The 56,372-nt window shown below is 36.5% G+C and carries 63 protein-coding genes and 6 tRNA genes (2 of these 69 running past the window's edge); 51 read left to right on the plus strand and 18 right to left on the minus strand.

All coding sequences use genetic code 11. The features are described 5' to 3' along the window. Window positions 1-311, plus strand: the 3' portion of a protein-coding gene (locus tag WC460_00900; GenBank protein MFA5187903.1) for a VanZ family protein. Its footprint begins 127 nt before the window's first position; the window shows 311 of its 438 coding nt (coding positions 128-438); the start codon falls outside the window, past its left edge; the stop codon is at window positions 309-311. A 56-nt stretch (window positions 312-367) separates the two neighbouring features. Here the strand turns inward: WC460_00900 and WC460_00905 are convergent, their stop codons facing one another. Next, window positions 368-952: a hypothetical protein gene (locus WC460_00905; protein ID MFA5187904.1), complete on the minus strand. Its 585-nt coding sequence runs from the start codon at window positions 950-952 to the stop codon at window positions 368-370. A 120-nt stretch (window positions 953-1,072) separates the two neighbouring features. On the opposite strand from WC460_00905, the gene WC460_00910 reads away from it, so the two are divergent. The 3 genes from WC460_00910 (at window position 1,073) to WC460_00920 (ending at window position 3,206) form a co-directional block, all read left to right on the plus strand. Beyond that, complete coding sequence (locus tag WC460_00910) at window positions 1,073-1,420, plus strand: hypothetical protein (GenBank protein MFA5187905.1); 348 nt, start codon at window positions 1,073-1,075, stop codon at window positions 1,418-1,420. Window positions 1,421-1,491: 71 nt separating this feature from the next. Continuing rightward, the gene (gene rfbD, locus WC460_00915; protein MFA5187906.1) at window positions 1,492-2,340 is read left to right on the plus strand and encodes a dTDP-4-dehydrorhamnose reductase; all 849 of its coding nucleotides are present in this window, start codon (window positions 1,492-1,494) and stop codon (window positions 2,338-2,340) included. A gap of 92 nt (window positions 2,341-2,432) precedes the next feature. Beyond that, entirely contained in the window at window positions 2,433-3,206 is a 774-nt protein-coding gene (locus WC460_00920) for a sugar phosphate nucleotidyltransferase (GenBank protein ID MFA5187907.1), read from the plus strand. A 69-nt stretch (window positions 3,207-3,275) separates the two neighbouring features. Here WC460_00920 and WC460_00925 read toward each other — a convergent pair whose 3' ends face one another. Together WC460_00925 and WC460_00930 are read right to left on the minus strand one after the other, a co-directional pair. Then, window positions 3,276-3,497 (minus strand): hypothetical protein, encoded by a 222-nt coding sequence (locus WC460_00925; GenBank protein MFA5187908.1) that lies wholly within the window; start codon window positions 3,495-3,497, stop codon window positions 3,276-3,278. 24 nt (window positions 3,498-3,521) lie between these two features. Further along, window positions 3,522-4,901 carry a hypothetical protein gene (locus tag WC460_00930; protein MFA5187909.1) on the minus strand — a complete coding sequence of 460 codons (1,380 nt, stop codon included), beginning with the start codon at window positions 4,899-4,901 and terminating at the stop codon, window positions 3,522-3,524. 138 nt (window positions 4,902-5,039) lie between these two features. Here WC460_00930 and WC460_00935 point away from each other — a divergent pair, with 138 nt between their 5' ends. Further along, window positions 5,040-6,305: a S41 family peptidase gene (locus WC460_00935; GenBank protein ID MFA5187910.1), complete on the plus strand. Its 1,266-nt coding sequence runs from the start codon at window positions 5,040-5,042 to the stop codon at window positions 6,303-6,305. A gap of 68 nt (window positions 6,306-6,373) precedes the next feature. Here WC460_00935 and WC460_00940 read toward each other — a convergent pair whose 3' ends face one another. Continuing rightward, window positions 6,374-7,510, minus strand: a complete 1,137-nt coding sequence (locus WC460_00940) for a hypothetical protein (GenBank protein MFA5187911.1) — start codon at window positions 7,508-7,510, stop codon at window positions 6,374-6,376. A gap of 340 nt (window positions 7,511-7,850) precedes the next feature. On the opposite strand from WC460_00940, the gene WC460_00945 reads away from it, so the two are divergent. The 5 genes from WC460_00945 (at window position 7,851) to WC460_00965 (ending at window position 11,647) form a co-directional block, all read left to right on the plus strand. Then, entirely contained in the window at window positions 7,851-8,225 is a 375-nt protein-coding gene (locus tag WC460_00945; protein ID MFA5187912.1) for a hypothetical protein, read from the plus strand. Between the two features lie 130 nt (window positions 8,226-8,355). Beyond that, on the plus strand, window positions 8,356-8,802 hold the full coding sequence (gene rplI, locus WC460_00950) for a 50S ribosomal protein L9 (protein ID MFA5187913.1): 447 nt from the start codon (window positions 8,356-8,358) through the stop codon (window positions 8,800-8,802). A 96-nt stretch (window positions 8,803-8,898) separates the two neighbouring features. Continuing rightward, window positions 8,899-10,518, plus strand: a complete 1,620-nt coding sequence (locus WC460_00955) for a CTP synthase (GenBank protein ID MFA5187914.1) — start codon at window positions 8,899-8,901, stop codon at window positions 10,516-10,518. 54 nt (window positions 10,519-10,572) lie between these two features. Beyond that, window positions 10,573-10,962: a hypothetical protein gene (locus WC460_00960; protein MFA5187915.1), complete on the plus strand. Its 390-nt coding sequence runs from the start codon at window positions 10,573-10,575 to the stop codon at window positions 10,960-10,962. 4 nt (window positions 10,963-10,966) lie between these two features. Continuing rightward, window positions 10,967-11,647: an FkbM family methyltransferase gene (locus WC460_00965; GenBank protein ID MFA5187916.1), complete on the plus strand. Its 681-nt coding sequence runs from the start codon at window positions 10,967-10,969 to the stop codon at window positions 11,645-11,647. A gap of 109 nt (window positions 11,648-11,756) precedes the next feature. Here WC460_00965 and rpmA read toward each other — a convergent pair whose 3' ends face one another. Beyond that, complete coding sequence (rpmA, locus tag WC460_00970; protein MFA5187917.1) at window positions 11,757-12,041, minus strand: 50S ribosomal protein L27; 285 nt, start codon at window positions 12,039-12,041, stop codon at window positions 11,757-11,759. A 221-nt stretch (window positions 12,042-12,262) separates the two neighbouring features. Here rpmA and WC460_00975 point away from each other — a divergent pair, with 221 nt between their 5' ends. From WC460_00975 to WC460_01040, 14 genes are all read left to right on the plus strand, one after another. Next, entirely contained in the window at window positions 12,263-12,661 is a 399-nt protein-coding gene (locus tag WC460_00975) for an Rrf2 family transcriptional regulator (GenBank protein MFA5187918.1), read from the plus strand. 73 nt (window positions 12,662-12,734) lie between these two features. Next, window positions 12,735-13,166: an iron-sulfur cluster assembly scaffold protein gene (locus WC460_00980; GenBank protein ID MFA5187919.1), complete on the plus strand. Its 432-nt coding sequence runs from the start codon at window positions 12,735-12,737 to the stop codon at window positions 13,164-13,166. A 64-nt stretch (window positions 13,167-13,230) separates the two neighbouring features. Then, window positions 13,231-13,455: a NifU family protein gene (locus WC460_00985; protein MFA5187920.1), complete on the plus strand. Its 225-nt coding sequence runs from the start codon at window positions 13,231-13,233 to the stop codon at window positions 13,453-13,455. Between the two features lie 11 nt (window positions 13,456-13,466). Next, window positions 13,467-14,045, plus strand: a complete 579-nt coding sequence (locus WC460_00990) for a Maf family protein (protein ID MFA5187921.1) — start codon at window positions 13,467-13,469, stop codon at window positions 14,043-14,045. 2 nt (window positions 14,046-14,047) lie between these two features. Beyond that, on the plus strand, window positions 14,048-15,295 hold the full coding sequence (locus WC460_00995) for a cysteine desulfurase family protein (protein MFA5187922.1): 1,248 nt from the start codon (window positions 14,048-14,050) through the stop codon (window positions 15,293-15,295). Between the two features lie 160 nt (window positions 15,296-15,455). Further along, a complete protein-coding gene (locus WC460_01000) occupies window positions 15,456-15,842 on the plus strand; it encodes a hypothetical protein (protein ID MFA5187923.1) in 387 nt (128 codons plus the stop codon). A 76-nt stretch (window positions 15,843-15,918) separates the two neighbouring features. Beyond that, window positions 15,919-16,965 carry a phospho-N-acetylmuramoyl-pentapeptide-transferase gene (gene mraY, locus WC460_01005; protein ID MFA5187924.1) on the plus strand — a complete coding sequence of 349 codons (1,047 nt, stop codon included), beginning with the start codon at window positions 15,919-15,921 and terminating at the stop codon, window positions 16,963-16,965. Window positions 16,966-17,178: 213 nt separating this feature from the next. Then, on the plus strand, window positions 17,179-17,628 hold the full coding sequence (locus WC460_01010; protein ID MFA5187925.1) for a hypothetical protein: 450 nt from the start codon (window positions 17,179-17,181) through the stop codon (window positions 17,626-17,628). A gap of 133 nt (window positions 17,629-17,761) precedes the next feature. Next, a complete protein-coding gene (locus WC460_01015; GenBank protein MFA5187926.1) occupies window positions 17,762-18,610 on the plus strand; it encodes a Gmad2 immunoglobulin-like domain-containing protein in 849 nt (282 codons plus the stop codon). Window positions 18,611-18,709: 99 nt separating this feature from the next. Continuing rightward, complete coding sequence (locus WC460_01020) at window positions 18,710-18,931, plus strand: DUF350 domain-containing protein (GenBank protein MFA5187927.1); 222 nt, start codon at window positions 18,710-18,712, stop codon at window positions 18,929-18,931. A 79-nt stretch (window positions 18,932-19,010) separates the two neighbouring features. Beyond that, window positions 19,011-20,396, plus strand: coding sequence for a UDP-N-acetylmuramoyl-L-alanine--D-glutamate ligase (gene murD, locus WC460_01025; protein ID MFA5187928.1), 1,386 nt, complete (start codon window positions 19,011-19,013; stop codon window positions 20,394-20,396). Then, on the plus strand, window positions 20,393-21,508 hold the full coding sequence (ftsW, locus tag WC460_01030) for a putative lipid II flippase FtsW (protein MFA5187929.1): 1,116 nt from the start codon (window positions 20,393-20,395) through the stop codon (window positions 21,506-21,508). The genes murD and ftsW overlap by 4 nt, the downstream gene beginning before the upstream one ends. A gap of 222 nt (window positions 21,509-21,730) precedes the next feature. Further along, window positions 21,731-22,831: an undecaprenyldiphospho-muramoylpentapeptide beta-N-acetylglucosaminyltransferase gene (gene murG / locus WC460_01035; GenBank protein MFA5187930.1), complete on the plus strand. Its 1,101-nt coding sequence runs from the start codon at window positions 21,731-21,733 to the stop codon at window positions 22,829-22,831. Window positions 22,832-22,841: 10 nt separating this feature from the next. Next, window positions 22,842-23,492 (plus strand): sugar phosphate nucleotidyltransferase, encoded by a 651-nt coding sequence (locus tag WC460_01040; protein ID MFA5187931.1) that lies wholly within the window; start codon window positions 22,842-22,844, stop codon window positions 23,490-23,492. Between the two features lie 54 nt (window positions 23,493-23,546). Here WC460_01040 and WC460_01045 read toward each other — a convergent pair whose 3' ends face one another. From WC460_01045 to WC460_01055, 3 genes are all read right to left on the minus strand, one after another. Next, on the minus strand, window positions 23,547-24,389 hold the full coding sequence (locus WC460_01045; GenBank protein ID MFA5187932.1) for a hypothetical protein: 843 nt from the start codon (window positions 24,387-24,389) through the stop codon (window positions 23,547-23,549). Between the two features lie 480 nt (window positions 24,390-24,869). Then, a tRNA-Lys gene (locus WC460_01050) sits at window positions 24,870-24,942 on the minus strand. Window positions 24,943-25,178: 236 nt separating this feature from the next. Next, a tRNA-Met gene (locus tag WC460_01055) sits at window positions 25,179-25,251 on the minus strand. Between the two features lie 122 nt (window positions 25,252-25,373). On the opposite strand from WC460_01055, the gene WC460_01060 reads away from it, so the two are divergent. The 3 genes from WC460_01060 (at window position 25,374) to WC460_01070 (ending at window position 29,975) form a co-directional block, all read left to right on the plus strand. Beyond that, a complete protein-coding gene (locus tag WC460_01060; protein ID MFA5187933.1) occupies window positions 25,374-27,797 on the plus strand; it encodes an HAD-IC family P-type ATPase in 2,424 nt (807 codons plus the stop codon). A 418-nt stretch (window positions 27,798-28,215) separates the two neighbouring features. Then, on the plus strand, window positions 28,216-29,535 hold the full coding sequence (locus tag WC460_01065) for a UDP-N-acetylmuramoyl-L-alanyl-D-glutamate--2,6-diaminopimelate ligase (GenBank protein ID MFA5187934.1): 1,320 nt from the start codon (window positions 28,216-28,218) through the stop codon (window positions 29,533-29,535). A 95-nt stretch (window positions 29,536-29,630) separates the two neighbouring features. Beyond that, on the plus strand, window positions 29,631-29,975 hold the full coding sequence (locus WC460_01070) for a hypothetical protein (GenBank protein ID MFA5187935.1): 345 nt from the start codon (window positions 29,631-29,633) through the stop codon (window positions 29,973-29,975). Between the two features lie 322 nt (window positions 29,976-30,297). On the opposite strand, the gene WC460_01075 is transcribed toward WC460_01070, so the two are convergent. From WC460_01075 to WC460_01090, 4 genes are all read right to left on the minus strand, one after another. Then, complete coding sequence (locus WC460_01075; protein ID MFA5187936.1) at window positions 30,298-30,579, minus strand: pyrimidine/purine nucleoside phosphorylase; 282 nt, start codon at window positions 30,577-30,579, stop codon at window positions 30,298-30,300. A gap of 11 nt (window positions 30,580-30,590) precedes the next feature. Beyond that, entirely contained in the window at window positions 30,591-30,947 is a 357-nt protein-coding gene (locus WC460_01080; protein ID MFA5187937.1) for a hypothetical protein, read from the minus strand. 24 nt (window positions 30,948-30,971) lie between these two features. Beyond that, window positions 30,972-31,208, minus strand: coding sequence for a nicotinamide mononucleotide transporter (locus WC460_01085; GenBank protein MFA5187938.1), 237 nt, complete (start codon window positions 31,206-31,208; stop codon window positions 30,972-30,974). Window positions 31,209-31,646: 438 nt separating this feature from the next. Continuing rightward, window positions 31,647-31,793, minus strand: coding sequence for a hypothetical protein (locus tag WC460_01090; protein ID MFA5187939.1), 147 nt, complete (start codon window positions 31,791-31,793; stop codon window positions 31,647-31,649). Window positions 31,794-32,018: 225 nt separating this feature from the next. Between WC460_01090 and thiI the strand changes: the two genes are divergently transcribed. The 4 genes from thiI (at window position 32,019) to WC460_01110 (ending at window position 35,386) form a co-directional block, all read left to right on the plus strand. Beyond that, a complete protein-coding gene (thiI, locus tag WC460_01095; protein ID MFA5187940.1) occupies window positions 32,019-33,173 on the plus strand; it encodes a tRNA uracil 4-sulfurtransferase ThiI in 1,155 nt (384 codons plus the stop codon). 71 nt (window positions 33,174-33,244) lie between these two features. After that, on the plus strand, window positions 33,245-34,039 hold the full coding sequence (locus WC460_01100) for a PH domain-containing protein (GenBank protein MFA5187941.1): 795 nt from the start codon (window positions 33,245-33,247) through the stop codon (window positions 34,037-34,039). A gap of 9 nt (window positions 34,040-34,048) precedes the next feature. Continuing rightward, on the plus strand, window positions 34,049-34,438 hold the full coding sequence (locus WC460_01105) for a septum formation initiator family protein (protein MFA5187942.1): 390 nt from the start codon (window positions 34,049-34,051) through the stop codon (window positions 34,436-34,438). A gap of 9 nt (window positions 34,439-34,447) precedes the next feature. Then, on the plus strand, window positions 34,448-35,386 hold the full coding sequence (locus WC460_01110) for a peptidylprolyl isomerase (protein MFA5187943.1): 939 nt from the start codon (window positions 34,448-34,450) through the stop codon (window positions 35,384-35,386). Between the two features lie 119 nt (window positions 35,387-35,505). On the opposite strand, the gene WC460_01115 is transcribed toward WC460_01110, so the two are convergent. Next, a tRNA-Thr gene (locus WC460_01115) sits at window positions 35,506-35,578 on the minus strand. A 79-nt stretch (window positions 35,579-35,657) separates the two neighbouring features. Further along, window positions 35,658-35,728, minus strand: a tRNA-Gly gene (locus WC460_01120). Window positions 35,729-35,812: 84 nt separating this feature from the next. Between WC460_01120 and WC460_01125 the strand changes: the two genes are divergently transcribed. The 4 genes from WC460_01125 (at window position 35,813) to WC460_01140 (ending at window position 38,941) form a co-directional block, all read left to right on the plus strand. Then, complete coding sequence (locus tag WC460_01125; protein ID MFA5187944.1) at window positions 35,813-36,769, plus strand: septal ring lytic transglycosylase RlpA family protein; 957 nt, start codon at window positions 35,813-35,815, stop codon at window positions 36,767-36,769. A 123-nt stretch (window positions 36,770-36,892) separates the two neighbouring features. Further along, a complete protein-coding gene (ftsE, locus tag WC460_01130) occupies window positions 36,893-37,573 on the plus strand; it encodes a cell division ATP-binding protein FtsE (GenBank protein MFA5187945.1) in 681 nt (226 codons plus the stop codon). A gap of 76 nt (window positions 37,574-37,649) precedes the next feature. Then, entirely contained in the window at window positions 37,650-38,561 is a 912-nt protein-coding gene (locus WC460_01135; protein ID MFA5187946.1) for a permease-like cell division protein FtsX, read from the plus strand. Window positions 38,562-38,794: 233 nt separating this feature from the next. Next, window positions 38,795-38,941 carry a DUF4428 domain-containing protein gene (locus tag WC460_01140; protein ID MFA5187947.1) on the plus strand — a complete coding sequence of 49 codons (147 nt, stop codon included), beginning with the start codon at window positions 38,795-38,797 and terminating at the stop codon, window positions 38,939-38,941. A gap of 47 nt (window positions 38,942-38,988) precedes the next feature. Here WC460_01140 and WC460_01145 read toward each other — a convergent pair. The 4 genes from WC460_01145 to WC460_01160 form a co-directional block, all read right to left on the minus strand. Continuing rightward, a tRNA-OTHER gene (locus WC460_01145) sits at window positions 38,989-39,132 on the minus strand. Window positions 39,133-39,159: 27 nt separating this feature from the next. Then, the gene (locus WC460_01150) at window positions 39,160-39,399 is read right to left on the minus strand and encodes a hypothetical protein (protein ID MFA5187948.1); all 240 of its coding nucleotides are present in this window, start codon (window positions 39,397-39,399) and stop codon (window positions 39,160-39,162) included. Between the two features lie 15 nt (window positions 39,400-39,414). Next, on the minus strand, window positions 39,415-40,287 hold the full coding sequence (locus tag WC460_01155; GenBank protein ID MFA5187949.1) for an EamA family transporter: 873 nt from the start codon (window positions 40,285-40,287) through the stop codon (window positions 39,415-39,417). Window positions 40,288-40,305: 18 nt separating this feature from the next. Further along, window positions 40,306-40,377, minus strand: a tRNA-Gln gene (locus WC460_01160). A 501-nt stretch (window positions 40,378-40,878) separates the two neighbouring features. Here WC460_01160 and WC460_01165 point away from each other — a divergent pair. The 16 genes from WC460_01165 to WC460_01240 form a co-directional block, all read left to right on the plus strand. Continuing rightward, window positions 40,879-41,760, plus strand: coding sequence for a DNA cytosine methyltransferase (locus WC460_01165; GenBank protein ID MFA5187950.1), 882 nt, complete (start codon window positions 40,879-40,881; stop codon window positions 41,758-41,760). After that, the gene (locus WC460_01170) at window positions 41,750-42,838 is read left to right on the plus strand and encodes an HpaII family restriction endonuclease (protein MFA5187951.1); all 1,089 of its coding nucleotides are present in this window, start codon (window positions 41,750-41,752) and stop codon (window positions 42,836-42,838) included. Before WC460_01165 ends, WC460_01170 begins: the two co-directional genes overlap by 11 nt. Before the next feature lie 3 nt (window positions 42,839-42,841). Next, a complete protein-coding gene (locus WC460_01175) occupies window positions 42,842-43,255 on the plus strand; it encodes a very short patch repair endonuclease (GenBank protein MFA5187952.1) in 414 nt (137 codons plus the stop codon). A gap of 153 nt (window positions 43,256-43,408) precedes the next feature. Beyond that, a complete protein-coding gene (locus WC460_01180) occupies window positions 43,409-43,537 on the plus strand; it encodes a hypothetical protein (protein MFA5187953.1) in 129 nt (42 codons plus the stop codon). Between the two features lie 11 nt (window positions 43,538-43,548). Continuing rightward, entirely contained in the window at window positions 43,549-45,813 is a 2,265-nt protein-coding gene (locus WC460_01185) for a DUF87 domain-containing protein (GenBank protein ID MFA5187954.1), read from the plus strand. 44 nt (window positions 45,814-45,857) lie between these two features. Further along, window positions 45,858-47,246, plus strand: coding sequence for a PIF1 family DEAD/DEAH box helicase (locus WC460_01190; GenBank protein MFA5187955.1), 1,389 nt, complete (start codon window positions 45,858-45,860; stop codon window positions 47,244-47,246). 368 nt (window positions 47,247-47,614) lie between these two features. Next, window positions 47,615-48,094, plus strand: coding sequence for a hypothetical protein (locus WC460_01195; protein ID MFA5187956.1), 480 nt, complete (start codon window positions 47,615-47,617; stop codon window positions 48,092-48,094). 95 nt (window positions 48,095-48,189) lie between these two features. Beyond that, window positions 48,190-48,666 carry a peptide-methionine (S)-S-oxide reductase MsrA gene (gene msrA / locus WC460_01200; GenBank protein MFA5187957.1) on the plus strand — a complete coding sequence of 159 codons (477 nt, stop codon included), beginning with the start codon at window positions 48,190-48,192 and terminating at the stop codon, window positions 48,664-48,666. A 4-nt stretch (window positions 48,667-48,670) separates the two neighbouring features. After that, window positions 48,671-49,189, plus strand: coding sequence for a GNAT family protein (locus WC460_01205; GenBank protein ID MFA5187958.1), 519 nt, complete (start codon window positions 48,671-48,673; stop codon window positions 49,187-49,189). A 1-nt stretch (window position 49,190) separates the two neighbouring features. Continuing rightward, entirely contained in the window at window positions 49,191-49,484 is a 294-nt protein-coding gene (locus WC460_01210; GenBank protein MFA5187959.1) for a hypothetical protein, read from the plus strand. A 32-nt stretch (window positions 49,485-49,516) separates the two neighbouring features. Then, window positions 49,517-49,999: a TspO/MBR family protein gene (locus tag WC460_01215; protein ID MFA5187960.1), complete on the plus strand. Its 483-nt coding sequence runs from the start codon at window positions 49,517-49,519 to the stop codon at window positions 49,997-49,999. Window positions 50,000-50,056: 57 nt separating this feature from the next. Further along, window positions 50,057-50,269, plus strand: a complete 213-nt coding sequence (locus tag WC460_01220; GenBank protein ID MFA5187961.1) for a hypothetical protein — start codon at window positions 50,057-50,059, stop codon at window positions 50,267-50,269. Window positions 50,270-50,378: 109 nt separating this feature from the next. Further along, window positions 50,379-50,969, plus strand: coding sequence for a hypothetical protein (locus WC460_01225; GenBank protein MFA5187962.1), 591 nt, complete (start codon window positions 50,379-50,381; stop codon window positions 50,967-50,969). Next, entirely contained in the window at window positions 50,966-54,901 is a 3,936-nt protein-coding gene (locus WC460_01230; GenBank protein MFA5187963.1) for a DEAD/DEAH box helicase, read from the plus strand. The genes WC460_01225 and WC460_01230 overlap by 4 nt, the downstream gene beginning before the upstream one ends. A gap of 1 nt (window position 54,902) precedes the next feature. After that, on the plus strand, window positions 54,903-55,769 hold the full coding sequence (locus tag WC460_01235; protein MFA5187964.1) for a polysaccharide deacetylase family protein: 867 nt from the start codon (window positions 54,903-54,905) through the stop codon (window positions 55,767-55,769). Window positions 55,770-55,818: 49 nt separating this feature from the next. Then, window positions 55,819-56,372, plus strand: the 5' portion of a protein-coding gene (locus WC460_01240; protein ID MFA5187965.1) for a DUF3800 domain-containing protein. The gene runs 76 nt beyond the window's last position; 554 of the gene's 630 nt are visible here — the first part of the coding sequence; it begins with the start codon at window positions 55,819-55,821; the stop codon falls past the right edge of the window.

The following is a 56,372-nucleotide window of genomic DNA, read 5'->3' on the forward strand; positions in this document are numbered from 1 at the left end:
TGCAAGAATTTGTGATTGTGGCTGACTGGTGGGAATTTATCATCCGCAAGCTGGCGCATATGTTTGAGTATGGCGTTTTAACCTATTTAATTTTCAGAATTTTAAGCCAGACTGAAAAAAGGCATGTGAACTGGAATTTATTCTGGTCTTTTATTTTTACAGTTTTGTATGCGATTTCTGATGAATATCACCAGACCTTTACTCTTGGCAGAACTGGCGTTTATACTGATGTGCTGATTGATGCTGCTGGCAGTTTAATTGCGATCTGGCTGATTTATTTAAATTACCGAGATAGAAAGAAATTAAAATAATTTTTCAAAACAAAAAAGGAACCCCGCGTGCGGGATCCTTTTTTGTTTTTATTAATTTAATGTCTTAAAGTTCTTATTGCCTTTTCTAAATTATCAGCTTGTTCAATTAAATCTGTAAATTTTTTGATTTCGGCTTGCTTCCTTTGCATTTCCAAACTGTTGCCTTCTTTTTCAGATTCATCTCTGGCCGCAATTAATTCGTCTAACCTTGCTCCAAAAAGATTCCTTAATGTTTCAACATCAATTAGTCCTTTGTCGCCCGCTAAATTATGTGAAATATTTTCTATTTTAAGTTTAGCAAGCATTAGTTCTCCGGCTTCTCTTTGCATGTCTCTATATTCAGCTATATAATTCTTGTCTTTTATCATGCCTTCTTCGCAAAAGCTCATGAAACTTTTTAATTTCTCAAGTGAAGAATCTTTCATTTTGTCCCGATACTCTTGAAATTTCATTTTTTTAGAGACATCTTCAGTCGTTTCTGTTTCGCCCATAAATCCCTTTGGCTTTTGGCCAGTATATATCTCTTTTTCCGGCTTTGGTTCTTTGCCTTCCATTTCAAAAATAGCCCTCCGGCCTTCCTCTTCAGTTATTAAGCCTGGTACTTTTTCATGGCCATTTTGTGACATTTCTGGTGAATTCATAAAATTAAATTTTAACTTGTTATGTTTGAATTATAGCATATTTGATCAATTAAGTCAACTCTTGACATTTTTTATTTTTATTGCTATGATTTAATGTAAATTCAAAAAAGGAGGTGTAACTTGCTTATCTTATCTAATGAGCTAAAAGCAAAATTGGGATTTGAAATTTCCGAATTAAACGTTAATTTTGAGCCACAAAAATTTTTAGAACTCTTTCAGACAGTCAAAGAATTATGTGAGAAAGGTCACGTTGAAGAAGTTGAACAAATGTTACTCCAGGCTTTGGCTGAAGGAGTGGACATAGCCAACGGTTATCTTTATCTCTTGTACTTTAATTTCGGACCGCGTGAAAAATCAAGGCAATATTTTGACCAAGTAAAGAAAATGTTTCCAGCTGAAGAGTTTTGGTCGGGTTTGGCCAAAGCATCTATCTGGGATGAATTTTCCCAAGCGGAAAAATGCAATTAGCCAGCCCTTTGTTTGTAAAAATAAAGGGCTTTTTAGTTGATTAAAATTGTAATTTAAGCTAAATTTAAGATATGAATAAAGACACTAAAATTTTAATCTTAGGCGCTCAGGGAATGTTGGGACAAGACTTGTCCAAGGTTTTTTTTGATTTTGATTTAACTTTGTGGGATAGGTCTGAAATTGACATAAGCGATGAATATCAAGTCATAAAGAAAATTTCAGACTTAAAGCCTCGGATAATAATTAACTGTGCGGCTTATACTGCTGTTGATGATTGTGAAACTCATAAAGATCAGGCTTTGCGCATTAATAATCAAGCTGTGAGTTATTTGGCTTTGGCCGCCAAAAACATTGGCGCGATTTTAGTCCAGATTTCCACTGATTATGTTTTTGACGGGAAGAATAAAAAAGGGTATTCAGAAGATTCTCAAGAATTTGGGCCGGTAAATTTTTATGGCGAATCAAAATTATTAGGGGAAAAATCCTTGCAAAATATTGCTGATAAATATTATTTAATCCGGACTTCCTGGCTTTACGGTAAAAACGGCAAGAACTTTGTGGAGACAATGTTACGATTTGGCAAAGAGAAAAAAGAAATTAAAGTAGTCAATGACCAGTTTGGCAAGCCGACTTATACAGTTGACTTGGCCAGGCAAATTTTATATATTTTAAATAATGCTTTGCCGTTTGGAATTTATCATGCGACTAATGAGACAAAAGAAGGCGGCATTAGCTGGAATGAATTTGCTCAAAAAATTTTTGAACTCGCAAAATTAGATGTTAAGATTATCCCTTGTACTAGCCAAGAATTTATCCGGCCAGCCAAACGGCCTCAATATTCAGCCTTGATTAATACTAAACTGCCATTAATGCGCAATTGGGATGAGGCGCTTAAGGAATATCTTGATAATAAGTCTTAAGTTATTAGTCATAAGTGCTGAGTTGAATTACCAATGACCATAGACCAAAGACAAAACTGGCAGCTCTGATCTAAAACATAAAATTTTATATTATGAAAGGCATTATTTTAGCAGGCGGGACAGGCTCACGCCTTTATCCCTGCACTGCGGTTACTAATAAACAGCTGCTACCGGTTTTTAATAAACCAGTCATTTATTATCCGTTAAATACTTTAATTAAGGCCGGCATAAAGGATATTATGATAGTTTCCGGTCAAGAACACGCAGATCAGATTAAAAGATTATTTGAAAATAATGAGCATTTCCCAGGGATAAGTTTTAATTACGCGGTCCAAAAAGAAGCGGGGGGCATTGCCCAGGCATTGGGATTATGTCGAGATTTTGCCGGTCAGGAAAAAATAGTGGTTATCCTGGGTGATAATATATTTGAGGATGATATTTCAGGCTCAGTGATTGATTTTCAGAAACAGGCCAAAGGCGCTAAAATTTTTCTAAAAAAAGTTAAAGACCCGGAAAGATTTGGCGTGGCTGCCATTGAAGGGGAGCGCATTATAGAGATTGATGAAAAACCGGTTTCTCCCAAATCCGATCTGGCAGTGACTGGCTTGTATATGTACGATCCTCAGGTTTGGGAGATGATCTCCAGTTTACAGCCATCTGGCAGGGGCGAACTGGAAATAACCGATGTAAATAATTATTATGTCAGGCAAGGAACAATGACTTATGAAATTATTAATAATATTTGGACTGATGCCGGAACCTTCCCTTCTCTTTTAAGAGCAAATTTACGCGCGGCCATGATAGAAGGTTTTGATTTGAAAAGTTTAATTAAAGAAATCTTCGGCGATGAAATTGAATTTAAATAGTTTGCAAATTAACGCATAAAAAAAATCCCCCGTTGTTATTGAGGGATTTTTTTGTTTTGACATTTTGTGTCATTGGCAATTTTTACGCTTTTTGAGAGATCTATCAATTACATCTGCCAGGCATGGGATAAGCAAGACGCATATCCAAAAAAGCAGGCCTGGCAAATATTGTATAATAATGCCGTAAATTACAATGCCAAGAGCTAGAATTATACCGAGTAATGACAAAAAAATAGTTATTTTGACTTGATTTAAGCCAAAAACGATCAAGGACAATTTTTTAATGTTCATTTTTCCCTCCTTAGAATGTTTTTTTTACCTTATTATTAATTGATAAAGACCTTGCTGTTTGCCGATTTGGCCGTTGAAGAAAATGTTTTCACCTTTAGAATCTAAATAAAAATTCCCCAGGTTATCAAATTTTGCAATTTCAATAGAATTATGGCTGCTGTTGTTTTCGGTCAGGTCAATTATTTGCAGGCTGTTTTTAAATAAAATTACCACATGATGCAGATCAGTATACCAGTCAGCTTTTAATATAGGCTGGCCAAAACGGTTGATAAATGTTTTTTCTCTGGAGTCAGAATTATAGGAATTTAAGGCAAAATCATCATAAACCAAAAGTTGTTTTTCCTTGCTGTCCCAGACCGCTGCTTTGGCATCAAATTCAATTATTGGCTCTTCAGGCATTATGCTGATTTCGGCTTCAGCATTTATTTTTTTTATAAGCTTTAATTTGCTTTGGTCTAAATCTATCAGCCCGATATAATTATTGGTGCTTTTAATAAAATGATAATTATTAGATTTAGATAATTCCAGAACTTTTTTGGCAGTTTTGAAATTCAAATTATATTTGGCTAAAACGTTCTGAGTCTCTGCCTGTTGAATGTAGAAAATATCATTGCCTTCAATAAAAAATTCTTTATTGATTTTTTCGCTTGTTTTAAAAATATTCTGGCTGGCTTTAACCAATAAGTCTATTTCATAAAAAGAATTTTGCTTTAAGGCGTAAAGCAGATTGTCGCTTTGCAAGTCCCAGATGACATTGTCAGGCACAAATTCCAATAGTTCCGAAATATCTTGCACATCTTTGAGGTTTTGCAGATTACTTACTATATAGCTATTATCATCTTTGATTAGCGCTTTTTTACTGCTGGCTGCCCATGTAAGCGTGAGTTTTTTTTGCGCGGAGACCCGGTATATAAGGCTTTTCTCCCGGGTAATAAAATCATAAAGATATAATTCCAAAAAAGGCCCATTGACCTGCTGGTATATTAGTTTTTGGCCGTCAGGAGATAAAGAGAAATCATTAATCTGGCCTTCTATGATTTGCAAGGGAACTTCTTTTTTAAATAGAATAATATCAGCCGCGAATGTTGTGATGCTGCTTGCTACGGTTAATTTTTTTTCCCAAGAATAATAGCCTTCTTTGCTAATTTTGATCGCATACTCTTGCGGCAATAAATTATAGATAAAAATCTTTTCATCAAAAGGCTTGTCATAGAGCTTATCATTGAGATAGACGCTGGCTTTCTTTAAATTTTTTGCTTCCAGCATTAAGGTTCCGGTTTTTAAGATTTTATTGCGTTTAAGGTCATAGCGATAGCCTGAAGCGTAGAAAATTAAAAGCGGACCTAAAATAAAAAAGGCTGAAATAAAGCTAAACATGATGATTCTTCTGATTCTGAGGCTCATAAATAATTATTAAAAATAAAAGTTGAACTGATCTTATCATACTCCAATCTTTAGGCCGAATCAAGCTTTGACTTTTGAATTTTTTTGGATTATCTGTTATGATGATAACAAAGTTTTTAGCTATTAATGACTTGTCATATGAATCAACCGAGATTATTTGCCATAAAAGAACTGCAAAATAAATTTTTTAGAAAATTTCTAAAATATTATGTGGTTTTGTTTTTGATTTTTGTCGCCTTTATTTTGGGCATGCTTTTTGGCCGGCAAGAAAATAAAGTAATTGTCGCTGAGAGTGAAAAGAGCGGCGCGGTTTTTAATAAAAAAGCTAAGCCTGAATTTTTATCCAAAGATATAAATTTTAACCTTTTTTGGGATGTCTGGGATACAATTGAAAAAAATTACGTTCATCAGCCTGTGGCTGAAAATGAACTATTTTACGGGGCGATGGCTGGCAGCGTGGCAGCTTTGGGCGACCCTCATTCTGTATTTTTTGATCCAAAAACAACAAGTGATTTTACAGCTGAATTAAAAGGAAGTTTTGAAGGGATTGGCGCGGAAATTGCCATAAAAAATAATGCTATCACCATTGTGGCGCCGTTGCCAGATTCACCGGCTGAAAAAGCAGGTTTGAAAACAAATGATAAGATTTTAGCTATCAATGGCGAAGATACGGCTGGTATGAGCCTGGATTACGCGGTCAGCAAGATCAGAGGGCCAAAAGGCACTGATGTTGATTTGACTATCGGACGCGAGGGGACTGAAAAACCTTTAGAAATTAAAATTGTCAGGCAGACGATTAAAATTCAGAGTGTTAAATGGCAAATGCTGGATAATAATATCGCCCTGATAAATTTAAGATATTTCAATGAAGATACAAGCGATGCTTTTAAAAAAGCTGTTTTAGATATTGTGGCCAAAAATCCAAAAGGCGTAATTTTGGATATGCGCAATAATCCTGGCGGTTTTCTGGACACTGCTATTGATGTAGCCAGTGAATGGGTAGATAACAATGTAGTGGTTTATGAAAAATCAAGTACTGGGCAATTAAAGGAAAATAAATCCACTGGCTTGCCTAGATTAAAAGATTTCCCGACAGTTGTTTTAATTAATGGGGGCAGCGCGTCAGGTTCTGAAATAGTGGCCGGGGCATTAAAAGATTATAAATTAGCAACCTTAGTTGGTGAAAAATCTTTTGGCAAAGGTTCTGTCCAGAGTTTATTCCCTTTATCAGACGGTTCATCAATTAAGCTGACTGTTGCTTTATGGCTGACTCCCAATGAAAATACAATTGACGGCGAGGGGATTGAGCCAGACGTGAAAGTTGATCTGACCGATGCTGATTTTAGCGCCAATAAAGATCCGCAGTTGGATAAGGCGATTGAGATTTTAAGTGCTAAAAAATAATAAAATTTTTTTTAAAAAAGAAGGCGAACCATAAGGTTCGCCTTTTTAGCAAAAGAATTTTTAGGGAGTTAGAGGGTAATGGGTGTACCGCGAGTGTCTCCTCCCTGGTTGACACAGTTCGAGGTAGTGTTGATACCCTGGATTTCCATTCCTATCCAGTAATCAGCACCAATCGTGAAGTCAATGTAGTGTACGAGCTGGGTCGTGCAGAGAGTTGATCCTCCGGTTGAGGCTATCACATCTGCATAGACGCCGTAGCCATGTTCATAAGTTCCTGGAGGAGCAGTTACATCGCGGGCCGGATGGTGGATAGTCAGCCATGCGCTTTGTCCGCTCAGCACAGAAAAGAAGGTTTCGGAATAGGAGAGAGTCGGTACATCCCATAAGAGCCTTTGCCATATGCCGCCGGGCGTGGGTGTCCTCCAGTACGAAGTCTGAATTCGGATGTCTTCACCAGCTTGCAACCCTGTATACGGTATGATGGGATCATCGAAAGTGAGAGGGTCATAGACATTATTGCCATTGGTATCGCCAGTCACTCGGACTCGCAAACGATAAAGCGTTTCAGTGCAGGTCGGATTGCTGCCCACGGTAACCGCATTGTTTTCGTCTACGTTTATGATAAAACACGCTACGGGATATTGGTCTAGCGCAGTCCCTAAGGTTTTATACCCTGTAAGCAAAACCGAGTTAAGCCTGATATTGTCAACCCGATTCTGGTTGGCGAGACTGTATCCGATTGACAGGTAGGTGTTTTTCGGCACGGTAATGGAGACACTGAGTACTCCACCTACGACTTGTGCGGAATAATTGATGCCGTGCATCGGGTCCGTATTCTGTCTGTTTACAATGCTTGAGTAAATGTAGATCTCTGCGGGAGGCGAGCCTGGCGTTACCAAATTGGCACTGTATTTCTGGATTGTTTCCTTGTAAGTCTTTCCGTTGATAACCACATTTTTTACCGCAACAGTGCCATCGTCGACCAACTTGGAGGTTAAGGTAGATCCCTCAGGAATCGGGATTTCGAATTTGACAGCGCATCCGCCGTTTGCGTCACAGGTAATCGGGGTCGGAGGGACTACGGGTGTGTCAAACGCACCGACGCTGGGACTCGCCTGGTGGGTGCCGCAACCGAGCAAGCTTAGAAAGCCGAGGCTGAGCACTATCAAAATGATAGCCATCCAGTTAAAGGTTTTCCCTTTCATTTCTTCTCTCCTTTTGGGTATTTTTAGCCTGACCAAGCTTGCTACTGCGAAGCTTTAGCCATGACTTTTATCTCGTTGGTTTTTCGGTTGACCTTTTCCCTTGATTTTTTGCTATTTTAAATCAATTTATAAAAAGAACATCAAAGCAACTGCCAATTATTTGGTCAGGTGCTCTTAAAGATTATCTCACATTAACATAACTGTAAAATTTTGTCAAGGTCTCTTGTCAAGACTTGAAATTTAGGCGAATTTTAGAGGAAAAATTACAGGTTGACAAAATAATAAAATAATAGCCTTATTTTTTTTGTTTTTATTGTATTATCATGGTAAAATATAACGTATGAAGATAAATTTTTCTCAAAAATTTAACCAAAATCCTGACCATTTAATTCGCCGTTGCGGTTATGGTTTGGTGCGCGATCCGCGTGCAGAGGAAGTTAGTTATTCTCGCAGGTTAGGAGGCGGTTTATATCCACGCTTTCATTTGTATATTAACTCAGTTGACCCATTGGTTTTAAACTTGCATTTGGACCAAAAGCAGGCGTCTTATGAAGGCTATACTAAACATAGCGGTGATTATGATTCGGAATTGGTAAAACAAGAAGCGGATAAGCTATATGATTTAATAATGCAACAGGTTAATGAAGTTGACGAAGTTAGCAAAGTTGATGAGGACGGGCATAAAGGATTTTTTAGGCGGCTATTTGGAAAATAAAATTTTTTGTAGTAAAATAGTCAATAAGGGGATTAAGATTTGAAGCTTAATTTTTTTATTAAGAAAATAGAATAAAGAATGCAGAATATAGGATTAAGTCAGTATTCTTTCTTCTTAATTCGTACAAAATATGAAAGTGATTTTAATAAAATTTGTGCCCAATTTAGGGCAAACAGGCGATATTAAAGATGTCTCAGAAGGCTATGCCCGCAATTATTTAATGCCGCGAGGCCTGGTTAAAATCGCTAATGATAAAACGATAATGGAACTGCAAAATTTTAAAGCTAGAAAGATAAAAGCAGCAGCCAATAAGGGCAAAAAGTTTAAAGAATTGGCTAAGAAGTTAAATAATATTAAAATTATCATTAAGGTTAAGGCAGACGAGAAAAAAACTTTATTTGGTTCGGTTAATATACAAAAAATAGTTGAAGAATTGAAAAATAGAAATTATATTGTTGAATCAAAATATATTAAATTAGATCAGCCGATCAAAGCTTTGGGTTATTATGATGTAAATCTGGATTTTGGCGCTGGGGTAACTGCAAAAATTGGACTAACAATTGTCAGAGAGGAGTAGTGTCCTCTTTTTTTGAAATAGGAAATAGGTAATAGGTAATAAGGATTTGAATATTTTTCCATATTACTTGTTACTTATTACTTATTTCATACAAATATGTCTCCAAAATTCATCTTCGTTGCCGGTGGCGTGATGTCAGGCGTGGGCAAAGGCGTATCCTGCGCGTCCATTGGCAAGATTTTACAAAGCAAGGGCTATAAAGTCACGGCCATTAAAATTGACCCTTACATTAATGTTGATGCCGGCACTATGAATCCGACTGAGCATGGCGAGGTTTTTGTGACTGATGATGGCGATGAGACAGATCAGGATATTGGCAATTATGAAAGATTTTTAGACCAGGATATTTTGTCTACTAATTACATGACCACTGGCCGCGTTTATTTAAGCGTGATTCAGCGCGAAAGGAATCTGGAATATGGCGGCAAGTGCGTGGAAGTTGTGCCGCATGTGCCAGAGGAAGTGATTAATCGCATTAAAAAAGCAGCTGAATTAGCCAAGGCAGATTTTACTATTGTGGAAATTGGCGGCACAGTTGGTGAATATCAAAATATATTATTTTTGGAAGCAGTCCGTTTAATGCGCACAAAGACTCCAGAGGATGTGATTGTAATTTTGGTCAGCTATTTTCCCATTCCTTCAAAAATTGGTGAAATGAAAACAAAGCCCACTCAGTATGCGGTCAGAACTTTAAACTCAGCTGGCATATTCCCTGATTTTATTTTATGCCGCGCTGATGTGCCCTTGGATGAGGTAAGAAAAGAAAAATTGGCCACGTTTTGTAATATTCCGAAAGAGAATGCAATTTCTGCGCCAGATATTGATACGATTTATGAGGTTCCGCTTAATTTTGAAAAAGAAAAATTAGGCGATAAGATTTTGGAAAAATTTTGTTTGAAAGCTAAAGGCAAGGATTTGAAAGAATGGAGCGAGTTGGTGGATAAAATTAAAAAGACTAAAGAAAAAGTGAATATTGGCATTGTGGGCAAATATTTTGCCACTGGTGATTTTACTTTGGCTGATTCATATATTTCAGTGATTGAGGCAATCAAGCATGCAGCCTGGGCTAATGACCGTCAACCGATTTTATGCTGGATAAATTCTGAGGAATTTGAAAAAGATCCCGGCAAATTGTCTGAATTAAAAAAATATGACGGCATTATTGTGCCTGGTGGTTTTGGCAGCAGGGGAGTTGAAGGCAAAATTTCAGCCATTAAATATTGCCGAGAAAATAATATTCCTTATTTTGGCTTATGCTATGGCATGCAATTAGCCACTATTGAATTTGCTCGCAATGTAGCAGGTTTAATAGGCGCAAATACGCCAGAGGTTGATGAAAAAACACCTTATCCGGTTGTTCACACTATGGCAGATCAGGTCAGCAAGATTAAGGAAAAGAAAATGGGCGGCACAATGCGCTTGGGCGCTTATCCTTGCGTTTTGGCCAAGGATTCCGTCAGTTATAAAGCTTATGGCCAAAAAGAAATTTCCGAACGCCATCGCCATCGTTATGAGTTTAATAATGAATATAGAGAACTTTTGGAACAAAAAGGACTAAGAATTGCCGGCACTTCGCCAGATAATAATTTGGTGGAAATAATTGAAGTGCCTAACCATAAATTTTTCGTGGGCACGCAGTTTCATCCTGAATTTAAATCCAGGCCATTAAAGCCACATCCTTTATTTAAAGAATTTATTAAAGCGGCGATAAGTTAAAATTTTATACCTGACTTTAGTCAGCCCACTAAAGTGGGGTATAAATTAAATTTTATGCCTGAAAAATTTGGAGAAAAAATTGAAACTAAAAAATTTAATGACTTGACAGAATATTTAAAAAATAATTCTCAGCTTTTAGCTGAGGAAAAAGATATTGATAAGAGTTACAAGAGAATTTTAGGTGAGATGAAAGCCTGTACAACTTATTATGATACTGAAAATATTAAAGTTAATCTCGATGGCTATAATTTGGTTTTTACAAATAAAAAAGGAGATTTGCTGCACTCTTTCCTTGTGCCGAAATTGATTCCTTCCTTGATCAAGGCCGGTAATTTGGGTGAAAGAAAAGAATTAGAAGGAAAATTAGAAGCAATTGGTTATAAAATTGATGACTCGGACGAATTCAGAAATGTAATAGAAAAAGTATTGAGAAAAAGCAAATAGGAATATGAAATTAAATAATTTTCAATTTAACAATAAAGATTTTGCAATTTATACTCGCAGCCAGGCGGATAAAAGCATAATGAAAGAAATTTTTGAATTGCGGGAATATAAAGAAGTTGAAGCAATTATTAAGTCAGCCAAACATCCAATCATAGACGCAGGAGCGCAGGCTGGCTTTTTTGTTTTGTACTGCAGGGCTTTAAATCAAGAAGTTAAAATTCTGGCCATTGAACCTGATGAGAATAATTTGGAATTACTTAATCAGCATTTGGAAATTAATCAAATTAAAAATGTTGAGGTGATACCAGCTGCGCTGGCTGGCAAAAATGGTTTGCGGGATTTTTTTATTTCAAATGATACTCATAACCATGGGCTATTTAAAATTTTGGTACCAAAGATAAATAGGGTCAGTAAAGTTAAAACTTTTAGTTTGGATGATTTATTGGAGGAGCAGGGAATTGAGAAGGTTGGTTTATTAAAATTAGATATTGAAGGCGCGGAATTTGAAGTATTAGAAAATTTTATTCATTGGGAGAAAATAAAAAACATTGCTTTGGAATACCACGATTTTAATGGTTTTAAGCATCAAGAAATAGAAAAGATTTTGGCAGAAAATGGTTTTAAAGTGAAAATAAGAAGTTCAAAGTTTGAGCAGAATTTAGGGTTTATTTTCGGTTTGAAATAAAAAATTCCCTCTTTGTCATTCCGAGAGTAACGAGGAGTCTATTACATCGGTGTAACAGATCCTTCACTTCGTTCAGGATGACAAAGAGGGAATTTTTTATTTGAGAAGATTATTTGATTGCTGGAAGGACGTGGACAAATTTGGTCTTAATCAGATCACCATTGAATTTCTTTACTTTTTTTTCTGTAAATTTAATAATGCCATTGGCCACGGCAAATAAAGTATAATCTCTGCCAACCATGACATTTTGGCCTGGTCTGATCTTGGTTCCTCTTTGGCGCACAATAATATTGCCAGCTTTAACTTTCTGGCCAGCATATAATTTAACGCCTAATCTTTTGCCTTGTGAATCGCGGCCTAAGGCTGTGGAGCCGCCTGCTTTTTTATGTGACATATTGTTCTAGTTATGAATTATGAAATATGAATTATGAAATTAGTTTAGCAAAGGAGTTAGGGTTTGTCAACAGATTACTTGACTTGGGGAAAAAACATGGTATAATGTAAATACCGACTAAATTGGTTGGTCTTTACTACAGATTACAGATAGTTACAGATATACGGATTTGATCGGAGAAGCTATTTGTAAATCTGTATTGATCCGTAATCTGTAAAATTATGAAGTTTAGCACTAAATCTGAATATGGGTTAAGGGCATTGATTTCCTTAGCCCAGCATCATAAAGAACAGCCTTATTCATTGGCTAAAATTGCCCAAGGACAAAAGATTTCTCTGGCATATTTGGAGCGCTTGTTTGCTAAGTTAAAAAAGGCTAACATTATTAAAAGCGCAAAGGGAATAAAAGGCGGTTATAGTTTAGCTAAGCCGGCGAACAAGATTTCAGTTAAAGAAATCCTGACTGCGCTTGAAGGCAGTCTGGCGCCTTACCTTTGTGCGGGGTTTGGCAATTTGTGCAAATTAAATTGTGATTGTTCGGTCAAAATTGTCTGGCAGAAATTGGAAAGTGCGATGAATAAGACGCTCGAAGAAATTAAATTATCGCAATTAATTAAATAAGATGATAGATTTTAGATTATAGGTTATAGTATATTCAATCTAAAATTTAACATCTATAATCTAATCAAAAATTATGCAATACACAGAAATTTTAATGGATCATTTTAAAAATCCACGTAATCAGGGCGAAATTGAAAAACCCGATGGCGTGGGTGATGTTGGTAATCCAGTTTGCGGAGACATGATGAAGATTTATATTAGGGTTGGAAAAAATACCCAAGGCGAAGAAGTATTGGAAGATATAAAATTTCAGACACTGGGCTGTGGCGCTGCCATTGCCTCATCTTCAATGTTAACTGAATTAGCCAAGGGCCAGAAATTAGAAGATGCTTTAAATATTACTCGCGAGCAGATTGCGGAAAAGTTAGGTGGTTTACCTAAGGAAAAAATACATTGCTCTGTTTTGGCTGCTGAAGGCTTGAAAAAGGCTGTGGCTAATTATAGAGGAGAAAAATTTGAGGAAACTCATGAGGAGGAGCATGTTGATTCTGAAGAAAAGTGTTAAACTGAATTATGAATTATGAGATATGAACTCTGAGATTTTTAAATTAATTAGAATTTAAATACATATGAAAGAGGAAGTAAGAAAAATACTTGAAAAAATACGGCCTTCATTGCAAATGGATGGGGGTGATGTTGAATTAGTGGAGGTTGATGAGAAAAAGGGGATTGTTAAAGTGCGATTGCAAGGTTCTTGTTCACATTGCCCAATGTCGCAAATGACTTTGAAAATGGGGATTGAGGCAGAACTTAAAAAGGAAGTTAAGGGAGTAAAAGAAGTTATGGCAGTTTAATTTAATAAAATATGAAAAAAATAATTTTAGCTTCTGGTTCGCCGCGTCGGCGTGAGCTATTAAAACAAATCGGTGTAAAGTTTAAAGTTGTGCCCAGTAATTATGAGGAAGATATGAGTTTGAAAATGTCACCAAAGAAATTGGCTGAATTTCTATCTTTAAATAAGGCTTTGGATGTAGTTAAAAGAATAAAAGGTAATGGAATAGTTATTGCGGCTGATACCTTTATAGTTTATAAAAATCATCGTTTGGGAAAGCCGCACACTAAAGCTCAAGCTTTTAAAATGTTAAATAAGTTAAATGGCAAAACTCATTCTGTTATCACAGGTTTTACCATTGTAGATTTGAAAAATAAAAAGAAAGTTACTAAATCAGTTGTCACAAAAATTTATTTTAGAAAATTAAGTTCTCAACAAATTTATAATTATATTAATACAGGCGAACCTCTAGATAAAGCCGGAGCTTATGCGATTCAGGGCAAGGGCGCCAGTTTAATTAAAAAAATTGAAGGAGATTATTTTAATGTTGTGGGGCTTCCTTTGGGAGCAGTTTTAGATGAATTTAAAAAATTTAATATTAATGTTTTATAATTATGCAAAAAATATATTTAGATCATTCTGCGACTACGCCGCTTGATCCCGCGGTCTTGAAAAAAATGCAGCCGTATTTGACTGATGTTTTTGGCAATGCGTCTTCAGTGCATTCTTTTGGTCAGGAAGCCATGAAAGGCGTTGATTGGGCGAGAGAACAGCTAAGTAAATTATTTGGCTGTAAAATTAAAGAAGTGATTTTTACATCTGGCGCGACTGAAAGCAATAATTTAGCTTTGCGTGGGTTAGTTATGGCCTTCCGAAAAAAAGATGATAAAAAATATCACATTATAACTTCAAAAATTGAGCATCCTGCTATTTTAGAAACATGCCAGGCTTTGGCCAAAGAAGGTTTGGTTGAGCTGACTTATATTGGAGTAAATAAATTAGGTTTGGTTGAAGTTGAGGAAATTAAAAAGGTGATTAAAGATAATACAATATTAGTTTCTATCATGTACGTTAATAATGAAACAGGCGTGATTCAGCCGATTCGGGAAGTTGGGAAAATGTTGGAAAAGGTTAATAAAAGCCAAAAAGCCAAGAAGCCAGAAAGCCAGAAGCCTGGCCTCGGCCAAGGCGGGCTAAATGACGTTTATAATAAAATTTATTTTCACACTGATGCGGTTCAGGCAGTTAATTATTGCAAAATGCAGGCCGACTATTTAGGCGCTGATCTAATTACTATTTCCGGCCATAAAATTTACGGGCCAAAAGGCATTGGCGCTTTATATATAAAAGAGGGTACGCCAATTAAATCAATTACTTTTGGCGGTCATCAGGAATATAATATCAGGCCAGGGACTTATAATGTGCCTGGAATTGTTGGCTTGGGAGCGGCTGTTGAGCTCGTCAATAATCAATCGCCAATAATAAATGACAAAATTAGGGAGTTAAGGGATAAATTGATCGCAGGTATTAAAAAGGAAATTCCTGATATTCAGATTAATGGTGATTTGGAAAATCGTTTGCCGAGCAACGCTAATGTAAGTTTTTTAAATGCTGAAGGCGAAAGCATGCTCTTAATGTTAGACATGGAGGGCATTGCTATTTCAACTGGTTCAGCCTGTGCTTCTGGATCTTTGGAGCCCTCGCATGTTTTACGAGCAATGAACATTCCAGCAGAAACCTGCCATGCCTCCTTGCGTTTTACTTTGGGTAAGGGGACAACTGAAAAGGAAATTGATAAGGTGCTTGAAGTATTGCCAAAGATTGTGGAGCGGCTGCGTAAAATGTCTCCTATAAAAAAATAATGCGAATCTTCGAATAATGCCTGCCTGCCGGCAGGCAGGCGAATGTTTCGAATAAAATTCCTTAGAAATAGGGGCTTTTATTTTTATATAAAATGTGATAAAATATAATCAAAATATACCTAAGTTATAAATTTTAAATTAAAAATTAAAAATTAATTCCGTGATATTCTATAATATTTCTAAATTTTTAGAGCATCCTTTTCGCGAGGATTTAATGGTAAAAATTAATTTTTTTGCCAGTATTTTTTTAAACATTATAACTTGGTTTATACTTTGGTATAAATTGCATGGCTTTGCTTATTCCACGGAATTAGGGCAGATTTATCTGCATTACAATATTTATTTTGGCATTGATAATGTCGGCGACTGGACCCAGGCTTTTGTTCTTCCAATTCTTGGATTATTTGTCATAATTTTTAATAATTTTTTGGCTTACATTTTTTATATCAGAGAAAAATTAATAAGTTATTTTTTAATTTTTACCCAGACGCTTCTGCAGGTCATTTTATTTGCGGCAGCGATTTTTTTAATTTTACTTAATATATAATTAGTAGAAAGTTTATAAAGTTAGTAAAGTTAAAAGATAGTACTTTATAACTTTATACTTTTAACTTTAAACTTATATGGACACATTTATTATTATCAAAATTTTCTTTTTAACTGCTTTGGCTTTTATAATTACAATTTTGTGGACACCGGCTCTGACTTATTTTTTATACAAATTTAAATTAGGCAAAAAAATTCGCACGGCTGATAATGCCCCGATTATGGCCGGATTGCATGAACACAAAGCAGGTACGCCGACAATGGGCGGAGTTCTAATCTGGGGCACTACTTTAGTTTTGGCATTATTTTTTTATTTTCTGTCTCAATGGAGCGGCTTGGAAATTTTTTCCCAGCTGAATTTTTTAACTCGTTCCCAAACTCTTCTGCCTTTGGGCGCTTTGGTAGCTTCGGCTCTCGTTGGTTTGCTTGATGATGTATTAAATATTCGGGGCATAGGCCCAAATGGCGGGGGATTAAAAATTCGTTATAAGCTGCTGATATATTCTGCGATTGCACTAATCGGCGCTTTGTGGTTTTATTTTAAATTAGACTGGGATTTAATGCGCATACCATTTGTCGGCGATTTTCAGATCGGCTGGTGGTATATCCCAATTTTTGTATTTATAATTGTTGGCGCGGCTAATGCGGTAAATATTACCGACGGCTTAGACGGCTTGGCCGGCGGACTTTTGGCTTCAGCTTTCGGCGCATTTGCAATTATTGCATTTACTCAAGGCAGATATGATCTGGCAACTTTTTGCGGAGTGATTGTTGGCGCACTTTTGGCCTTTCTGTGGTTTAATATCAATCCGGCGCGATTTTTTATGGGGGATACTGGCTCAATGAGTTTGGGCGTGACTTTGGGTATTGTCGCCATGCTGACTAATTCTGCCTTAATTTTGCCAATCATTGGCTTTTTATTTGTCCTGGAAGCTTTGTCTGTGTTAATTCAGATAACTTCCAAAAAGTTATTTAAAAGAAAAGTTTTTTTATCAGCGCCTTTGCATCATCATCTTGAAGCGCAAGGCTGGCCAGAGTGTAAAATTGTAATGAGGTTTTGGCTGATTGCGACAGTGATGGCGGTAATTGGGGTGATAATGGTTTTGATGGATAAGATATATTAATTCTGAATTCTGAAAGCTGAATTATGAAATCTGGTAGTTAAGTAAGACCATAGTAATATAGTTGTAAGACAATTGTATTACTATGTCTTACTATTGTTTTACCTTCGTTTCCTTGACAGGCGCTTTTATTTTTGTTAAGTTGAAGTATCTAGCTGTATAGTTAGATTCCTTGGTGTATGCCAAGGAAAAGTTTTTTCACAGGAGGTTTACTGTATGGTAAACGAAGGCAAGGTAAAGTCTGATGAGGTGAGAATCGTTGGCGGGCCAAATAAGTGGGATTTGGTGATAAAGGCGCTGGCTGATTCACAAACAGTGTTTTTTGATGCTGAAAGAAAAAATTGTGCTTTGGGTACAGATTTCGGGAAAAATCGTCTTAAAATTGAAATCAGGGTGCGGGTTGAAGGACTTATTAGGATTGTGATTGATGGTGACTCTTGGCGAGTATTAGGTCGCGTACTTGGTGATTTTCGAGATTTGTACGAAATTTTTCCTCATGAACAGAGGTATTTTTTAAGAGGAAAATCAGCACCAGCTGAAAAATCTGTTGATCCCGTTTACTTTTGGGCAACTTATGATTGCCAATCAAGAACTGGTGAAATGCGGATTGCCATAATTGACCAAAATGAGGATTATCCTTTTGACCCGAAATATTTTCCTTTCTAAAAATGGGAAATAACTCCTAGGAAACTGCGAGCAATGCCCTGAACACAATGTTGTTCGGGGCTTTTTAATTTTATTGAGCTCTTGTGTATTTTTTGGCATATTATGCTATAATATATATACTTAATTTAAACATATGCGCAGATCAAATTTGTATAAATTTTCCATATTATTAAACATTATTCTGATCCTATTTTTGATCGGGTATTTTTTGGTGCCATTTGCCAATGTCGGGATTTTGGCTAAAACTTTTTCTCCACTTTGCTATTTAATTGATACTATTCAAGGCGATAATTATCTGCCTCCCTGGTGTGAGGATGTTTTAATTCCTCCAGTACCAGCGCAAAATACAAATAATAATGCGAATGCAAACGTAAATGCAAATACCAATGTTGCGAATACTAATACTGCCATAGCTAATCCAGCAGCAGTAAAGTGCGTTACAGATGGCGGTACGACTGAAGCCTATGCAACTGCAGGTGGGGAAGCAGCAATCTGTATTTTTAAAGACAATAGCATCTGTGAGGAATGGGCTTATTTTCGCGGAGAGTGCAAGGTCGGCCAATGCCAAAAGGTCTGCCAGAAGGCAGGCACAGCTGATGAAGGCTGGTATAATTCCTGTTCTAATGAACTTCTGAAATTAGAAAAATGTTCTTCAGTTCAGCCCGCGCCGGCAGTCACTGCTCAAAATATTGAAGTCACAAATCCCCTTGTTAATCAACAGCTTGTTTCGCCATTTAAGGTTGAAGGCCGTGCCAGAGTTTTTGAAAACCAGGTTAATGTCAGAGTCAAAGGCAAGGACGGCAAGGTCTTAATCCAAGAGGCAACAATTGTAAAATCACCAGAAGTCGGCCAGTGGGGAGATTTTAGCCTGGATATAAGTTATGACTTTACTTTAACCAAAGAAGGTTTTGTAGAAGTATATTCAACCAGCGCAAAAGATGGCAGTGAAGAAAATTTAGTCAGCATTCCTGTTAAATTTTAAAAGTTAGTATATTATATTATATTAATATAAGTGACCTCTCCCAAGGGGAGGCCATTGGCCTTAGGGGGCAAAAATCAAAACTAATAATTAAAAAAAATTATGCATCTAGTTTTATTTGACTATGTCTTAATTTTAGGCTGGGTTTTAGCTTTGGCAGTCGTGCTAGCCGGCGGAACTGCGATTTTAGCCTGGCTATTAAATTTTTTCAGCGGAGAAATAAATGTGTGGAAGGAAATTAGAAGAAAAAATCTGGCCATGGCCATTGTTTTTGGCTCAATTGTTTTAACTCTTGGCCTGATTGTCGCCTTGATAAATAAATAAAATTTTTTTTGAAAATCCCTTCTTGTTTCACAGGAGGGGATTTTTGATTTAAACAAGCCCAAATGTTATAATTATTTATATGTTTGATTTTAAAAATAAGAAGATCACGGTAATGGGTTTGGGTCTGCATGGCGGCGGTTTGGCCATTACAAAATTTTTAGCCAAACAGGGCGCTGTCCTGACTGTGACTGATTTAAAAAATCAAAAGCAGCTTAAACCTTCAATTGAAAAATTGAAGGCTTTTAGAATTAAATATGTCTTGGGCAAACATCATCTGGAAGATTTTAGAAATGCGGATATGATTATCCAGAATCCAGGCGTGCGCCGTGATTCAAGATTTTTAGCAGTCGCTAGAAAACAGGGAATACCAATAGAGACAGACTTGAGTCTTTTTTTGAAACTTTGCCCCTCGGCTGAAATCATTGGAATTACAGGCACAAAAGGCAAAAGTACCACAAGCAGTTTGGCCTATCAGATTATTAAAGCCTGGAAAAAAGACACAATTTTGGGAGGGAATATCAGGATTTCACCCTTGGACTATTTGCCAAAAATAAAAAAAGATACGCCTGTTGTTTTGGAATTATCTTCCTGGCAACTGGAAGGTTTAGAAGCCAGTAAATTTAGCCCGCGTTTTTCATTAATTACAAACGTTTTAATAGATCATTTGAATACTTATAAAAATATAAATGATTATGCCCAGGCCAAATCTTTGATTTTTAAATTTCAAAAACCAGATGATGTTTTAGTATTAAATAAAGATAATAATCGGACGCGCCAAATGGCAAAAACTGCTGAAGAAAAAGTTTATTTTTATAGCCTGCAAAAATTGAATAAAAATGAAAACGGTTCTTTTTTGGAAAAAAATTGGCTAATTTTTCAGGATAAAGGTAATAGGCAAAGGATTATCCGTCAGAATGAAATTCAGGTGCCAGGCAGCCATAATTTATCTAATATATTAGGAGCCATAACTTTGGTTAAAAATTTTGGCGTGCCAAACCCCATAATTAAAAAAGTTATCCGGCAATTTAAAGGAATTGAAGGCCGGTTGCAATTAGCCAGAGAATTTAAAGGAATAAAATATTATAATGATACAACCGCCACTACTCCAGATGCGGTTATCGCTGCCTTGAATTCATTTGAACAAAAGGTTGTCCTCTTGGCTGGCGGAACTGATAAGAAATTAATTTTTAAGGATCTGGCCAGAGTCGTAAAAGAAAAAGTAAGAGCCTTGATTTTGTTTGAAGGCACAGCTACTGACAAATTAGTTGCAGAATTGAAAAAGATAAATTTTAATCAGGAATTAGTTTTTGTGGATTCAATGCCTGAAGCATTTAAGCAAGCCAAATATATTTTAAGAGAAGGCGATATCTTTCTATTATCGCCGGGGGCAGCCAGTTTTGGCTTATTTATCAATGAATTTGACCGCGGCGACCAATTTAATAAAGCAGTGGAAAAAATCAAATGAGATTTATAGCAAAAACCTGGCATCGGGCAGATTATCGTTTTATTATCACTCTGGCAGTGATTATAATTTTTGGTTTAATCATGCTGTCATCGGCCAGCGTTTCTTTGGCCTATGAAAAATTTAATAATAGCTATCATTATCTGCAGCATCAGATTATTTTTGGCTTAATTCCCGGCGTAATTTTGTTTTTTATATTTTCACTGATTGATTATCGGACGTGGAAAAAAATGGCTTTTTGGTTTTTAGTCAGCTCTGTAGTTCTCTTAGTTGCGGTGTTTGTCCCGGGTATTGGCGCTGACTATGGCAATGCGAAAAGTTGGCTGGACATCTTGGGTTTTTCTTTTCAGCCTTCAGAATTAGTAAAATTAACTTTTTTAATTTATCTCTCAGCCTGGCTGGAAAACAGGGGTCAAAAAAAAGCTAGTGATTTTACCGAGGGGTTAAAGCCCTTTTTATCGGTATTAAGTTTAATTACGCTATTATTGCTTCTCCAGCCGGATTTGGGGACAATGACAATAATCCTTTTAGTGTCCCTGGTTGTTTATTATATTGGCGGCGCGAAAATTTCGCATCTTTTAGGAATTGGCCTGGCCTCTTTGCTCGGCCTTTTTGTTTTAATAAAAATCGCGCCTTATCGCACTGCGCGTTTAATGACCTTTTTACACCCGGAACTTGATCCGCAAGGCATTGGCTATCATATTAATCAAGCTTTTTTAGCCATTGGTTCTGGCGGTTTTTGGGGCAGGGGCTTTGGCATGTCGCGCCAGAAATTCCAATATCTGCCTGAGGTAGCAGGTGATTCTATCTTTGCGATCATTGCCGAAGAATTAGGCTTTATTGTGTCCGCTTTATTAATTTTAGGCCTTCTCTATCTGGTTTATCGCGGCTTTAAAATCGCCCAAAATGCGCCTGATAATTTCGCTAAGCTTCTGGTCGTTGGCGTCATGGCCTGGATTATTGTGCAAACTTTTGTTAATATTGGAGCCATGGTCGGCTTATTGCCGTTAACTGGCGTGCCCTTGCCATTTGTAAGTTATGGCGGCACTTCTATGACAGTATTATTGGCAGCTTGCGGTATAGTGGTAAATATTTCCAGGCAGACAAGGGAATAAATATGAAATTGTAAATTACAAATTACAAGCATCAAGTTCCAACCTACGTTGGGCGAAGCCAACTTCGGTTGGCGAAGGCCAAATAAATTACAATGTTCAAGTCCTAATTTCCAAACGTTTGTTATTTAGAATTTGGTATTTGAATTTTGTTTGATATTTGTTATTTGGTATTTGTGATTTGAAAAAATAAGAGAAAATTATAATTATTTTAACTTAGAATATATGAGAATTATTTTTTCAGGTGGGGGAACAATGGGTTCTGTGGCTCCTTTAGTCGGTATTTACGAAGAATTAAAACAAAAAGATCCAAGTCTTGAGGTCTTATGGCTGGGAACCAAAACAGGACCTGAAAAAAATTTTTTAGTCAATTATCAAATTCCTTTTAAACCGATAATCAGCGGCAAACTAAGGCAATATTTTAGTTTAGCCAATATCTTTACTCCACTTTTGGTTTTTTTAGGTACTGTCCAGGCCATATTTATTTTGCGGAAATTTAAACCTGAAGTAGTGGTGACAGCTGGCAGTTTTATTTCTGTGCCAGTTTTCTACGCTGCCAGGATTTTGAGAATTCCGCGTTTTGTCCATCAGCAAGATTTAGAGATTGGTTTGGCGAATAAAATAATGGCCAAGAAAGCCACGGCGATTACAGTTGCTTTTGGCGATTCCTTGCAATATTTTGATGTTAAAAAAACTTTTCATATCGGCAATCCTGTGCGCTCTGAAATTTTTGGCGGCAGCAGGCAAAAAGCCATGGAATTTTTTAAGCTCAATCCTAATTTAAAAACTATTTTGATTTTAGGCGGGGGTACTGGATCTCAAACTATTAATCAAATGGTTTTAGAAACAATCGGAAATTTATCTGAGAATTTTCAGGTTCTCCATATTACCGGCCAAGGCAAAGGGATAAGTCAGTTTTTTGGAGATTATTATAACCACCAGACAAACAATCGGCTTGAAGAACGTTATAGGGCTTATGAATTTTTAAATCAAGAAATTTTTGATGCATATGCTGCAGCTGATTTGGTGGTCAGCCGCGCTGGATTTTCAACTCTGACTGAATTATCTGTTTTGGGCAAACCGGCGTTAGTAATACCTTTGCCAGGCCACCAGGAATTAAACGCCCAATATTTTGCCAAATATAACGCGGTCAAAGTTTTAAATCAAAATAATTTAACTCCCCAAACTTTTTCCGAAGCTATTTTATATTTAATAAACAACCCTGGAGAATTAATTACCTTATCGCGCAATATCTCAACTTTAATTGATAAAGACGCGGGAAAAAGGTATGTGGATTTAATCTATAAGGTGCTAGGTAAATCTTAAATTAAAAAATATGGATGCCATAATTTTAGCCGGAGGCAAAGGCAATCGCATGGAGGATGTTTTGCCAAAGGCACTTGTTAAGGTAAAAGATAAAGCAATCTTAGCTTATCAGCTGGATTATCTTTTGAATTCAAAAAAGATTGAAAAAATTGTCTTATCATTAGGGTATAAGGCTGAGGAAATTATTGATTATGTAAAAAAAAATTATCCCACACAGCCAATTGATTTTGCAGTTGAAAATGAGCCGTTGGGCACAGCTGGAGCATTTAAACTCGCATTACAAAAAACTAACGCTGATTATGTCCTTGGTTTAAATGGCGATGATATTACTGATATTGATTTGGGAAAATTGGGAGAAAATTATTATAATACAATTTGCGTGGCACATCTGCGCTTGCTTTTTGGCTTGATAAAAGAAAGAGATGGTTATGCGATTTTTGAGGAAAAGCCAATGCTAAGTGATTGGGTTAGTTGCGGCTGGTATCTATTTAAAAGAGAAGATTTAATGCCAGTTTTGCCAGATAAGGGCAGTTTGGAATATGAAGTATTCCCCAAATTAAAATTAAAACTTTTTAAACACGAAGGCTTTTGGCGGGCATTGAACACTAAGAAGGATTTAATTGAATTTGAAACCGAAGAATTGCCAGAAGTTTTGCAATAATATTCTCAATTATAAAGCCCCAGAGCGATTTTTTCACTCTGGGGTTTTTGTTTTTTACTCGGGTTTTTTGGCAAGATGTCTGCTGCCGCAGTGTTCGCAGACAACCATTATTTCTTCCTGGCGGTTAAATTCCCGATTCAGTTCTTTGGAAATTTTCATGCTTTTTTGGCAGTTGCCGCACCGGAAATAACCTTTGCCCAAAAACTGAAATTCAGGTCCGTCTTTGATGCCGACTGAAAATAAATACTCCAGCCAGGCGGCAATTGCAAGAACGTAAGATTGCCAGTTGCCCTCGAAATTTCTCCACAGCCTGTCAATCAGCTTTTCCTGTTTTTCGTTTCTGGCTTTTTTGGATGCATCCCAGTAGGTTTTTACACTGGGGACAGCGACAGACTCCATCAAGGTAATAGTTTCCTTGAGGCCAAGCTCATCACTGAGTATTTGTTGCGCTAATTTTTCAATTTCATGCGCAGTCTCAAGATTGTCAATGTGGCGCAGGATGGGCGCATAAAAGTCGCGTTCTTTTTCTTCGGCTGTTTTTTGCTTGGCTGTCAGGTTTTCTATAAGCCTGACTTTAAGCACTCCCCGGTGAGGATTTTCAGGCAGAGTATCTTGAATCACACGACAGCGCCATTCTTCCTCATCTCGCGGTAAATAACCTTCCCAGTTTACGGCTTTTTCCGGCCCGTAGCCATAGATAAAAACTATTTTTGTTCTGGCCGGATCATGTTTGGCAGAATCCTGCTTTACAATACCTTTAATTTGGGTTTCCTCTGCGCGATAAAAAACAACTGTAACGATTTCATCTTCCTGAGGTTGGGGTCTCATTTTTTCTTTTCCTCGGTATTCAGAAAAGGGTTCTACGACTCCATTTTCCCCAATTCCATACACTTCCATCACTTCCTCCTTAAATTAATTTTAAATTTACGATTTTTTAGTATAGCAAGATTTTTTTAAACTGTCAATGATTATTAATAATTTGATCATTAATAATTATTGCTTAAATAAAAAGAACATGCCACTCTTGGCATGTTCTTTCTCTTGTGACCCGGCCCCAAAGGGGAGCCTTCGGCTTTGGGGTAGGATGTTTCGTTTTTGATTTATTTATGACCCGGCCCCAAAGGGGAGCCTTCGGCTCTGGGGTAGGATATTTCGTTTTTGATTTATTTGTGACCCGGCCCCAAAGGGGAGCCTTCGGCTCTGGGGTAGGATATTTCGTTTTTGATTTATTTGTGACCCGGCCCCAAAGGGGAGCCTTCGGCTCTGGGGTTCGAACTCCCACCTTCGCTTTGCTACTGCGGGCAGGCAGGACTAATACATTTTCATTAAAACAGAGGGTCTAAAAAAGCTTGCCACTCTTGGCAAGCTTTTTAAATATGACCCGGCTGGGGTTCGAACCCAGGACCCTCTGCTTAAAAGGCAGATGCTCTACCAGCTGAGCTACCGAGTCGTATATGTAATTTTATAACTTCTCATTATTAAAAGTAAAGGTAGCGAAGCTGGCTGTCAATCATAAATAATTTAAAGCTGCCTGCCCGCCATAGCACAAGGTGCGAAGGCGGGAGCTACCAAGTCGTAAAAATTTAAAATGCAAAATGCAAAGTTTAAAGTTACAGTTTTAAATTAAAAATTTTTAATTTTTGTTTGTAATTTTTAATTTCGCATTTTGAATTTTTAATTTTTTTGTTGCGGGGGCCGGACTTGAACCGGCGACCTCCAGGTTATGGGCCTGGCGAGCTGCCAACTGCTCTACCCCGCGACGCTGAAATAAAAAATAACCATTTTGTGGTTAATAGAAGCATATCAAAAACAACAAAACTTGTTAAGTATAGATTAATACTTTTTTTGAAAATTGTCAAGATTTTTGCTATAATTTAAAATATGCATCAAGGATTAAGCAGCAAAAAAGTTAAAATATTACAAAGGAAATACGGCTTAAATTTAATTTTAGCCAAGGAGAAACCGTCTTGGCTGATTATTTTATGGTCGCAAGTAAAAAGTCCTTTAACTTATATTTTAGTCCTGGTTGGCTTAATTTCCATAATTTTGGGTGAATATATCAATGCTATCCTTGTTTTGGTTGTTACTGCGTTAAATGTATTGATTGGTTTTTTTCAGGAATATAATGCCCAAAAAACTTTGGTGGCTTTGAAAACATATTTAAAACCTTTAGCCATAGTAATGCGCGACAATAAGCGCCAAGAAATAGAGGCTAAATATTTAGTGCCTGGCGATATTGTGATTTTAAATACTGGTGATAAAGTGCCAGCTGATGGCAAATTGCTGGAATGCCAAAATCTTTTGGTTAGCGAAGCGATTTTGACCGGCGAGGCAGAAGCAGTTGAAAAAAAATTAAGTCCTGACAGCAGCCGGCTTTTTATGGGCACCAGCGTTTTGCTTGGCCATGGCATAATGCGAGTGGAGAAAATAGGGACTGAAACTGAAATTGGAAAAATTGGGCAGTCGCTTGCTGAGATCAAAGAAGCTAAAACTCCGATTCAAATTAAATTGGAGAATTTTTCTAAATCATTGGCAAAATTAATTTTAGTTATTTGTTTTTTTATTTTAGTTTTAGGTTTGTCTTACGGAGAGAATTTTTTAAAAATGTTAGAGGTGGCAATTGTTTTGTCAGTATCTGCCATCCCTGAAGCCTTGCCAATTGCTATTACAGTAATCATGGCTTTGGGTATGAGAAGAGTTTTGCAACGTCATGGTTTAGTTAAAAAATTAATTTCCATTGAAACTTTGGGCTCAACTTCTATTATTTGTACTGATAAAACAGGCACTTTGACAGAGGGGAACATGAGAATAATTAAAGCCGATTTAGCAGATAAAAAATTGGCGACTTTAGGTTTGATTTTAACAAATAACCAAAAAAGCAATGTGGAAGTAGGATTGTGGGAATATGCAAAACAAAATAGCAAGCAAGATCCGGTTCAAATTTTGGAAAAATATCCGCGCCTGGAAGAAGAAATTTTTGATCCGGCTAAGAAATATTCCCTGACTATAAATAATATTGAGGATAAGCGCTATGCATTTATTTTGGGCGCGCCAGACATTATTATTAATTTTTGCGCTTTAGGCGAACAAGAACGGAAAGAGCATTTGAAGCAAATTGAAACCTGGGCAGATGAAGGCTTGAAAATTATTGCCTTGATTTACAAAGAAGAAAATGATTTGCAAGACAAAAAAGATTTTATCTGGCTTGGTTTGTTTGGGATCGCAGATCCAATCCGCAAAGAAGCCAGGGAAATGATAAGCATTGCCCATAAGGCCGGAATTGAAGTTAAAATTGTGACCGGGGATTACCGCCTGACAGCTGAAAGAGTGGCTAAAAATTTAGGCTTTAAAATAACCGGTAATAGTGTGCTTGAAGGCCGAGAATTGGAAGTTTTAACTGGCCATAATTTAATTAAGGCAGTTAAAAATGCAGTTGTTTTTACCAGGGTTACGCCTTTGCAAAAATTAAAAATTGTTTCAATCTTACAGCAGGAAGGGGAGATTGTAGCCATGACTGGAGATGGCGTTAATGATGCGCCAGCTTTAAAAAAAGCCAATATTGGCGTGGTAGTTGGCAGCGCCACAGAAGTCGCCAAAGAAACAGCGGATCTAATTTTGCTGGATAATAATTTTAAAACTATTGTCGCTGCAATTGAAGAAGGCCGTTTGATTATCGCTAATATAAAAAAGGTCGTCGGTTATGTCCTATCCAATTCTTTTGCCGCTATAACTCTTATTTTTTCAGCCATGCTTTTAAATTTACCGGCGCCTTTAACTGTTGTCCAGATTTTATGGATAAATTTAATCTGTGATGGCCCGCCTGATTTAGTTCTGGGATTTGAACCAAAAGAAAGGGGCTTAATGCTGGAAAAACCTAAAGATTTGAACAAGGAAAATATTTTGAGTAAATATATGAAGTTTTTAATTTTTGCAGTCAGCTTGACAATTGGTTTAATGGCGTTAGGTGTTTTTATCTATTATTATAAAACAGCCAATAATTTACTTTTGGCGCGAACAATAACTTTTGCCGCTTTTTCTTTGGTTAGCTTGGTTTACTTGTTTTCCTTTAAAAATTTAAAGAAATTTGTTTTGGCCAGTGAAAATTTATTTACCAACCCTTATCTTTACCTCTCGGTATTATATGGCTTAATTTTAATTTTTGCCTCAGTTTATCTGCCCAGTTTAAACAAAGCTTTGGGCACGGTTCCTTTAGCAGTCCAACATTGGTTTTGGGTAATTTTAATCGCTTTGGCTGCCACAGCCTGGGTGGAAATAGTTAAATATTTTAGCAAAAAGAAAATATAAATTTAAAAAAGGCCGATTCCGTGTTGCGGAACCGGCTTTTTTATTGGGACAAATTATCTGCAGCCATGGCAGCCGGAACATTGACGACAAACAACTTCCCATTTGTCACGTAATGGCCGCCAGATAAAGTCCAGTCCTTTTACATGTTTGTAATAGGGCTTTTGATATTTTCTCATTTTCTGTCCTCCTTAATTTAATAATAAATACATAATTGCTTTTAGTCAACCTCGCTTTTTGCGAAGTGAAGTGCAGGATCAAGGTTGATTTGGCTAAATAATTATGTTAGAATGCTTATATCTTTAATTGAAACGAATATACTAATCTCATACTAATGATACTAATATTTATTACTTTTTTGATTAGTATTATTAGCCTGCCTGCCGGCAGGCAGGCAAAATATTAGTAAATTAGTATCCTTATGAAAGCATTACTCAAAAAATTAATACCAAGAAATTTAATTCTGAAATTCCATAAAGCGGAAGCTGTTATGGCTAATTATCGTTATGGCTTTCCATCCAACGAATTGATTGTGATTGGCGTAACCGGCACCAATGGCAAATCAACAACTTGCAATTTAATTGCCAAGATCTTGGAAGAAAGCGGGGCCAAAGTCGGCTTAATGACCACGGTTAATTTTAAAATTGCCGGCCAGGAATGGTTAAATGATACGCACATGACCATGCAGGGCAGAGTTACTTTGCAAAAAATGCTGTGGCAAATGGTTAAAGCCGGCTGTCAGTATGCAATCATAGAAACTTCGTCTGAGGGAATTATGCAGCACAGAAATTGGGGGATTAATTATGATGTGGCCGTCTTTACCAATTTAACTCCGGAGCATATAGAAGCCCATGGCTCGTTTGAAAATTATAAAAAAGCTAAAGGAACATTATTCGCCAATTTATTTAAATTTCGCCGTAAGAAAATTAATGGCCAGCTAATCCCCAAAACTTCAGTGGTTAATTTAGATGACGAACATTGGCAGTATTATTTTGATTTCTCAGCTGATAAAAAATACCTTTATGCCATTAACCACCAGGGTAAATTACCAGAGGCAGAAGTGCTGAGGGCAGGGGATATTTCCTTAAAAATGGATGGCACATTTTTCAGAATCGGGCTTGATGATATACAGACCAATTTAATCGGTAATTTTAATGTTTATAATTGTTTAGCTGCGATTTGCGTAGCGCGTAATTTTGGCATCTCAATGGAGCAATGTAAACAAGCCTTGGTTAAAGTGACCGGCGTGCCTGGCAGAATGGAAGCCATTAATGAAGGCCAGAATTTCAATGTTTTAATTGATTACGCGCATGATCCGGCATCTTTTGCCATTATTTTTGAAACAATAAAATTTTTTCCTAAAAAAAGAATTATTCATGTCTTTGGTTCAGCCGGCGGCGTGCGCGATCATGTTAAACGTCCGGTTTTGGGCAAACTTTCTGGACAGCATGCTGACGTGACAATTATTACTGATGAGGATTCTTATGATGAACCGACAGAGAAGATTTTAAATGAAATTGCAGCTGGTGCGATTGAGGCAGGGAAAATTGCCAATGAAAATTTATTTAAAATTCCTGATCGCCGCGAGGCCATAAAATTTGCCTGCCAGATGGCACAAGCAGGGGATTTGGTTTTGATTACTGGCAAGGGCACTGAACAAAGCATTAAATCAAATGGGCAGGAAATGCCATGGGATGATCGGTATGTAACGAGGGAGGTTTTGAAAGAAATTCTTGGTTAATTCCGGATGACGAAAGCCGAAATCTGAATTATTAATAATTTGCTTGATATTTAATTTTAAGTTATAATAAAGATGATTTAAATTAAATTTATTTTATGGAAGAAAAAGATTTAAAACAAATTAAAGAAGTTGTAGACCAATCTTTTGAAGATAAATTTGGTCAAATTTGGGATAAGAATCTCTCTCCTGCTTTAGACGTTGTTTGTGAGAGATTAGATAAGGTTGATCAAAGGTTAAATAGCGTAGAATCGCAAATGGTAACAAAGTCTTATCTGGATGACAAATTAGCAGATTTGGAAGGCGGGGTAATTTCTAAACTTAGGAAAGAAGATGAAAAGGTGAATAGAATAATTTCTTTATTGAAAAAGCATAAAGTTGTGCCATCAGCAGATTTGGAAGATTTGGATAATTTGCAGATTTTTCCCAGAATTCAGGTTTAGAGTCTTTTGATTTAGGTTAAATTATAGTCGCCAGGCAATGGGCGATTTTTTGATTGGTAATGTGATTCTCCGACGAAGAAGCGATTGGCCAATCGCTCCTTCAATGCGGGGGAATTAATCAAAAAATCGCCTGTTAAAATTTATACCCCACTTTCTTGTCCGCTCGCCTCGGCGAAGCGGGCCAAAGCATAACGACAGCGGAAGTGGGTTTTTTATTTGGCCTGCTAAAGCAGTGTATAATTTTGTAAATAAAAAATCCTGAACCATATTGGGTCCAGGATATAAGAGCCGCGACAGGTACTTTGGCTCTATCTTAATTTTTTTACTTGTCGTAATAGCAGATATATGTGGCTGGTTCTGTTGCTTCGAAGATGATGGGATCGCCGACTTTGATATCACAGTCCTGGGATGAAATGGCGCGATATTCAGTGCCATTGATTGTGATTTTGTTGTGAATAACGGTAATACTTTCAGGGGCTTTGGCGATACCAAAATCGTATTTACCGGGAAGAACAACACCAATTGTTGCTTTTTTACCCAAGAAAGTGGTAAAGCCCAGCGATTGGACTTGTCCATCAAAGTAAGTATTGTGTTTGATTTCCATTCAATCCTCCTTTACTTATTATCAAGATATTTCTTGGCCAGCATTGCCCAGGTCGGATCGCCATAACGAATGATTTTCTCAACTTGCGGCGCCCAGTATTCTAGGCGCATGCGGTAAGGTTCATGGGTTAAATTATATCCGATTTGGAGCTGTAGCTCGCATTTTTTGGGATTATTGGTCTCACACCAGATATTATAGACGACCATTAATCGGCCGTCTTTTAGCTGGATAAAATCGCTTTTTTGGACTGAAGCGAGCTCCTTAATAAGGCTCGGATCATATGTGGCTTGACCCTGGCTGTTGCAGCCAACAAGCATACACAGAAACAGGGAAAAGATTATTACTGACAAGAGACATCTTTTTTCCATCTTTTTCTCCTTTCAAAGTTCTTGTTATGGTTTTTTGTAAAACCATTGGTAAATACCGTAAATCCAGCTGCCAGTGTAAACCACATTCATTAACATTATGCCCCATTGATGATTATGATACGTGGTTATGTACCAGAAGGGTTGCGAGGCTAAACCGCAAACAAAACCCCACTTGTTTTTTCGGGAAATGAGAATTATTGCCAAGATGCCAAAGATACAGATGGCTATTTGGCTTATATTTTCCCAATTAAGATATTGCATTTTTAAAGAACCTCCTTGTAGTTTGCCTTAATTTAAGCGCAGATTAGAGATTTTGTCAACCCAGTCTTAATAGTTCAATAGCTTGGAAACGTTTATGATAAGATAAAATGGCTACAATTAAAAGTTTTATGAAAGATTAAGTGAAATTTCGCCTAGACAGGCGATTTTTTGATTGGCATTTTTTTGACCCGACGAAGAAGCGATTGCCAATCGCTTCTTCAATGTGGGGGAATTAATCAAAAAATCGCCTGCCAAATTTATGTCCCACTTTCTTGTCCGCTCGCCTCGGCGAAGCGGGCCAAAGCATAGCGACGGCGGAAGTGAGCTTTTTTATTTGGCCTGCTAAAGCAGGGTATAAATTTTTAAATAAAAAATCCCGAACCACATTGGGTCCAGGATATAGAGTTGCGGAAAGTCAGCGGTTTTTAGACGGCTGATTCAGTCATGGATTTTATATCTCATGGCATTTCTCTGATCAACAATTTCTCTGATGATAAGGTAGATCCAAATCATGACTGTGTTGAGGCAAAAGCAAATCAAGATTTGGACATTCGTCCAATTGCCACTTTTTGATAAGTGGTCCATAAGTACTTGAATGGTAGTGAATATTAGACCACCCGAAATGGCAACCACGAAGGTTAGAAGAACGATTTTAATGTAGTTAATTTTGTCTTTCATGTCTTTCCTCCTTTGTTTGGGGCTATATGATATATTTATCATATTTTATTCAATCTGTCAATGGTTGGCGAAAATGGAAATTTTTGTTAAAATAATAGTAAGATTAAGAATAAAGAAAATACAATTAAGAATATGGACGGGTATATTATTATTCACTATGGGGAAATTGCGTTAAAGGGCGGGAACCGCAGTTTTTTTGAAAATAAACTAATTGCCAATATCAAACTGGCTTTAGCTGATTTGGGCGAACTTTGGCTAAAACAAGTTGCTGGCAGGATTATTGTTAAAATTGAGGAAGATTATGATTTAAACTTGATCAAAGCCCAGTTGCAAAAGGTTTTTGGTATTGAGTATTTTGCCTTTGCCTGGAATTCATCCCAGGATTTGAAAGAGCTGGAAAAAGATTTGCTTTCTTTGATAAAAACAAAAAAATTTAAAACTTTTAGAATTACTTCGCGAAGAACTAATAAAGAGTTTCCTTTGGATTCTCAAAAGTTAAGCGGGGAATTGGGCGCTATGGTAGTTAAGAAATTAAAGAAAAAAGTTGATTTGGAAAATTTTGATTTGAATTGTTATGTTGATATAGTGGAAAATTTTGCATTTTTATATTTTGAAAGATTTGAATGCCGGGGCGGGTTGCCTGTTGGCGTGTCTGATAAATTGCTGTGTTTAATTTCTGGCGGCATTGATTCGCCAGTGGCTGCTAATTTAATGCAAAAAAGGGGAGCGCCCATTGTTTATATCCATTTTGATTCCTATCCTTCCACGCCCAAAGAAAATCAGGAAAAGGTTAAGGACTTGGTTAAGGTCTTAAACGATTATCAGTTTGAATCTAAATTATATATAGTACCATTTTTGGAAATTCAAAAAGAAATTTTACAAAAAGCGCCAGAAGATTATCGCGTAATTTTTTATCGCCGGATGATGTTAAGAATTGCTAAAAAAATTGCGTTCAAAGAAAATGTTTTGGCTTTAGTTACGGGTGAAAGCTTGGGTCAGGTGGCTTCGCAAACTGTTGAGAATATTCGCGCGATTTCTGAAGCAATTGATTTGCCGATTTTAAGGCCCTTGATCGGTTTTAATAAGGAAGAAATAATTGAAATCGCGGCCAAGATAGGGACTTATGAACTTTCAATCCAACCTTTTGGAGATTGCTGTTCACTTTATGTCCCTAAACATCCGGTTACCCGCGCGGATTTAAATTTAATTTTGGATACTGAAAAGGACTGGGGATTTGGGAAATTACTAGAGGAGGTAGTTAGTAAAGCGGAGATTATTAAATTTTAACTCTGAGATATGAATTATGAGATATGAGATGATTTCATAATTCATAGTTCATAATTCGTAATTCAAATATTATGTCTGACAAATATTTTGCCAAAAAAATAAGTTTGCGGCCAGATGAAGAACTGGTGGTTGTTTTACATCATCATCTGGTGACCTATGCCAAACAAGTTTTGATCACCGCAATTTTAATTTTAGGCGCATTTTTTTTAATGTTTGAGCTTTTTAGCTGGGGTTCAGCGGGAGTAGCCTTATTTTTGGCCATATTGGGTACGGGCATATTTTACGGAGGTAGAGAATTTTTTATCTGGTATAATAATGTTTTTATTGTAACTACCGGCCGGCTGATTGATATTGACCAAAAGGGTTTTTGGCATAAGACAGTTTCAGAAATTGGCTATGACAAAATTTTGGATATTTCTTATTCGGTCAAAGGATTTATCCAGACTATTTTCCAATTAGGCATTATTAAAATTCAGGCGACAGGCGCGGCTTTGGTTTTACAAAACCTCAAAGAACCGGCCAAAATCAACCAGCTTTTGGCTGATCTGATAAAAGAGCAGACTGGCAAAAAAATTGAGATTAAAGAAGTAACGGGTATTAATAATAAGCATAAAGAGCAATTAACAGACAACTGGCTTAATCAGGAAGAATTGGAAGAATATGAGGATTACAATTTGCCAGAATTGCTTGAAGAATATAAAGAAACATTGGGTGAATTAAGCCTGAAAAAATTATTGGTTGATGAGCTCTCAAAGTATGATGAAGATGAGGAGTTTGAAGAGGAAATTGAGCCCGCAGATGCTAAAAAACAAGTAAATAAAGATGAAGACGAAATTATTGGAAATTTTACGAAAAAAAGGCTATAATATATGCATATGAGAGAAAGAAGAAAAAACAAATTCCTTCCGGATTTATTTTTCTCCAAATTTTTTCTAATTGCCTGCGTGGCTTTATTTCTGGCAATTTTATTTGGTTTGGCGCAGGGCACAATTAAAAATTATCGCGTGGATTCGGAAATCACCGATTTACAAAAAGAAATTGCCAATTTAGGCAGGCAGAATCAGGAATTTAGCCAGCTCATTGATTATTTTAAATCAGATAGTTTTATAGAACAGGAGGCAAAATTAAAAATGGGTCTTAAAAAACCAGGTGAAAATTTGGTGGTCATCCCGCAAGCCGGGGATGTTTCCAAATCAAGAGAAAATGCAGAGACTGAAAATTTGTCAAACCCAATGAAATGGTGGCTTTATTTTTTTAAATCATAATCATTATCTATGAAGTTTAAATTTTTAGACAAAGCTCGAAAAATAAAATGGAATTCAAAATTTAGAAATATTTTTATTGCCGGAATATTGATTCTGGCAGTGCTTTTAATCGCAGCCGCTGGAGTTTTAAGCTGGGGGATTTATAAGCTGGCTTGGCAGGGCCCATTTATTGAACAGATTTTATCTATTATTCCTTTGCCGGCAGCCAAGGTGAATGGCGCTTATATAACTTATCCGGAATTTTTGCAGAATTTAAAACCTGCGATTAAATTTTACACCAAGCAAAAAGAAGCAGGCTTTGGCAATATTCCTACGCCTGAGCAACTTAAAAAAATCGTATTGGAAGATCGTTTGGTCGTTAATATCTTAGTTAAACAAATTGCTAAGCGCTACAATATCACTGTTAGCCCTGCAGAGATTGAGGCTAAAACTCAGGAAATAATCCAAAATAAAGGCAGCCAGGCTGAAGTGGAGAAGTTTTTGCAAGATTATTATGGATTGAGCTTGGAAGAATATAAGAAAATTTTTATCGTGCCTAATTTATATTATGATCAGACAAGCGGGGCTGTAATTGATGATGAAAATATCAATGGAGCGGCCAAAAATAAAATTCAGGAAGCTTTGAGCAAATTAAGGGATGGGGAAGCTTTTGAAGAAGCCGCCAAGACTTATAGCGAAGATCCGCTGGCAACCAATAATGCTTCCCAGGAGAATTTTTTAAGAGGAGAACTGCCAAAAGATATAGAGGATCAGCTTTTTGCCATGTCAGCGGGCGAGTTCACGGATGTATTAACTTTGCCAAACAGCTATGCGATTTTAAAATTAGAGCAAAAAGATGAGGATAAAGGAGTTTTAACAGTGAGAAAAATTATTGTGAAAATAAAAATCCTGGATGATTTAATCCAGGCAGAAAAGCAAAAATCAAAGATTGAGATTTATGCTTATTGATTTGCTATTGCCATAAAGCTCGGCCTAGGCCGAAGCCTGGCCATTAGGCCATAAAGCCATAAAGCCATTCTGCCATTAGGCCATAAAGCCTTAGGCATTAGCTAAATGAAGATAAATTGAGCCAACGGTGGGGATCGAACCCACGACCCGCAGTTTACGATACTGCTGCTCTGCCAGCTGAGCTACGTTGGCGAATTTGAGCGGGATAGGAGAATCGGACATGAATTAGGTATATTCTCAATTGCCTGCCCGCCGTAGCAATTAAGTTGTAAGCGATGGACGGGAATCGGACCCGCATTATCTGCTTGGGAAGCAGATGTACTACCACTGTACTACCATCGCATAAAATATTGCGAAGGCGGGGGAAGGTCATGTACTGCCACTATACTAATCCCGCAGGGCGAAATGACAAATAACAAATATCAAATGACAAATAAAATCCAAAATTCAAAACTCAAATTACAAACTTTCAGATTTTGTTTTATTTTGTTATTTATTTTAGCAGTAATTGGCTTGCCGGTCAATTCTGTTTTTGCTGTTGAAAATCCTTTCGGTAACGAAGCAGACAATCAGCCTGATTTAAGACAAATTCAGTTTATTGATTCTAATGTCCAGCCAGTTGTTCAACCTGCTAGTGATTTAGCGCCAGAACAAAACGAAGTTCAGGTTGATGGCTCAAATAGCGCAAACGTGATTGTTCTAAATCCTGATGCTTATAAAATTACCGCTGCTGAGGCAAAAGCCGGCAAAAAATTCAAAGTTTTTGATAATAAATTCATTTTTCAAATTGATAAAAATACTTTTTCTGACAAAGCGACTTTGGATTTGACTGAAATGATTTTAACTCCAGGCAGTAAAATGAGTCCGCCTTTGGGTTTTCAAATGGCCAGTAAAATTTACGAGTATAATTTAAAAACCGAACCTGGAGTAAAATTTAACGAGCCGTTTTGGTTTTCTATTAAATATGACAGCAGCGATTATTTTCGTAAAAATCTTTATTATTATGATGAATTGAAAGCAGAATGGGTTGGCTTGCCTTCTCTTATTAAAAATGGGGAGAGCAAAATAGTTTCTAATTTTTCTTTGCCTTATGCTAAAGTTGCAATTTTAGAAGATATCAGCATTATGACCGAAGGCACTGCTTCCTGGTACAAATATAAAGGCTGTAATTGCGCAGCTTCTCCCGATTATCCCAAAGGCACAAAATTAAAAGTTACTAATATAGATAATGGCAAATCAGTCATTGTTAAAGTAAATGACTGGGGACCGGATCGTTCTGTCCATCCTACCCGGGTCATTGATTTAGATGTCGTGGCTTTTAAACAAATTGCCAAAAAATCAGCTGGACTGTGCAAAGTTAAAGTTGAACCTGCAGTCAAATAATTATCTCTGCAAATAATTAAATTTTAGATTTAAATTAGTGCCTGCCCGCCGACCTGTCCACCGAAGCAATAGCGCAGGTGGAAGTTTAAACGAAGGCAGGATAAATAATCCGTGTTTTAACACATGATAAATTTTAAAAAAGTCAGTAAAATATATTATCCCAAGTCAGTGGCTTTAAAGGATATATGCCTGCAGATTATGCCCAAAGAATTTATTTCCATTGTTGGCCAGAGCGGGGCAGGCAAAAGCACGCTGATTAAAATTTTGACTGCCCAGGAAAAGCCCGAGCAAGGCAGAGTGATTGTCGGCGGCTGGGATATTACGGACATTGGGCAGAAAGATATTCCTATCTTAAGGCGGCAAATCGGCGTAGTTTATCAGGATTTTAAATTATTGCCGAAAAAAACTGTGTTTGAAAATGTGGCTTTTGCCTTGGAGGTATGCGGCATTAGCTCTAATAAAATCTGCAATATTATACCTCAGGTTTTAAAAATCGTGGGTTTAAAAGATAAGACTGACCGTTATCCTCACCAGCTATCCGGGGGAGAGATACAGCGTGCGGCTATTGCCCGCGCCTTGGTGCATCGCCCCAAGATTTTGCTGGCAGATGAGCCCACGGGCAATTTGGACAGCTTGAACACCAAAGATATTATTGATTTGCTTTTAAAAATAAATGAATTCGGCACCACTGTAATGCTGGTGACCCACAATAAGGACGTGGTAAATCGCATTAAAAAAAGAGTGGTGCTTCTGGACGCAGGGCAGGTGATTAGTGATCAGGAAGAAGGGAAGTACGTGTTGTAAATGACAAATAACAAATGCCAAATTTCAAATAAAATTCAAATATAAAATAACAAATTCCAAACATAATTATTTTACGATGCTGACTTCTACATTTAGAGTAATCAAGTTTTCTTTCCAGGATTTTTTTAGGAATTTCTGGCTGTCTTTTGTGACTCTGACAATTTTAATCTTGGCTTTGTTTTCCATAAACATGCTGATTATTTTCAATATCACAGCTAAAACTGCCATCGCCTCAATTGAAAATAAAATTGATATCAGCCTTTACTTTAAGCCTACGGTTTCTGAGGATCAGGTGATGAACGTGCAAAAATATTTGCAGGGCTTAAGCCAGGTCAAGGAAGTCATTTATATTTCTCAGGTTCAAGCTTTGGAGAACTTTAAGATAAAACATGAGGATAATCCTAAGATTATAGAATCTTTAGCTGAAATTGAAAAAAATCCTCTGGGTGCCAGCCTGGTGATTAAAGCCAATTCTACGGCTGATTATCCCGTGATTTTAGACAGTTTAAAAGATCCGCAATATAACAATATGATTGAGAGCAAGGATTTTGATGACCATAAGCTGGTGATAGACAGAATTTCTGGCATTACCCGCAAGGTTAATTATGGCGTTTTTATCATTGCCGCCATCTTTACTTTGATTTCTATTTTGATAATTTTTAATGCCATCAGAATGGCGATTTATACTCACCGTGAGGAAATAGCGGCCATGAAGCTGGTGGGCGCAACCAACTGGTTTGTGCGCGCGCCTTATTTATTGCAGGGAGTAATTTTTTCCGTCTTAGCTGTTTTAATTACAATCATTATAATTTATCCGCTTTTGGGTTTTATCCAGCCATATTTAGCCACGGTTTTGGAGAGCGATTTTAATCTGGTCAGTTATTTTAACCAAAATTTTGCTTTTATTTTTGGCTTAGAACTTTTGGGTGCCATTGTTTTAAATCTGATCAGCAGCTATTGGGCGGTTAATAGGTATGTGAAAGTTTAAGGTGAAATTCAAAAATCAAAATCAAAAAACTCGTCTCGGCTTCGCAGGAAAATTGTTTACATAGTTTTGTGAATTAGCCGAGCCGAAGTCGGAGAAAATAAATTTAAAATCTAAATTTTAAAATAATAAAAATACTTGCGCAAGCAGGTTTTTTGTTTTTGGACTATTGACTTTTTGGTGATAATACTCTATCTTAAAATCAAGTAGCTAGTAAATTCTAAAAGGAGGAAAGAATGGCCCCTGAGAAAGAAAAAAAATGCATTATCTGCGGTGAAACCGAGGGCGAATTGCGCAAGATTTTTGAAGAAAAAGACACGTATATTTGCCCTGGCTGCCTGCAGAAACTTAGCGACTTTTTAAAAACATATACAGATAAATAGCAGATAAAAAAGGCGTTCTATGAATAGGACGCCTTGTTTTTTTTAAATGCTCCTGAAGGGAATTGAACCCCCATCTCCAATTGTTTGAATTCCTTTTGTTTAGCCTATGTACACTTAGCTAAGCCGGGATCAAACAATCTCCCAGTTGGGAGGCGTGCCTAGCCGTTGTTTTGCCATTAAACTACAAGAGCATTAATATTAATTAAATTAACACAGCGCTAATTTAGTGTCAAGACCCTACTCTTTTTTAGCATAATGGCGCTTAGGACAAAAGCCAGGGTGAAGAAAATCGCGCCGTAAAAGCAGGGAGTGTAAACGGGATTAACCACGCCAATAGCGCAGCCAGTTGAGCAGGCGCGCTGGTTTAAATAGTCAATTAATTCAATAGTGAAGTTTGTCCAGGCAAAAATCGTGCCGCCTAAAAGAATGATAAATTGAGCGATGATGAATTTTTTCATAAATTTAGATTTATATTATTTAGAAGTTAAAGCTGATAAGATTAAGACGCCTAAGATTGCCACAATGATGCCGATAATTTGATGCGGTTTCAATTTTTCACGATTAATAAAAATACCAAGCAGTGTTGCCAAAATGATATAGCTTTCCGAGATCGTAGCGGCAATGGAAATTTTAACATAAATAGTGGCATAGGCATAAGCTAGCCAGGCGATATTATTAATAAGGCCAAGGCTGCAAATAAGCCAGAGATTTTTTTTAAAATTAACGGCCACGGTACGGAAATTTCCCTGAAAGATGATAACTAGGGCTGAAGCTGCTGCTATCACGACATGCATGAACCAGACTGTAGTTATGGGCGAGATCTGCTGGCTGGAGAGGCCTATTAATACATTATTTAAGGCCAAACCAGCAACATTAAGCCCGGCCAATAAGACTCCTGCTTCAAAAAATATTTTAGTGCGCCATCCTTTCAGATTAGCAGTAACAACAAGCAGAATTCCTAAAAAAATTAAGATAATTAAAACTGCCTCATAGTTCATTAATCTTTCTCTGGCGAGAATGATGCTGAAAATTACAGTCAGCGGCAGTTCCAGGCCAAAGACAGGTTCAACTACGCTGATTTTGCCCCGCCTCAGAGCTTCCAGGCCTAAAGGCGCATTGATTATAACTAGAGCGCCTAAAATAGCCAGTAAGCTCCAATTGTCTACAGCCAATTTGGCCTGGTCATTGATTACAAAAGGCAGAAACAAAATAGCGCCGGCTGTGCCGATAAAAAAGAGTGTTTGCCAGCCGCCGATTTTCCGTGTTAGTTTTTGCGTGAAAAAGTCGCCAAAGCCCCAGCCAAATAGTGCGATTAGGGCGAAGACGACGCCTAAATATGAGTACATTGTATTTATTTTTTATTGCTGGGGAGAAGGGATTCGAACCCCTGAATGGCGGCTCCAAAGGCCGCTGCCTTACCACTTGGCGACTCCCCAATGGTGATTAATGACAAATGATCAATAATCAATAATCAAACAATTTTTAAATTCAAAATTCAAATGTTTAAACTTTGTGTAATTAGTAATATTTATTCAACAAAAATAAAAAAAGAACAAGGTTCTATTATTGATATTATAGGGTAAAAATTAGGGAAAGTCAATGGTAGTTGGCGTTTTTTCATATTAAGAATTCATTAAATTTTCAATTGACTTAGCGAGTTTTTGGGCGTAAAATGAGATTAAATAAATAAAATTTTAAGTTCTAAAATATGGACAAAAAACGCATTATGCAAAATAAAACTGATGTTGAGCTGGCCAATGATAAATTGAAGAAAAGCGCTGGCTAAGCTGGCGGCTAATTTTAAAGTTGTTAACGGCTGGCAAAAAAGTGAGCAGGATATTGAAACCAGCTTTACTTTCGAAGTAAAAAACTATAAAATATAAGTACAATATATACTCCGTTAGGTTCAATTTGGAGCCTATAAAGCTTATCTTATAATGGCTAAAAAAAATAAAAAATTTACATTTATAGACCTATTCGCTGGTATAGGCGGTTTTCATTTTGCTTTCCATAATTCAGGAGCAGAATGTGTTTTTGCAAGTGAGTGGGATAAATATGCAAGGCAAACTTATGAACGTAATTTCGCTAAAATTCAGCCCGAACTTTTTAAATCAGGAAATTTCGCAGGTGATATTACTAAGGTGAAACCAAAAAATATCCCCGACTTTGATATAATTTGCGGCGGATTTCCGTGTCAGCCTTTCAGTCAGGCAGGATTCAAAAGAGGTTTTGAAGATAATAGAGGAAGCCTTTTTTTTCATATAGCGGAATTAATCAGGAATAAGAAACCCAAGGCATTTTTTCTTGAAAATGTAAGGCATCTTTTTAAACATGATGACGGAAAAACATTTTCTGCAATAAAAAACGTAATTGAAAAAGATTTGGGTTATTCTTTTTATTATAAAATTGTTAAGGGCACAGATTTTAATGTTCCTCAACACAGGCCGCGTTTGTTTATGGTCGGTTTTAGAAATAAAAAAATCCCCTTTAATTTTCCTGAGCCGAAGAAACTAACAAAAACAATGTCTGATATCTTCGGTGCGCCATGTGAAAAAAATGTCGGTTATACTTTAAGAGTAGGCGGTCGGGGATCTGCTATAACCGATAGGCGAAATTGGGATTCTTATAAGGTAAACAGTAAAATTGTAAGATTAGGAGTTAAAGAAGGTAAAAAAATGATGGGGTTGCCTTACAATTTTGTTTTTCCCGTTTCTGATGCACAAGCAATGAAACAACTGGGAAATGCCGTTGTCGTACCTGCAATAAGCGCTGTTGCACAAGAGATTATAAAGACATTAAATAAATATTATGCCGATTAAAGGTAATAAGGGGGAATGGAGCGAATTTTACGCTTTTATTAAAATTTTAGCGGATAAATATTTACACGCCGCCGATGAAGACCTGAACGTTCTTGAGCAGGTCTTTTATCCCGTTTATAAAATAATCAGGGAAGAGGCTGCAGCAGGTAAAATAGAATTTGATATCAAGGCAGATACAGATAATATAAAAATTACGGACTCTTCTAATAATATTATGTTGGTTCATGTTACTGATCTTGATAAAAAGGCAAAGAAATTGTTTTCAGTCATAAAAAATTCAGATAAAAGGACATTCTCCATCCCTTTGGGAGCAGAGTTGATGGAAAAATTAAAATGTACTCAGATAAAGGCCAATAGCGGAAGAAAATCAGATATAAAATTGTTAATACATGATTTTAGGTATGAACAGGATACAGAAGTAGGATTTAGCATTAAATCTCTGGTAGGCTCTCCCGCAACTCTTTTAAATGCGTCTGGATCTACTAATTTTGTTTATCGGGTTGAAAATATTTCCGATGTTGATGTTAAAGCAATTAATAATATTAAAACCAGGTCAAAAATAAAAGATCGATTGCAGGCAATTATTACGCGACATGGAAAGTTGTCTTTCACATCTTTAACATCTGATATTTTTGAACATAATTTAAGAAATATTGATACGATTTTACCTGAAATTTTATCCAATTTATTGTTGGCAAATTTTATGGGTCACGGTTCCTTACTTACTGAGTTAACTGAATATTTAGGAGCCAACGTTAATGAGTTAAGGGGATTTAGTCTTGATGAGACGGGATATAAAATTAAGTTAAAAAATTTTTTACATAATATAGCCTTGGGAATGATGCCTAATACTGAATGGGACGGATTATTGCAGGTTCATGGAGGTTATATAATAGTTAAAGAAAACGGTGAAATCGTATGTTATCATATTTTTAACCAGGATGAATTTCAGAATTATTTATTTAAAAATACGAGGCTGGATACGCCAAGTACTACCAGGCACGGATTTGGTGAAATATACAAAGAAGGAGAAAATTATTTTATTAAACTTAATCTGCAGATTAGGTTTAATCACTAGTTTATGACTGATCGTATTACAAAAGAACAAAGATCCAGGAATATGTCCGCAGTTAAAGCCAAGGGAAACAAAACAACTGAAATTAAAGTAGTTAAATATTTTAAAAATAAAGGGATAACGGGCTGGAGAAGACATAATAAGAAAATATTCGGTAATCCGGACTTTGTCTTTTTAAAGGACAAAGTCGTTATATTTATTGACGGATGTTTTTGGCATGGTTGTCCTTACCATTATCATGTCCCGAAAACAAACAAAAAATTCTGGAATGCAAAAATAAAGGCTAATAAAAAAAGGGGTAAAATCGTGAACAGCGTTTTAAGAAAAAACAATTGGACGGTTGTGAGAGTCTGGGAACATCAGCTAAAAAAAGATCAGCCATTTTATCTTGAGAAAATAAGAAAACTTTTACTAAAATAAGTTGTATAAATTGGGATGAGGGATTAAATTAGTTGAGGATAAATAAAATAATGGTTATTAAGCGCCCCGCTCAGCATTACGGGGCATTTTTAGATTAAAAATTGATTAAATTTTTGCTTGACTTGGGAGCATGTAAAGAATAAAATTGAAGTAATGTTATTAAACAAAACTCCTGAATCCCGCGAGAAAAACAAGACCAGGATTGAGGCAGTGGATTATGAGATTGATAAGATGGTAAGTAAACTATATGGTTTGAGTGAGAAAGATATGAAGATTATCTAGGGAAAATTTTTATGAAAATAAACTTAAATCAGAAGCAAAGAATAATTGTGGCAATTATATATCTAGCCATACTGTCTTTAATTTTTTATCTACTTGGTGGAAACTTAAAGCAATTAGCTTGGGACAGTAGTTATGACTCTAGTATTTGGTTTTATGCTGGAGCGTTTATGATAATACTTGGGACTTATATCGTTGAACCATATTTCACTAAGCCTTCCGACGCAATAGCTAATTCAACGGCTATTCTTATAGCATTGTTTGGGCTATCTGCAAAGCAAGATCTATTGGGATATTCTTTTATATTTTACTATGCTGTTAGCATCTTGATTCTGAGCATATTAACCATTTTCCTAAAAGACTCAAAGAATATATTCTGGTTAAAATTTTCAAAGGTGACTTATTGGATTGTTGAAACATTCGGAACCTCAAAAGTAATTTTTTCTATTATATATTTATCTGCAAGTTATTCATATTTCGCACAACAAAATAAAATAATCCCATTCATTAGTATCGTAGCTTTTTGGATTTGCTTAACTTTTTTTGATGTTATCAGTTTAATTGTTGAAAACTTTTCAAGATTTATCAATTTAATTAAAAACAAACCTGGGGAGGAATTAGGCCAGGCTATTGGCTGTGAAAATCCGCTTCTTTATAAGGTGGAAATAGATTATTTAAAGCATAAACCATGTGCGATAAAATATGGCGATTTAGTTGCCTTGGAAACATCTATCAATGTTGGCTCAATAGGTATGGTTGTAGATATACAGTATCTCTTAAACAAAAGATGGTTAAGTATATATCTTTTGCAAGACGAAAATGGCGACATTCTAGAAATAAATTTAAAAGATAAGAAATTGATAACGGAGCCAAAATCAATTTTTACAAAAGAAAATCTCGTATATCTTTTAGACATCTCTACAATTACAGATGAATCTCTGAAAACAAAAATTGGAAGTAACCCTCTATACAAAAATAAAGAGCAATTTATTGGGTATGTTTCCAGCGGTTCAAACATAAATACACTAAATTTTTCAATTATCAGAGAAACAAACAAGCTCGAGCAGAAAATTAGTGAAGGGGTGATTCTAAAAACTTTAATTTACGGACAAGAAACGCTTTATCAAGTTATAAATGGCAATGCAAAGGAAGAACAGCTTGAGAATTTTGATCGACATGGTTTCATAATCGGCATCGCTAGAAAATTAGGCAAATACAAAAAAGACACTAAGGATTTAGATGTAAGTAAATGGATGCCTTCGAATTTCTCCCCACTTTTCTATGCATTTTCTGGTAGTGTTTCGGAAACGAGAGTAAAAGAAATTGCACAGAATTCTATTGGTCGTCTTCCTGATACGGATTTAGAAATTCCACTTAAAGATCCAAATGCTATTGTTACTCACAATACTGCGATTTTAGGAATTTTAGGAATAGGTAAGTCCTGCCTCACCTTTGAGATTATTAAGAAAATAATTGCAAATACAGAAAGTAAGGTTATTTGTCTTGATATAACAAACGAATATTTTGATGAGCTTGTTGCTTATGGATGTGAACCCCAGATACTACCTGACGTAGAGATCCAACTGGTATTAAATCCTAATTATGAAGCAATAAATAAAGACATTTACAAAGGCGGTAATCATGCCCAGTTTAGACAAAAAATAACTGAGTTGATTAAAACATTTTTTGACGGAGCAAATAAGCTATTGATTATAAATCCTGAGGTCTACGATGTTAGTAAGCAAACAAATGATGTAAAAGCAAAAAAAATTGGTCCTGGCCCAAATGACTGGCAGGATCAAGCACCAATGGTAGATCTTACTTTGGTTGAGAAAACCAGAATTATAGCAGAAGTAATTTTAGAATATTCAAAAGGGAGGGGAAAATCCCAAAGTGCTAGATGTCTTTTAGTTTTTGAGGAAGCTCATTCCCTTGTTCCTGAATGGAACTCAGTCGCAAGCGAAGGTGATAAAAGTGCTACAAATGGAACAGCTAAAGTTATATTGCAAGGTAGAAAATATGGCTTGGGAAGCATGGTTGTCACTCAAAGAACTGCGAATGTAAGTAAAAGCATCCTCAACCAATGCAACACAATTTTTGCTTTACGAGTTTTCGATGACACAGGAAAGGGATTTTTGGAAAATTATATTGGCAAGGATTATGCCGATACTCTGGCAACTCTTGAGGAGAGACACGCTATTGCTATTGGCAAAGGGTTAAAATTAAAACAACCCGTTATAATCCAATTAAATAATAGAGAGGATATTATAGAGAATTAGTATCTTTTGAAAGCAAGGTTAGATACATAAGAAATTCTTTTATTATGAAACAAAAAGATGCTCTAGAAATTTTAAAGATGGGGTATAATGTTTACTTAACCGGAGCGGCCGGCAGCGGCAAAACTTATTTATTAAATAAGTACATTGAATATTTAAGGGGAAATAATATTCCCGTGGCCGTTACGGCTTCTACTGGTATTGCAGCTACTCATATGAATGGACGTACTGTTCATTCGTGGTGTGGTATGGGTATAAACATGAAAATGAATAAGAGCCAGATTAGCGAATTAGCTGATAAAGACTATATCTATAGTAATATTACCAATACCAAGGTATTGATTATTGATGAAATTTCAATGCTTCATGCATCACAACTGGACTTGGTTAACAATATCTGTAAAAATTTAAGAGATAATGATATTCCATTCGGCGGTATGCAGGTTATACTATGCGGTGATTTTTTTCAGTTACCTCCAGTTAGCAAGGGGAATGATCTTGGAAAATTTATTACAGAATCAGATATCTGGAGTGAAATGGACTTAAAAGTTTGTTATTTATCTGAACAATACCGGCAAGATGACCATCAATTTATTAAAATTTTAAAAAATGTAAGAGCCAATCAGGTCGATCAAGAAGCCTTAAAATTACTTAAAAGTAGAATAAACGCTGAAATCAAAACTGATTTACAAATAACAAAATTATATTCGCACAATATCGATGTAGATCGAATTAATGATATGGAGCTGAATAAGATTTCCCAGGAACCGAAAGAATTTGAGATGCATAGTGAAGGCAAGAATCAGAAAATAATTGAAACCCTGAAGGGCTCCTGCCTGGCTCCAGAAAAATTAATATTGAAAAAAGGGGCTATGGTCATGTTTGTAAGGAATAATTTTTCCAATGGTTATGTAAATGGAACCTTAGGTAAAGTAATTAACTTTGACGATGATACCGGCTGTCCTATCATTAAAACTTTTAAGGGCGATAGGATTATTGCTTATCCCGAAACATGGAAAATTGAAGAAAATTATAATGTACTCGCCCAAATAAGCCAAATACCTCTTCGATTGGCATGGGCAATAACAATTCACAAAAGTCAAGGTATGAGTTTGGATGTAGCTGAAATTGATTTAAGCAAATCTTTCGCTTACGGCATGGGATATGTTGCATTATCTAGAGTAAAATCTTTATCAGGAATAATCCTTAAAGGTTTGAATGATATGGCTTTGAAAATTGATGAAAATATTTTAAGAATTGATAAAGATTTGATGGAAATGTCCCAAAATTTTTTAAAAGAATATCTATGTATGTCAAAGAAAGGTATTAAACAGATTCAGGATAATTTTATTAAAGAAAATGCCGAGATACCAGGGGATTGTGAAAATGAATATTGTGATTGTGACGAAGTAAAGTTAGAAGATATCCCTTTTTAAAATATTTATCCTTACCAAATCCGATTTTTTAAAATACGCCTGATGTTACTGCTATTTGCACCCTATCAGTATTTAGACTTAAAATCTGACCGAATTTACACACAAATATTTAGTTTAGAAAAAATCGTCCCGTGCGCGGGGCGTTTTTTATTCTTGACAAAATTAAATATCTATGAGAAGATTTCAATCAACAGCGTCTTAGCTTAAGTTGGCGGACAGCATCACCATTTTATGGCATTAAAAATTATAGAATGCCTTAATTACAATGGAGATGCATCCCCAACACAAAGCGTTTCTAGGCCGCTTTTTTATTTGACAAATTTAACATTTTTGTTAAGCTGTGAGTAATTTAAAGAAGGAGGTTTAAAATGGACGTTAAGGAAATACCATGGAAGATCTTTGAAAAAATTTCCAGTAATTGCGGCATGGCAGCCCCAGCCTGGTCTTACAAAGGCAAGGACTACCAAGTGAGCCAGCTTCTTGATCCTGAAAAAAAGAAAGTGATTGGCTTTATGTGCTATCGCCAGGATAAAGAAGAGTGCTTTACCATCCTCTATTTCTGGTGGAAACTACCGGGAAAGGATGATACTAGCACAGAGCCAGCCCTGTTCATTAAAGCCGGGCCAGTTGATATCGGTGTTTGGGCCTTTGGGAAGGGCCGTCAAATGCAAGAAAGATTGGTTTTACACTTTCCTCATCGCGAAATTCCCGGAAGTTTGGCTTTAAACAGGCCCCTGGGCTTTGCCATAAGTTATGGCGCGGAATTGATCCAAGTGCACGACTGCAGAGGCGTGGAATTTTGGGAAAAAGACAGGTTTCCCGAAGGCATCTTCGTGACCCCGCCATAAGCAGGTTATTTTGATTTAAGGCCCACTCAAAGGGCCTTTTTTATTTGTAAAACCACCAGCTAAATGTTAAAATAATAACAAATAAATATAACAATATGAAGGAAAAACAATTAGAAAAAGCAGATTTTGCCGCAGGTTGCTTTTGGGGAGTACAGGCTGATTTTGATAAACTAAAGGGCGTAAAAGAAACAACCGTTGGTTATGAAGGCGGAGATTTTAAAAACCCGACCTATGAAGATGTTTCTTCAGGCAAAACAGGCCAGGCTGAAACAATTCAGATTAAATATGATCCCACAGAAATATCATATCAGGATCTGCTTAATGCTTTTTGGAAAATGCATAATCCCACGACTTTAAACCGCCAGGGCCTAAATGTGGGCACAAATTACAGGTCAGTGATTTTTTATCATAATGAAGAACAAAAAATATTGGCAACTAAAGCTATTGCAGATTTGGAACACGCTGGCACATATAAAAAAATTGTAACTGAAGTTGTCCCAGCCAAAGAATTTTGGCCAGCTGAAGAATATCACCAGAAATATTATTTAAAACATAAACATCTGGTTTGTTAAAAATATGGTAATTAAAACAAAACAATTTACAATTAGGCCGTTTAAAATGTCTGATGCTAAAGATATTGTCAAAAATATTAATAATAAAAAAGTGTCGCAATATCTTTCAACAGTGCCATATCCTTATGGGATTAAAGATGCAAAAACATATTTAAATAAAGTAATTACTCAATATAAAGTAAAGGAGCCTGCTACTTATGCTTGCGGGATTGAAATAAATGGTGAGATTTGCGGAAGCATAGGCTTGCATCGCATTAAAATCGGTCATAAAGCAGAGCTGGGTTATTGGCTGGCAGAAAAACACTGGGGCAAAGGCATTATGAGCAAAGCCGTGAGCTTATTTGTTGCCCAGGGTTTTAAAAAGTTTAAGCTGATCAGGATTTATGCCTATGTCTTTGCCCAAAATAAAGGTTCAAAAATCGTCCTGGAAAATAATGGATTTAAGTTAGAAGGCTATTTAAAGAAACACGTTAAAAGCAATAATAAAATTTACGATGCTTATCTATTTGCTAAAGTAAAATAATATGCCGTATAAATTTGAATTAAAGCCAGTTGGAAAAATTGAGAAAGCAAGCGTGGCAGATGAAGACGTGCTTGCTTGGATTAAGACACTACAAAAGGAAGGTTTTTCTAATGAAGAAATTGACGCCCTGATGTCTAAGATGAATAAACTCTACCGCCAAAAACGTCGGCCAAATTTTATTGCTGAAGAATTGGAAAAGTTTAAGGCTGAGTATAGAAAAAAGAATGGGTTTGAAATGCCCCAAGAAATGGAAGATTATTTTATAAAAGGTTTGCAGCAAAGATTTGAAAAATAAAAATTAATTAATCTTAATTTAAGTAAAATAATATGGCCAAAATTAATTGGTTTAGATTAATTTTTTCATTTCTAATCTGCCAGGCGGCTGGGGGGATTGGCGCGATTTTTACCATGCCGGGCATCAGTACCTGGTATGCGACTTTGCAAAAGCCGGCCTTTAATCCGCCTAATTGGATTTTCGGGCCTGTCTGGACAATGCTTTTTGTTTTAATGGGCATTGCCTTATATTTAGTTTGGAATAAGAGCAAGGAAAAAGAGGGGAAAAATAAGGCGATCATATTTTTTTGTATTCAGCTGGTTTTGAATATTGGCTGGTCTTTTTGTTTTTTCTATTTGCAAAGTCCCTTAGCAGGCTTAATTGAAATTTTTGTACTGTGGATTTTTATTTTACTGACCATTGTTTATTTTTATAAAATTTCCAAAATTGCATCATATTTATTAATCCCATATATTCTGTGGGTTTCTTTTGCAGTAGTTTTGAATTATTTTCTTTTTATTTTAAACAAGATTTAAAATATCTTGCCAAATGATTTTTGTTATGATATAAAACAGTACAAGGAGGTGCTGCCAATGAGGTATCTGCTTCAGATTTTTGTGATGTTAGCAGAGGTCGGAATTATAGTAGTAGCTGGCTTTATGATATATGAAAATCCCAGAGAACCCCTAACCTGGGCATTGGTAATTTTGGGTTATATGGCCTGGGAAGATGTGGGCGGTTTTATGGCCTGGAATCCCCAAACCATTAAGGAATTCCTAGCCAATGCTAAAAAAGCCGGCTTATAACCACAGCAAAATTTCCCGCAAAACTGCGTCATTCGTGACGCAGCTTTTTTTATTTGCCATTTGGCTAAAGTTTGCAAAAATGATAAAATATAAGCAATAAACCAAATTTATGCTAAAACAAAAATTGCCTGATTTAATTGCTTATTCGGTAATTCAACTGCCCAAGAAATTACCGCGAGAAATTACGAATAAGCCAGAAATATTATTTAAATTAGCCCAAGATTTATTGGCAAAGTGTGCCAATGACGCCATTATTTTACAGGGAAACGGGTCTTTGGAATTAGCCATGGCTATTTATTGGATGGCCAGAGTCGTTTTTTGGGAGATTGTCTGGCAGCCGGCTGAAAAAAAACCAGGTTTGATTGTTTATTCTGATTTTGAACCAGAGGAAATTATTCATCCGCACTTTATTTTAAAACCATTAATCTGGACAGACAAAGAAATTAAAACTTTAAAAAAACAAAGAGCTAAAGATAAACAAACAGAAATCAGCCTTGATCTGGCCAAAACATGGGAGCAGGCCAAGATCAAGCAAAATCCTCTTAAGGCATTTTTGCGCCAACTTTATGCGATTGAGCCGGCCAAAAAGTCAGTGATCTTAAAAAACACTTGTCCGCTTGGGCCTGCGCTTTTTGCTTTTAAATGGTTTATAAATAGAGCCGAGAATGTTTATTACGAAAATATAAAATTTCAAATATGATAAAAATTTCTTCGGAACTTTTAATTGAAGAAGAAGCTGAAAATCTGGCTGAAAAAATAGCTACTATTAATGGCGGAGTTGATTTGACTAAAGATGAAGATTTGGAAGCATATGCCAATAAATATCAGGAGAGACTAAAGCAAATTATTGAATCTCAGCCTTTGCCAATCAAGGAGAAATTTGGGGAATTGGTTAACCGCTTGAGTAATGCCTTTAAATTGGACAAGGCTTTTTTGCTGCAAGGTGAAACAGGCTCGGGCAAATCCGTTTATTCACCCTTGGCAATTCTGGAAGCTTTAAAAATTTTGAATCTGCCAGAGAAAGTTGTGGTCATGCAGCCAAGGCGCGATGCCTGCCGCAATGTGGCCAGAGCCATAGCCGCCTTGACTGATTCAAACTTGGGCGGGGAAGTCGGTTTTTCTACTTCTGAAGAAAAAAAGTTTAATGACCAGACAAAAATCAGGGTGGTGACGCCCGGTATTTTTAACCAATATCTGGCCAACGGAGAATTGACCAAAGATAAAGTGGGCGCTGTTTTAATTGATGAAATGCACGAAGCCAGCAGCGAGTATCATTTGGCTATTGGCTTGCTGAAATTATTACAACAGGCGCATCATGCGCCACAAATCATGCTGACTAGTGCAACTATCAATAAGGAGCAGATACTGAATTTTTTTCAGATTGATAGCCATGAATATTTAAATGTCAGTGGCCGTTCTTTCCCGGTCAACCGTCATTATTCTGAGCAGGTTAATTATGAAAAAGATACTGATTATTTTTTTGAGATAAATAACATAGCAAAAAAGATATGTTCATCGGGTGAAAGCGGGGATATCCTGGTTTTTTTGCCGGGTCTTTATGAAATTAATGAAATGGCCGATGACTTGAGCAAATTGCCAGAGGTTGAAGTGTTAAAATTGCACAGCACGCTTAGTCCGGCTGAAAGAGATAATGTGATTATGGGTAAAAATGGCAAAAAAGGCCCTCGCCGCATAATTTTAAGCACTAATATAGCCGAAACATCTGTGACTGTGCCCGGCATAAAATTTGTCATTGATTCTGGCCGGCAAAGGTCTGTAAGTTATAATCCAAATTTGGGCATAAACGATTTTGTGACTGAATATATTTCCAAGGACCAAGTCGCCCAAAGAGCCGGCAGAGCCGGACGGCTTGAGCCAGGTGAATATTTTTCGGTTTTAAGTGAAGATGACTATGATCAATTGGCAGAGCATCCAAAAGCCGCGATTCATAAAGAAAACCTGGCGCATTTTGTGCTGGTGCTTAAATCAATGGGTATTAGTCCTGAAGAATTTCCTTTTATAGATCCACCAGCCAAAGATAAGCTTAAAGCGGCTGAAGATGAGCTGCAGATTTTGGGAGTTTTTGACGAGCAGGGGAAAATAAGCGCTATTGGCAAAGAAATGATGGAATTATCTCTGTCTTTTGAACCCAGAATGGCCAGGATGATAATTGAAGCCAGGAAATTAGGTTGTTTGAACGAGACTTTAATCATGGCGGCTTTTGACAGAGAGCGTTCATTATTCACTTTGCCCAGCCAGGAGGATGAGAAAAAATATGGCAGCCGTAAAATGGCCAATGTGCATTATCAGGAAATGCGTGCAAAATTTAACAGTGGCGGTTCTGATTATTTCCGTTCGTTAAATGTTTTTAAAGAGGCTTTGGAAAAAGGCTTGCTTGAAGCACACCACTGGGATAAATCTCAAGAAGGCCAGGCAATTTATGAAGATTTTATAAGTTGGTGCGATGATTACAGAATTTCAGCCAAAGCTTTAAAACGCATTGCCTTTGATGTAAAAAAATATCTTAAATATTTGGGACAAAACGAACCAAACCTAGAGAATATTTTAAAAACCAAGCCAAGACTTTTTGACGAGTCAGTAAAAACATTGGATCTTGATGAAAATAGCCTTTCCAAAGTTTTATTGTCAGGGTTTCCAGACAGGCTAATGCATCAAGTCAGTTTCAGGCCGCCGACTTTTGCCAGCCTGGGGAATAAAGAATTGGACAGGATTTTTATTTCGCCCGGGTCTGCAGCCTTTTCAAGTTCTGGTTTGGATTTTAGCTTGGGCTCTATTACGTACAATGAACGCTCTGAAAAAAATTATGCTGCCAATATCCATCCCTTGAATATTAAAGCGCTTTATGAAGCCAGGCCGGAATTATTTGCGGACAGGAAGCCGCCTAGGTTACTTTTTGACCCCAGAACAGGAGGCGTGTCGCAAATTAAATTTTTAAGCCTTAAAGATAAGCCGGAAATTATTGCGGGTGAAATTGAATTGCCCACAAACGGTCCTGAGGCAGAAGAAATTATTAAACATTTTCCCAGGCAGATAAAATTGGATTCGGTTGAATGCCAGGTGCATTATTTTTTTGAAATATTCGGATCAGAAGAATTAACTGCCAAAGTTATCGTGCCGCCTGGTAATATTTTTGGGATAAAAGAATTTTCTTTGCCCGAGCTGGGTACAAAAGACCAGAAAGTTTCCGTCAGATTTGCTTCAAGTGAAGATAGCCCGGCAATATTTTTTAGTCTGGACTCTCTGAAATATAAAGTTGAAGAAGATTTGCTCCATGAAAAATGGAAAAAATGGGACAATGAAAATAATAAGGGAAAAAATATTTTTATAAATAATGAGGACAGCCTGCCTGAAGTTGAGCAATTAGGCTTCAAACCAAAAGTCTATGCCATGGATCAGCAGGGAAATGAGCATTATGCCTATCCTGCAGTAGTTTTGGCAGGCTTGGATTTATTACAGCCCAAGCAAAATTTGAAAGTAACATATTTTCAGACTGAAGAACAAGCACAAAGCGCGCAAAGCCGGGCTTTGGCTCAATGGCAGGAATTTGGCTTTAACCTGGGGAGGATCAAAAAGAGCAAAGAACTGGCCACCAAATACAAATCAAGTTTTGATTTGGTTAGGGATATTAATGAAAAATTAGAAAAAATGGAAATGAAAGAGACTTCTGATTTAGGACAAGAGGCAAAGTACTTGGAGCAAGAGCTGCTTAATGATACTATGAGAAATTCAGAAAAAAGCATTGAAAGTACGACTGTTTTATTAAAGAGATTAAAACATGCAATTGAGGTCAAAGAAAATGACAATAAATTGAAGGGAAAATACGCCGCTGAGTGGCAGGATATTCTCGGCCAATATCAAAAAATGCAAGCTGAACATTCCTCTGTTCCATTTTATAATTCCCAATGGCGCAAGCTCATAGAAAAAATTGATCTTGTAGTGAGTGGCGATTATGATTTTGAACAGAGCCTAAAAAAAGCCATTGAGCTGGAAGCTGAATCAGCCAAGCCGGAATTGATCCAATTTTTACCTGCGGAATTTATAAGCGGCTTTAAAGGCAGAAAAGAGGCTTTGGAAAAGATGCTGGCCGAAGTTAAGGCTTTTAGAACAGGCCCGAAAAAAGAAAAACCAAAAGCTAAAGAGTTGACACCCGAACAAATGGAGCAGGAATTGAAGGAGGAAATGGAATTTTATGACATTATTTTACAGGAGCAGCTGCGCGATAAAAATTACTTGACAGCCGGAATTAATCTGGAAAAGCGCCAGAAAAATTTAGGCATTCTAAAGGATCAACGCAAAGAATTAAATTCCATCAGAAATGATTTAGGCAAAATTACGCTCAACAGCTCAAAGAGCAAATTTGGCGCAATCAGGCGTTCTATTGATAAAGCTGTTTCCGAATTAGCCAAGCAAACGAATTATAATCCAAAATGGCCGGCAGTTTATACCGCTATTACCGATGAATACGTCCCTCAGCTGGAAGAATTTTTAGGCCAGAAATTTGAAGCCTCGGACTTAAAACGTAATTTTGAGAAGCTGGTTGCTGTAGCTAAAAATCCATATTTATCTGCAAATGATATTAAAAAACAAGTTGAAGATATTTTAACTTCTTAATATGAACGGCAAAAGTCGTAAGATTATTTTGGATATTGCAATCGTTATTTTGATAATTGCGCTGGTTGTGATTGCTGATATTGTTATTAGCAAATTTCGTTCAAATCCGGCTGAAGAAAAGATTGCTAAAAATGGCCAGTCAGCGGCAACTGATAGTTTGGCCTTGCTGCCCATTGCTGCCAATGAAAAAGTTTTTCTTCCGATTCTAAATTTTCACCACATTGACAAAGCACCTGCTAATTTAAGCGCGGTTGATAAAAGTTTTTACATTGAACCAGCAAAATTTGAAGACATTTTAAATAAGCTGATTGCCGCTGATTACAGGCCGGTATTTACCAGTGAAATTGTTAATGGCCTAAAAGATCTGAAAATTCCCGATGAAAAAATCATAGCCATTACCTTTGATGACGGCAATGAGGATTTTTACACTCAGGCCTGGCCGATTTTGCAAAAATTAAAAATTATATCCAATATCTATATTATGACCGGGGTTAAAGGCAAAAGCTGGCTTACGCCAGAGCAGATTATTGAACTGGATAAAAGCGGCCTGGTGGAAATTGGTTCGCACACAGTTTATCATCAGAAATTAACAAAAATTACCTCAACCGAAGCTCTTAAAGAATTAATAAACAGTAAAAAATCTCTGGAAGATTTGTTGGGCAAGGAAATAAATATTATTTGTTATCCTTTTGGTTTGTATAATCAACAGATTGAAGATCTGGCTCAAAAAGCCGGCTATGAAGCTGGTCTGACCTTTGATCAAGACGCCTGGCAAAATCCCGACAATTTATTTGAGCTCAAAAGAATCAGCGTTTATCCGGGTTTGGATGTGATGAAATTTTTGGAAAAATTAAGGGATAACAAATAAAGAATTTCATCTCGTCTAAAGCCGAAGCCGGACTAAAATATTTTTAAATATGGCCTATATATTTTTAGACGAAAGCGGTGATTTAGGGTTTAGTAGCCGTTCTAGCCAATGGTTTATTTTAACCATTGTTTTAACCAATAAGCATAGAAAAATTGAGAAATGCGTCAAGAAAGTACATAAGGGATTAAAAAAGAAGTATAAGAAAATCAAAGAACTTCATGCTTATCATTCTGATGCAACAACTAAAAAGAGGATATTAAAATTGCTTTCAGACGCAGACGATTTAAAAGTATTATGTATTATTTTAAATAAAAAGAAAGTCTACACGGACCTAATAAATCAAAAAAGTTTTCTTTACAATTATACTGCCAATATTTTATTGGAGAGACTGCATAACAGGAATTTAATTAAAACAAATGAAAGAATCAATATTTTTATTGACCAGAGAGAAACAAATAAATTTTTAAAGAAAAATTTCGAGGACTATTTGAGGAGTAATTTAGTTAAAAGAGGGAATAATGATTTTGATATAAAAATCAAACCTTCGCACACGGAAAAATGCCTTCAGGCCGTTGATTTTATATCTTGGGCAATATTCAGGAA

This window comes from Patescibacteria group bacterium (assembly GCA_041651155.1).
Lineage (GTDB): Bacteria > Patescibacteriota > Patescibacteriia > CAIXNZ01 > CAIXNZ01 > JAPLYF01.

Excerpts from the sequence above, each read along its gene's own strand:
- WC460_00905 (MFA5187904.1), bottom strand. The coding sequence starts at position 952 with ATGAATTCACCAGAAATGTCACAAAATGGCCATGAAAAAGTACCAGGC.
- rfbD (MFA5187906.1), top strand. The coding sequence starts at position 1,492 with ATGAATAAAGACACTAAAATTTTAATCTTAGGCGCTCAGGGAATGTTG.
- WC460_00920 (MFA5187907.1), top strand. The coding sequence starts at position 2,433 with ATGAAAGGCATTATTTTAGCAGGCGGGACAGGCTCACGCCTTTATCCC.
- WC460_00925 (MFA5187908.1), bottom strand. The coding sequence starts at position 3,497 with ATGAACATTAAAAAATTGTCCTTGATCGTTTTTGGCTTAAATCAAGTC.
- WC460_00930 (MFA5187909.1), bottom strand. The coding sequence starts at position 4,901 with ATGAGCCTCAGAATCAGAAGAATCATCATGTTTAGCTTTATTTCAGCC.
- WC460_00935 (MFA5187910.1), top strand. The coding sequence starts at position 5,040 with ATGAATCAACCGAGATTATTTGCCATAAAAGAACTGCAAAATAAATTT.
- WC460_00940 (MFA5187911.1), bottom strand. The coding sequence starts at position 7,510 with ATGAAAGGGAAAACCTTTAACTGGATGGCTATCATTTTGATAGTGCTC.
- WC460_00945 (MFA5187912.1), top strand. The coding sequence starts at position 7,851 with ATGAAGATAAATTTTTCTCAAAAATTTAACCAAAATCCTGACCATTTA.
- rplI (MFA5187913.1), top strand. The coding sequence starts at position 8,356 with ATGAAAGTGATTTTAATAAAATTTGTGCCCAATTTAGGGCAAACAGGC.
- WC460_00955 (MFA5187914.1), top strand. The coding sequence starts at position 8,899 with ATGTCTCCAAAATTCATCTTCGTTGCCGGTGGCGTGATGTCAGGCGTG.
- WC460_00960 (MFA5187915.1), top strand. The coding sequence starts at position 10,573 with ATGCCTGAAAAATTTGGAGAAAAAATTGAAACTAAAAAATTTAATGAC.
- WC460_00965 (MFA5187916.1), top strand. The coding sequence starts at position 10,967 with ATGAAATTAAATAATTTTCAATTTAACAATAAAGATTTTGCAATTTAT.
- rpmA (MFA5187917.1), bottom strand. The coding sequence starts at position 12,041 with ATGTCACATAAAAAAGCAGGCGGCTCCACAGCCTTAGGCCGCGATTCA.
- WC460_00975 (MFA5187918.1), top strand. The coding sequence starts at position 12,263 with ATGAAGTTTAGCACTAAATCTGAATATGGGTTAAGGGCATTGATTTCC.
- WC460_00980 (MFA5187919.1), top strand. The coding sequence starts at position 12,735 with ATGCAATACACAGAAATTTTAATGGATCATTTTAAAAATCCACGTAAT.
- WC460_00985 (MFA5187920.1), top strand. The coding sequence starts at position 13,231 with ATGAAAGAGGAAGTAAGAAAAATACTTGAAAAAATACGGCCTTCATTG.
- WC460_00990 (MFA5187921.1), top strand. The coding sequence starts at position 13,467 with ATGAAAAAAATAATTTTAGCTTCTGGTTCGCCGCGTCGGCGTGAGCTA.
- WC460_00995 (MFA5187922.1), top strand. The coding sequence starts at position 14,048 with ATGCAAAAAATATATTTAGATCATTCTGCGACTACGCCGCTTGATCCC.
- mraY (MFA5187924.1), top strand. The coding sequence starts at position 15,919 with ATGGACACATTTATTATTATCAAAATTTTCTTTTTAACTGCTTTGGCT.
- WC460_01010 (MFA5187925.1), top strand. The coding sequence starts at position 17,179 with ATGGTAAACGAAGGCAAGGTAAAGTCTGATGAGGTGAGAATCGTTGGC.
- WC460_01015 (MFA5187926.1), top strand. The coding sequence starts at position 17,762 with ATGCGCAGATCAAATTTGTATAAATTTTCCATATTATTAAACATTATT.
- WC460_01020 (MFA5187927.1), top strand. The coding sequence starts at position 18,710 with ATGCATCTAGTTTTATTTGACTATGTCTTAATTTTAGGCTGGGTTTTA.
- murD (MFA5187928.1), top strand. The coding sequence starts at position 19,011 with ATGTTTGATTTTAAAAATAAGAAGATCACGGTAATGGGTTTGGGTCTG.
- ftsW (MFA5187929.1), top strand. The coding sequence starts at position 20,393 with ATGAGATTTATAGCAAAAACCTGGCATCGGGCAGATTATCGTTTTATT.
- murG (MFA5187930.1), top strand. The coding sequence starts at position 21,731 with ATGAGAATTATTTTTTCAGGTGGGGGAACAATGGGTTCTGTGGCTCCT.
- WC460_01040 (MFA5187931.1), top strand. The coding sequence starts at position 22,842 with ATGGATGCCATAATTTTAGCCGGAGGCAAAGGCAATCGCATGGAGGAT.
- WC460_01045 (MFA5187932.1), bottom strand. The coding sequence starts at position 24,389 with ATGGAAGTGTATGGAATTGGGGAAAATGGAGTCGTAGAACCCTTTTCT.
- WC460_01060 (MFA5187933.1), top strand. The coding sequence starts at position 25,374 with ATGCATCAAGGATTAAGCAGCAAAAAAGTTAAAATATTACAAAGGAAA.
- WC460_01065 (MFA5187934.1), top strand. The coding sequence starts at position 28,216 with ATGAAAGCATTACTCAAAAAATTAATACCAAGAAATTTAATTCTGAAA.
- WC460_01070 (MFA5187935.1), top strand. The coding sequence starts at position 29,631 with ATGGAAGAAAAAGATTTAAAACAAATTAAAGAAGTTGTAGACCAATCT.
- WC460_01075 (MFA5187936.1), bottom strand. The coding sequence starts at position 30,579 with ATGGAAATCAAACACAATACTTACTTTGATGGACAAGTCCAATCGCTG.
- WC460_01080 (MFA5187937.1), bottom strand. The coding sequence starts at position 30,947 with ATGGAAAAAAGATGTCTCTTGTCAGTAATAATCTTTTCCCTGTTTCTG.
- WC460_01085 (MFA5187938.1), bottom strand. The coding sequence starts at position 31,208 with ATGCAATATCTTAATTGGGAAAATATAAGCCAAATAGCCATCTGTATC.
- WC460_01090 (MFA5187939.1), bottom strand. The coding sequence starts at position 31,793 with ATGGACCACTTATCAAAAAGTGGCAATTGGACGAATGTCCAAATCTTG.
- thiI (MFA5187940.1), top strand. The coding sequence starts at position 32,019 with ATGGACGGGTATATTATTATTCACTATGGGGAAATTGCGTTAAAGGGC.
- WC460_01100 (MFA5187941.1), top strand. The coding sequence starts at position 33,245 with ATGTCTGACAAATATTTTGCCAAAAAAATAAGTTTGCGGCCAGATGAA.
- WC460_01105 (MFA5187942.1), top strand. The coding sequence starts at position 34,049 with ATGAGAGAAAGAAGAAAAAACAAATTCCTTCCGGATTTATTTTTCTCC.
- WC460_01110 (MFA5187943.1), top strand. The coding sequence starts at position 34,448 with ATGAAGTTTAAATTTTTAGACAAAGCTCGAAAAATAAAATGGAATTCA.
- WC460_01125 (MFA5187944.1), top strand. The coding sequence starts at position 35,813 with ATGACAAATAAAATCCAAAATTCAAAACTCAAATTACAAACTTTCAGA.
- ftsE (MFA5187945.1), top strand. The coding sequence starts at position 36,893 with ATGATAAATTTTAAAAAAGTCAGTAAAATATATTATCCCAAGTCAGTG.
- WC460_01135 (MFA5187946.1), top strand. The coding sequence starts at position 37,650 with ATGCTGACTTCTACATTTAGAGTAATCAAGTTTTCTTTCCAGGATTTT.
- WC460_01140 (MFA5187947.1), top strand. The coding sequence starts at position 38,795 with ATGGCCCCTGAGAAAGAAAAAAAATGCATTATCTGCGGTGAAACCGAG.
- WC460_01150 (MFA5187948.1), bottom strand. The coding sequence starts at position 39,399 with ATGAAAAAATTCATCATCGCTCAATTTATCATTCTTTTAGGCGGCACG.
- WC460_01155 (MFA5187949.1), bottom strand. The coding sequence starts at position 40,287 with ATGTACTCATATTTAGGCGTCGTCTTCGCCCTAATCGCACTATTTGGC.
- WC460_01165 (MFA5187950.1), top strand. The coding sequence starts at position 40,879 with ATGGCTAAAAAAAATAAAAAATTTACATTTATAGACCTATTCGCTGGT.
- WC460_01170 (MFA5187951.1), top strand. The coding sequence starts at position 41,750 with ATGCCGATTAAAGGTAATAAGGGGGAATGGAGCGAATTTTACGCTTTT.
- WC460_01175 (MFA5187952.1), top strand. The coding sequence starts at position 42,842 with ATGACTGATCGTATTACAAAAGAACAAAGATCCAGGAATATGTCCGCA.
- WC460_01180 (MFA5187953.1), top strand. The coding sequence starts at position 43,409 with ATGTTATTAAACAAAACTCCTGAATCCCGCGAGAAAAACAAGACCAGG.
- WC460_01185 (MFA5187954.1), top strand. The coding sequence starts at position 43,549 with ATGAAAATAAACTTAAATCAGAAGCAAAGAATAATTGTGGCAATTATA.
- WC460_01190 (MFA5187955.1), top strand. The coding sequence starts at position 45,858 with ATGAAACAAAAAGATGCTCTAGAAATTTTAAAGATGGGGTATAATGTT.
- WC460_01195 (MFA5187956.1), top strand. The coding sequence starts at position 47,615 with ATGGACGTTAAGGAAATACCATGGAAGATCTTTGAAAAAATTTCCAGT.
- msrA (MFA5187957.1), top strand. The coding sequence starts at position 48,190 with ATGAAGGAAAAACAATTAGAAAAAGCAGATTTTGCCGCAGGTTGCTTT.
- WC460_01205 (MFA5187958.1), top strand. The coding sequence starts at position 48,671 with ATGGTAATTAAAACAAAACAATTTACAATTAGGCCGTTTAAAATGTCT.
- WC460_01210 (MFA5187959.1), top strand. The coding sequence starts at position 49,191 with ATGCCGTATAAATTTGAATTAAAGCCAGTTGGAAAAATTGAGAAAGCA.
- WC460_01215 (MFA5187960.1), top strand. The coding sequence starts at position 49,517 with ATGGCCAAAATTAATTGGTTTAGATTAATTTTTTCATTTCTAATCTGC.
- WC460_01220 (MFA5187961.1), top strand. The coding sequence starts at position 50,057 with ATGAGGTATCTGCTTCAGATTTTTGTGATGTTAGCAGAGGTCGGAATT.
- WC460_01225 (MFA5187962.1), top strand. The coding sequence starts at position 50,379 with ATGCTAAAACAAAAATTGCCTGATTTAATTGCTTATTCGGTAATTCAA.
- WC460_01230 (MFA5187963.1), top strand. The coding sequence starts at position 50,966 with ATGATAAAAATTTCTTCGGAACTTTTAATTGAAGAAGAAGCTGAAAAT.
- WC460_01235 (MFA5187964.1), top strand. The coding sequence starts at position 54,903 with ATGAACGGCAAAAGTCGTAAGATTATTTTGGATATTGCAATCGTTATT.